This window comes from Halomonas gemina, assembly GCF_023554995.1.
Classification (GTDB): Bacteria; Pseudomonadota; Gammaproteobacteria; order Pseudomonadales; family Halomonadaceae; genus Halomonas; species Halomonas gemina.
This window is the reverse complement of the sequence record NZ_JAMJPK010000004.1, coordinates 1-54,940: the sequence shown is the minus strand read 5'-3', so window position 1 is coordinate 54,940 and position 54,940 is coordinate 1. Positions and strand designations below refer to the sequence as shown.

55 protein-coding genes, 1 pseudogene and 2 riboswitches (1 of these 58 cut by a window edge) are annotated in these 54,940 nt (G+C 68.7%); of the genes and pseudogenes, 28 read left to right on the top strand and 28 right to left on the bottom strand.

The window, feature by feature from the left end:
• Positions 1-107, top strand: partial view of a M15 family metallopeptidase gene (locus tag M8009_RS09575; RefSeq protein WP_250060618.1) — the final stretch only. 709 nt of this gene lie to the left of the window's left edge; 107 of the gene's 816 nt are visible here — the last part of the coding sequence; its start codon lies beyond the left edge, outside the window; it ends in the stop codon at positions 105-107.
• Positions 108-118: 11 nt separating this feature from the next.
• On the opposite strand, the gene M8009_RS09570 is transcribed toward M8009_RS09575, so the two are convergent.
• From M8009_RS09570 to M8009_RS19085, 4 genes are read right to left on the bottom strand one after another with little or no spacing between them, the layout of a single operon-like run.
• Positions 119-793 (bottom strand): alpha/beta hydrolase, encoded by a 675-nt coding sequence (locus M8009_RS09570; RefSeq protein ID WP_250060617.1) that lies wholly within the window; start codon positions 791-793, stop codon positions 119-121.
• Entirely contained in the window at positions 784-1,089 is a 306-nt protein-coding gene (locus M8009_RS09565) for a hypothetical protein (RefSeq protein WP_250060616.1), read from the bottom strand. Before M8009_RS09565 ends, M8009_RS09570 begins: the two co-directional genes overlap by 10 nt.
• 48 nt (positions 1,090-1,137) lie before the next feature.
• Positions 1,138-1,512 (bottom strand): DUF488 domain-containing protein, encoded by a 375-nt coding sequence (locus M8009_RS09560; RefSeq protein ID WP_250060615.1) that lies wholly within the window; start codon positions 1,510-1,512, stop codon positions 1,138-1,140.
• Between the two features lie 49 nt (positions 1,513-1,561).
• Positions 1,562-1,693 carry a hypothetical protein gene (locus M8009_RS19085; protein ID WP_284047783.1) on the bottom strand — a complete coding sequence of 44 codons (132 nt, stop codon included), beginning with the start codon at positions 1,691-1,693 and terminating at the stop codon, positions 1,562-1,564.
• 130 nt (positions 1,694-1,823) lie between these two features.
• On the opposite strand from M8009_RS19085, the gene M8009_RS09555 reads away from it, so the two are divergent.
• Positions 1,824-2,270 (top strand): YHS domain-containing (seleno)protein, encoded by a 447-nt coding sequence (locus M8009_RS09555; protein WP_250060614.1) that lies wholly within the window; start codon positions 1,824-1,826, stop codon positions 2,268-2,270.
• Positions 2,271-2,622: 352 nt separating this feature from the next.
• Here the strand turns inward: M8009_RS09555 and M8009_RS09550 are convergent, their stop codons facing one another.
• The 6 genes from M8009_RS09550 to M8009_RS09525 form a co-directional block, all read right to left on the bottom strand.
• A complete protein-coding gene (locus M8009_RS09550; RefSeq protein ID WP_250060613.1) occupies positions 2,623-2,826 on the bottom strand; it encodes a cold-shock protein in 204 nt (67 codons plus the stop codon).
• Between the two features lie 790 nt (positions 2,827-3,616).
• Positions 3,617-4,390 carry an ADP-ribosylglycohydrolase family protein gene (locus tag M8009_RS09545; RefSeq protein ID WP_250060612.1) on the bottom strand — a complete coding sequence of 258 codons (774 nt, stop codon included), beginning with the start codon at positions 4,388-4,390 and terminating at the stop codon, positions 3,617-3,619.
• 173 nt (positions 4,391-4,563) lie between these two features.
• Positions 4,564-5,409 (bottom strand): MOSC domain-containing protein, encoded by an 846-nt coding sequence (locus tag M8009_RS09540; protein WP_250060611.1) that lies wholly within the window; start codon positions 5,407-5,409, stop codon positions 4,564-4,566.
• Between the two features lie 35 nt (positions 5,410-5,444).
• Entirely contained in the window at positions 5,445-5,654 is a 210-nt protein-coding gene (locus M8009_RS09535; RefSeq protein ID WP_250060610.1) for a GDCCVxC domain-containing (seleno)protein, read from the bottom strand.
• Positions 5,655-5,692: 38 nt separating this feature from the next.
• Entirely contained in the window at positions 5,693-6,037 is a 345-nt protein-coding gene (locus tag M8009_RS09530; protein ID WP_250060609.1) for a hypothetical protein, read from the bottom strand.
• Positions 6,038-6,213: 176 nt separating this feature from the next.
• Positions 6,214-7,293, bottom strand: coding sequence for an NAD(P)-dependent alcohol dehydrogenase (locus M8009_RS09525; RefSeq protein ID WP_250060608.1), 1,080 nt, complete (start codon positions 7,291-7,293; stop codon positions 6,214-6,216).
• Positions 7,294-7,488: 195 nt separating this feature from the next.
• On the opposite strand from M8009_RS09525, the gene M8009_RS09520 reads away from it, so the two are divergent.
• The 3 genes from M8009_RS09520 (at position 7,489) to thpD (ending at position 10,292) form a co-directional block, all read left to right on the top strand.
• Positions 7,489-8,370 carry a DMT family transporter gene (locus M8009_RS09520; RefSeq protein WP_250060607.1) on the top strand — a complete coding sequence of 294 codons (882 nt, stop codon included), beginning with the start codon at positions 7,489-7,491 and terminating at the stop codon, positions 8,368-8,370.
• Positions 8,371-8,405: 35 nt separating this feature from the next.
• The gene (locus tag M8009_RS09515) at positions 8,406-9,158 is read left to right on the top strand and encodes a Mut7-C RNAse domain-containing protein (RefSeq protein WP_250060606.1); all 753 of its coding nucleotides are present in this window, start codon (positions 8,406-8,408) and stop codon (positions 9,156-9,158) included.
• Between the two features lie 183 nt (positions 9,159-9,341).
• Positions 9,342-10,292 carry an ectoine hydroxylase gene (gene thpD, locus M8009_RS09510; RefSeq protein ID WP_250060605.1) on the top strand — a complete coding sequence of 317 codons (951 nt, stop codon included), beginning with the start codon at positions 9,342-9,344 and terminating at the stop codon, positions 10,290-10,292.
• A 90-nt stretch (positions 10,293-10,382) separates the two neighbouring features.
• On the opposite strand, the gene M8009_RS09505 is transcribed toward thpD, so the two are convergent.
• The 6 genes from M8009_RS09505 to M8009_RS09480 form a co-directional block, all read right to left on the bottom strand.
• Entirely contained in the window at positions 10,383-11,156 is a 774-nt protein-coding gene (locus M8009_RS09505) for an enoyl-CoA hydratase-related protein (protein WP_250060604.1), read from the bottom strand.
• Between the two features lie 87 nt (positions 11,157-11,243).
• Complete coding sequence (locus M8009_RS09500; RefSeq protein WP_250060603.1) at positions 11,244-12,092, bottom strand: 3-hydroxybutyryl-CoA dehydrogenase; 849 nt, start codon at positions 12,090-12,092, stop codon at positions 11,244-11,246.
• Between the two features lie 25 nt (positions 12,093-12,117).
• Positions 12,118-13,749: an acyl-CoA synthetase gene (locus M8009_RS09495; RefSeq protein WP_250060602.1), complete on the bottom strand. Its 1,632-nt coding sequence runs from the start codon at positions 13,747-13,749 to the stop codon at positions 12,118-12,120.
• Positions 13,750-13,822: 73 nt separating this feature from the next.
• Positions 13,823-15,625: an acyl-CoA dehydrogenase gene (locus M8009_RS09490; RefSeq protein WP_250060601.1), complete on the bottom strand. Its 1,803-nt coding sequence runs from the start codon at positions 15,623-15,625 to the stop codon at positions 13,823-13,825.
• Between the two features lie 139 nt (positions 15,626-15,764).
• The gene (locus tag M8009_RS09485) at positions 15,765-17,159 is read right to left on the bottom strand and encodes an MFS transporter (protein WP_250060600.1); all 1,395 of its coding nucleotides are present in this window, start codon (positions 17,157-17,159) and stop codon (positions 15,765-15,767) included.
• Positions 17,160-17,367: 208 nt separating this feature from the next.
• On the bottom strand, positions 17,368-18,006 hold the full coding sequence (locus M8009_RS09480; protein ID WP_250060599.1) for a class I SAM-dependent methyltransferase: 639 nt from the start codon (positions 18,004-18,006) through the stop codon (positions 17,368-17,370).
• 72 nt (positions 18,007-18,078) lie between these two features.
• On the opposite strand from M8009_RS09480, the gene M8009_RS09475 reads away from it, so the two are divergent.
• The 3 genes from M8009_RS09475 to M8009_RS09465 all read left to right on the top strand — a co-directional run bounded on the left by M8009_RS09475 (position 18,079) and on the right by M8009_RS09465 (position 19,863).
• Complete coding sequence (locus M8009_RS09475; protein ID WP_250060598.1) at positions 18,079-18,462, top strand: VOC family protein; 384 nt, start codon at positions 18,079-18,081, stop codon at positions 18,460-18,462.
• Between the two features lie 84 nt (positions 18,463-18,546).
• The gene (locus M8009_RS09470) at positions 18,547-18,930 is read left to right on the top strand and encodes a DUF4870 family protein (RefSeq protein WP_250060597.1); all 384 of its coding nucleotides are present in this window, start codon (positions 18,547-18,549) and stop codon (positions 18,928-18,930) included.
• A gap of 3 nt (positions 18,931-18,933) precedes the next feature.
• A complete protein-coding gene (locus M8009_RS09465; RefSeq protein ID WP_250060596.1) occupies positions 18,934-19,863 on the top strand; it encodes a lysophospholipid acyltransferase family protein in 930 nt (309 codons plus the stop codon).
• 9 nt (positions 19,864-19,872) lie between these two features.
• Here the strand turns inward: M8009_RS09465 and M8009_RS09460 are convergent, their stop codons facing one another.
• From M8009_RS09460 to M8009_RS09450, 3 genes are read right to left on the bottom strand one after another with little or no spacing between them, the layout of a single operon-like run.
• Entirely contained in the window at positions 19,873-21,279 is a 1,407-nt protein-coding gene (locus M8009_RS09460) for a mannose-1-phosphate guanylyltransferase/mannose-6-phosphate isomerase (RefSeq protein WP_250060595.1), read from the bottom strand.
• A 20-nt stretch (positions 21,280-21,299) separates the two neighbouring features.
• Entirely contained in the window at positions 21,300-21,890 is a 591-nt protein-coding gene (locus M8009_RS09455; protein ID WP_250060594.1) for a YceI family protein, read from the bottom strand.
• Positions 21,891-21,918: 28 nt separating this feature from the next.
• A complete protein-coding gene (locus tag M8009_RS09450; protein ID WP_250060593.1) occupies positions 21,919-23,553 on the bottom strand; it encodes a sulfatase-like hydrolase/transferase in 1,635 nt (544 codons plus the stop codon).
• A 129-nt stretch (positions 23,554-23,682) separates the two neighbouring features.
• On the opposite strand from M8009_RS09450, the gene M8009_RS09445 reads away from it, so the two are divergent.
• The 4 genes from M8009_RS09445 to M8009_RS09430 are packed head-to-tail and all read left to right on the top strand — an operon-like array spanning position 23,683 to position 28,784.
• Positions 23,683-25,233: an OpgD/OpgG family glucan biosynthesis protein gene (locus M8009_RS09445; RefSeq protein ID WP_250060592.1), complete on the top strand. Its 1,551-nt coding sequence runs from the start codon at positions 23,683-23,685 to the stop codon at positions 25,231-25,233.
• A complete protein-coding gene (mdoH, locus tag M8009_RS09440) occupies positions 25,220-27,166 on the top strand; it encodes a glucans biosynthesis glucosyltransferase MdoH (RefSeq protein ID WP_250060591.1) in 1,947 nt (648 codons plus the stop codon). The genes M8009_RS09445 and mdoH overlap by 14 nt, the downstream gene beginning before the upstream one ends.
• Positions 27,163-27,987, top strand: a complete 825-nt coding sequence (locus M8009_RS09435; protein WP_347709841.1) for an FkbM family methyltransferase — start codon at positions 27,163-27,165, stop codon at positions 27,985-27,987. The genes mdoH and M8009_RS09435 overlap by 4 nt, the downstream gene beginning before the upstream one ends.
• Complete coding sequence (locus M8009_RS09430; RefSeq protein WP_250060590.1) at positions 27,984-28,784, top strand: creatininase family protein; 801 nt, start codon at positions 27,984-27,986, stop codon at positions 28,782-28,784. The genes M8009_RS09435 and M8009_RS09430 overlap by 4 nt, the downstream gene beginning before the upstream one ends.
• 28 nt (positions 28,785-28,812) lie before the next feature.
• Here the strand turns inward: M8009_RS09430 and M8009_RS09425 are convergent, their stop codons facing one another.
• Positions 28,813-29,955, bottom strand: coding sequence for a GTP cyclohydrolase II (locus tag M8009_RS09425; RefSeq protein ID WP_250060589.1), 1,143 nt, complete (start codon positions 29,953-29,955; stop codon positions 28,813-28,815).
• On the opposite strand from M8009_RS09425, the gene M8009_RS09420 reads away from it, so the two are divergent.
• Positions 29,954-30,892: a RibD family protein gene (locus tag M8009_RS09420; protein WP_347709842.1), complete on the top strand. Its 939-nt coding sequence runs from the start codon at positions 29,954-29,956 to the stop codon at positions 30,890-30,892. The two genes, M8009_RS09425 and M8009_RS09420, sit on opposite strands and share 2 nt — an antisense overlap.
• A 99-nt stretch (positions 30,893-30,991) precedes the next feature.
• Here the strand turns inward: M8009_RS09420 and M8009_RS09415 are convergent.
• The 5 genes and pseudogenes from M8009_RS09415 to M8009_RS09395 all read right to left on the bottom strand — a co-directional run.
• Positions 30,992-31,858, bottom strand: a pseudogene (locus M8009_RS09415) (lysylphosphatidylglycerol synthase transmembrane domain-containing protein); the annotation flags it as partial.
• A gap of 2 nt (positions 31,859-31,860) precedes the next feature.
• Positions 31,861-32,736 carry a class I SAM-dependent methyltransferase gene (locus M8009_RS09410; RefSeq protein ID WP_250060588.1) on the bottom strand — a complete coding sequence of 292 codons (876 nt, stop codon included), beginning with the start codon at positions 32,734-32,736 and terminating at the stop codon, positions 31,861-31,863.
• Entirely contained in the window at positions 32,733-33,872 is a 1,140-nt protein-coding gene (locus tag M8009_RS09405) for a glycosyltransferase family 4 protein (protein ID WP_250060587.1), read from the bottom strand. The genes M8009_RS09410 and M8009_RS09405 overlap by 4 nt, the downstream gene beginning before the upstream one ends.
• On the bottom strand, positions 33,872-34,270 hold the full coding sequence (locus tag M8009_RS09400) for a 6-pyruvoyl trahydropterin synthase family protein (RefSeq protein WP_250060586.1): 399 nt from the start codon (positions 34,268-34,270) through the stop codon (positions 33,872-33,874). Before M8009_RS09400 ends, M8009_RS09405 begins: the two co-directional genes overlap by 1 nt.
• 17 nt (positions 34,271-34,287) lie before the next feature.
• On the bottom strand, positions 34,288-35,274 hold the full coding sequence (locus M8009_RS09395; protein ID WP_250060585.1) for a zinc-dependent alcohol dehydrogenase: 987 nt from the start codon (positions 35,272-35,274) through the stop codon (positions 34,288-34,290).
• Between the two features lie 283 nt (positions 35,275-35,557).
• Here M8009_RS09395 and M8009_RS09390 point away from each other — a divergent pair, with 283 nt between their 5' ends.
• The 4 genes from M8009_RS09390 to thiC all read left to right on the top strand — a co-directional run bounded on the left by M8009_RS09390 (position 35,558) and on the right by thiC (position 39,934).
• Positions 35,558-36,163, top strand: coding sequence for a CDP-alcohol phosphatidyltransferase family protein (locus M8009_RS09390; RefSeq protein WP_250060584.1), 606 nt, complete (start codon positions 35,558-35,560; stop codon positions 36,161-36,163).
• A 50-nt stretch (positions 36,164-36,213) separates the two neighbouring features.
• Positions 36,214-36,834, top strand: a complete 621-nt coding sequence (locus M8009_RS09385; RefSeq protein WP_250060583.1) for a YceI family protein — start codon at positions 36,214-36,216, stop codon at positions 36,832-36,834.
• Positions 36,835-36,887: 53 nt separating this feature from the next.
• Positions 36,888-37,011, top strand: a riboswitch (TPP riboswitch).
• A gap of 72 nt (positions 37,012-37,083) precedes the next feature.
• Positions 37,084-37,752 (top strand): thiaminase II, encoded by a 669-nt coding sequence (tenA, locus tag M8009_RS09380; RefSeq protein WP_250060582.1) that lies wholly within the window; start codon positions 37,084-37,086, stop codon positions 37,750-37,752.
• Positions 37,753-37,838: 86 nt separating this feature from the next.
• A riboswitch (TPP riboswitch) is annotated at positions 37,839-37,950 on the top strand.
• Between the two features lie 79 nt (positions 37,951-38,029).
• Positions 38,030-39,934: a phosphomethylpyrimidine synthase ThiC gene (thiC, locus tag M8009_RS09375; protein ID WP_250060581.1), complete on the top strand. Its 1,905-nt coding sequence runs from the start codon at positions 38,030-38,032 to the stop codon at positions 39,932-39,934.
• A gap of 91 nt (positions 39,935-40,025) precedes the next feature.
• On the opposite strand, the gene M8009_RS09370 is transcribed toward thiC, so the two are convergent.
• The gene (locus M8009_RS09370) at positions 40,026-40,529 is read right to left on the bottom strand and encodes a porin family protein (RefSeq protein ID WP_250060580.1); all 504 of its coding nucleotides are present in this window, start codon (positions 40,527-40,529) and stop codon (positions 40,026-40,028) included.
• Positions 40,530-40,782: 253 nt separating this feature from the next.
• On the opposite strand from M8009_RS09370, the gene M8009_RS09365 reads away from it, so the two are divergent.
• From M8009_RS09365 to M8009_RS09350, 4 genes are all read left to right on the top strand, one after another.
• Entirely contained in the window at positions 40,783-41,976 is a 1,194-nt protein-coding gene (locus M8009_RS09365) for an acetate/propionate family kinase (protein ID WP_250060579.1), read from the top strand.
• Entirely contained in the window at positions 41,963-44,140 is a 2,178-nt protein-coding gene (gene pta, locus M8009_RS09360; RefSeq protein ID WP_250060578.1) for a phosphate acetyltransferase, read from the top strand. Before M8009_RS09365 ends, pta begins: the two co-directional genes overlap by 14 nt.
• A 110-nt stretch (positions 44,141-44,250) precedes the next feature.
• Positions 44,251-44,853, top strand: coding sequence for a class I SAM-dependent methyltransferase (locus M8009_RS09355; protein WP_347709840.1), 603 nt, complete (start codon positions 44,251-44,253; stop codon positions 44,851-44,853).
• 97 nt (positions 44,854-44,950) lie between these two features.
• The gene (locus M8009_RS09350) at positions 44,951-46,087 is read left to right on the top strand and encodes an aminotransferase class V-fold PLP-dependent enzyme (RefSeq protein WP_250060576.1); all 1,137 of its coding nucleotides are present in this window, start codon (positions 44,951-44,953) and stop codon (positions 46,085-46,087) included.
• 125 nt (positions 46,088-46,212) lie between these two features.
• On the opposite strand, the gene M8009_RS09345 is transcribed toward M8009_RS09350, so the two are convergent.
• Complete coding sequence (locus M8009_RS09345; protein WP_250060575.1) at positions 46,213-46,896, bottom strand: CBS domain-containing protein; 684 nt, start codon at positions 46,894-46,896, stop codon at positions 46,213-46,215.
• A 124-nt stretch (positions 46,897-47,020) separates the two neighbouring features.
• A complete protein-coding gene (locus M8009_RS09340) occupies positions 47,021-47,773 on the bottom strand; it encodes a DeoR/GlpR family DNA-binding transcription regulator (RefSeq protein ID WP_250060574.1) in 753 nt (250 codons plus the stop codon).
• 128 nt (positions 47,774-47,901) lie between these two features.
• Here M8009_RS09340 and M8009_RS09335 point away from each other — a divergent pair, with 128 nt between their 5' ends.
• The 7 genes from M8009_RS09335 to M8009_RS09305 all read left to right on the top strand — a co-directional run bounded on the left by M8009_RS09335 (position 47,902) and on the right by M8009_RS09305 (position 54,588).
• Positions 47,902-49,167 (top strand): NupC/NupG family nucleoside CNT transporter, encoded by a 1,266-nt coding sequence (locus M8009_RS09335; protein WP_250060573.1) that lies wholly within the window; start codon positions 47,902-47,904, stop codon positions 49,165-49,167.
• Between the two features lie 77 nt (positions 49,168-49,244).
• Positions 49,245-50,021 (top strand): deoxyribose-phosphate aldolase, encoded by a 777-nt coding sequence (gene deoC / locus M8009_RS09330; RefSeq protein WP_250060572.1) that lies wholly within the window; start codon positions 49,245-49,247, stop codon positions 50,019-50,021.
• Positions 50,021-51,361: a thymidine phosphorylase gene (deoA, locus tag M8009_RS09325; protein ID WP_250060571.1), complete on the top strand. Its 1,341-nt coding sequence runs from the start codon at positions 50,021-50,023 to the stop codon at positions 51,359-51,361. Before deoC ends, deoA begins: the two co-directional genes overlap by 1 nt.
• Positions 51,358-52,641 (top strand): phosphopentomutase, encoded by a 1,284-nt coding sequence (locus tag M8009_RS09320; protein WP_250060570.1) that lies wholly within the window; start codon positions 51,358-51,360, stop codon positions 52,639-52,641. The genes deoA and M8009_RS09320 overlap by 4 nt, the downstream gene beginning before the upstream one ends.
• Positions 52,641-53,375 (top strand): purine-nucleoside phosphorylase, encoded by a 735-nt coding sequence (deoD, locus tag M8009_RS09315; protein WP_250060569.1) that lies wholly within the window; start codon positions 52,641-52,643, stop codon positions 53,373-53,375. The genes M8009_RS09320 and deoD overlap by 1 nt, the downstream gene beginning before the upstream one ends.
• Positions 53,372-53,794, top strand: coding sequence for a cytidine deaminase (gene cdd / locus M8009_RS09310; protein WP_250060568.1), 423 nt, complete (start codon positions 53,372-53,374; stop codon positions 53,792-53,794). Before deoD ends, cdd begins: the two co-directional genes overlap by 4 nt.
• A 53-nt stretch (positions 53,795-53,847) precedes the next feature.
• A complete protein-coding gene (locus M8009_RS09305) occupies positions 53,848-54,588 on the top strand; it encodes a dienelactone hydrolase family protein (protein ID WP_250060567.1) in 741 nt (246 codons plus the stop codon).
• Positions 54,589-54,940: the final 352 nt, after the last annotated feature.

The window sequence follows — 54,940 nt, the reverse complement described above, 5'->3', positions numbered from 1 at the left end:
GGCCGGAATATGACACCTGGTGGCGCCTCTGGGAGGAAGAGGGGTGGGTCAGCCTGGGGCGCACGCGTAACTTCGACTGGATGCACGTGCAGGCGGCCAGGCTCTGACGCCAGGCGTTTCAGTCACGCAGGATGGTCATGCGGCGCGTCTCGTCCTCGGGGAAGACACGCCCACTGCGCAGGGCGGCGAACAGGTGAAGGAACACCACGCCGGGCTCTCCGAATACCTCGCCGGAGCGGAAGTAGGAGTGCCCCTTGGGGTAGTCATAGCGGGTATTGACGTCGTCACAGTCCACTGCGAAGACGTTGCGCGCCACCTTCGTCATGTCCTGCGGGCCGGAGTGGCCGAGGCGCCGGGAGGCGATGCGGTTCTTCAGGTTCGAGGCCTTGCTGGCGCGCAGCGCCAGGTCATCGGAGGCGAAGTAGACCGTGACGTTGCGGGAGGAATGGACGATCAGCTCGCCGCTATGCCCCTCCTCCAGCGACTCGTTGACGATATCCGCGGCGATCAGGAAGGTGTTGCGGAACAGCATCGGCACCCCACCCGGCAGGGAGTACTTGCGCCATACGCGCAGCGTCTCGCGCAGCACCCGGTTGCCCATGGAATGAGCCAGCACGTTGATGCGCTTGAGGCAGGGGGTCGAGTCCACCTCGAACTGATCGCTCTCGCGCCACTCCAGGAAGCGCTGCAGCACACGGGCGAAGGAGAAGGCACTGAGGTCCGCCGACTCCTGGTCATCCCAGTAGTCCTTGACGATGCCCAGGTCGTTGTCGCAGGGCCAGATCAGGGGCACCACCAGCACCTCGCCGGGCTGGCATCGCAGAGTTCCTGGAACTCCCGCGCCGCCGAGAAGACGTCCGTCGGCAGGTTAGAGAAACCATGGAGGTAGATCACCACCTGGCGAGCATCGGACTCTTTCAGACGCCGCAGGAAGGCCGTGCTGCCGAGTTCCTGGTACTGACCCGCCGCGACCTCCTCGCAGTAGAAGACAGAGTTGCTGGCGGCGTTGTTCTTGAGGTCGAAGTCGAAGGGTCGGTTCGCCCGGGTGCGAATGCTCTGGGTGGGGAACCGATTGGTGATGAACAGCATGGCGGCCATATCGCAGGACGGCGGCCAAGGCGTCGCCTCCCCTTGAAGTTAGCTGCTGTCGGCTCGCAGGCCAGGCGCGAGCATGGCCAGGTACTGAGCCAGTACCACGGCGTTGTTGTGGCGCTCGTCCTTGGCGGCGAAGACCAGGGTGACGGTGTCGCTGGCGGCGCGCTCGGCCAGGCCCCTCAGCGTCTCGCGGTGAGCCTTGAGTTCGGCCAGGTAGCGCCGACGGAACTCGCCCCAGCCAAGCTCCACGCCATGGAACGCCTTGCGCAGCTCGTCGCTGGGGGCAATCTCCTTGCACCACTCGTCGATCCGCGCATCGGCTTTTGCCACCCCGCGGGGCCAGAGCCGGTCGACCAGCACCCGGTAGCCATCGTCTCGACTGGGTGTCTCGAAGGCACGCTTCAGCTCGATGCTCATGGAGGACCTCCTGGCGGCGAATACGCCACCAGTGTAGCCAAGCTGCGGCTCAGGCCTCGAGTACGTAGCGCCGGATCTCGTCGCGCCAGTCGGTGTGGATCTCGCCGGAAAGGTAGACGGTAAAGCTCATGGAGGGCTCCAGGACAGGGAATCGAGCCGCCATGGTAGCCAAGAAAGCCATTTATTGGAAATGCATTCCATTTTACACAGGCGCTCTCTCGTGCCCCCGCGAGGACGGCCATGACGCTTGTAAGGCCAGGGGCCGTTGCCCGACAGAGCCCTGTGACCGCAGGGTCGAGAGGAGGCAGATCATGAAACGCACGCATGGGTGGAGGGCCGCCGTTCTGGTGGCTAGCCTGGCCTTGTCGCTGGGGGCGGCGGCCGACGGGCGCATCTTCACGCGCGACGGCCTGGCCATCGGCGGCACGGACCCGGTGGCCTACTTCACCGAGGGCCGGCCGGTGGCGGGCTCGCCGGACTATCAACTGGTGTGGCACGAGGCCACCTGGCAGTTCGCCTCAGCCGAGCATCGCGACCGCTTCGAGGCCGACCCCGAGGCCTACGCCCCGCAGTACGGCGGCTGGTGCGCCTGGGCGGCGGCCCGCGGTGAAGCCGCCTCGACCGTGCCCGAGGCGTGGAAGGTCGTCGACGACAAGCTCTACCTGAACTACAGCCGCTTCATCCAGTGGCGCTGGGAGCGCGACATTCCCGGCTACATCGAGGCCGCCGATGCCCACTGGCCGGATATCTTCGAGTGATGATCCCGCCTGATGGAGCGCCATCAGGCGGCCGGGGCCGGATAGGACGCTCACGCCACCCCAACGAAAATGGCCCGCGACCTCTCGCGGGCCATTTTGTGTGTTGGAGGGTTCATCGACTCGGTGAGGTGAAGGGAAGCCCCATGATCGTCGAGCTACATTCCAGGATGTCGTTATCGCAGGAACGCAGATGTCGGTATCAGGCTTCTACGTGACCAAGCCTGAAATGAGAAGCGCCATAATCCTGACTTTCCGTGAACCTAGGCTTCGACAGACTGGAAAATCGCACACAGAAACACCAAGGCCCGCCGAAGCGGGCCTTGGAGCGCGACAATGGCTGCCTAACGAAAGGTTAGAGAGCCTGGATGTTTGAAGCCTGGAGGCCTTTCTGCCCCTGAGTCACGTCGAACGAGACCTGTTGGCCATCCTGCAGAGATTTGAAGCCGTCAGCTTGAATCGCCGAAAAATGGGCGAACACATCATCACCACCGTTGGCGGGAGAAATGAAGCCAAAACCTTTAGCGTCGTTGAACCACTTAACTGTGCCAGTTGTCATGATCGAATTCCTTAGCGCGAAGCGCTTTTATTGCGGTTGCCGGGTGCTACCCCAGATGAAGCAGGTAAAACAAGGGGATATAACCAAGCTGCCGAATGATTCGAGTACAACTGACATATGCGACTTGCTAACCAACTAAATACAACTCTCTCATACCGAACCGAAGGAAGTCAAACGATATTTCCACTAGCGATTAGCCTAACGAGGGAAAGCGGCGAGCCACTACACGGCGATCGAGAGTGTATCAGCCACTTGTTCGGCATTTTCCAGAACGTCACCGAACTGCGCCTGTGGCCAAGCCGCGCCTCAATGAGCCATTCCCCGCGACGCGCCAGAGGTGTAATTTCGACGGCCTGTTCTCAGCCTTGGTTTCTCTCCTTGCACGTCGCCGCTCCTGCCTCCGTGCTCGACGTCCTGCGTCGAGCAACCCGCCACGACCACCATGCCCTGGACCACCATCCACGGCTGGCTTTCCGTGGCCATGCACGACGAGCAGCACCTCTGGGGGGGATGATGCTGTTTCGCCCCGAACGTCGTGAGATCCGCCGCTGGGCCGCTGGGACCAGGTCGCCATCCCTGCGGAAACATTGCGTCACTTCACGTTAGCAAAGATTGCTTCGGTTTGTATCACCGGAATCTGATGAAAAGGTCGTAGGTTTCTGGTGCCAATGGATGGCCGGCCTAAGCCGCTGGCGGGGTATCGATGCGAAGCTACCGCGGTAATGGGGAGATGGCCTGCTTCACGGCAGGCCCTGCATGTCTGCCGGCATCAGGACCGGGTGGGGAAAGCTTAGTCGAGGCCGTGGCGCATCCGGAAGGCCTCGACCACGCGCCGCAGTTCGGGGGTAAGTCTCGCCAGGGCCTCCTCGGCGATCGGGGCCGGCACGCCGCCATGGAAGGCTTCCGCCATGCCGCCCGCCATGCAGGCCAGGGTGTCGGCATCGCCGCCCAGCGAGACGGCATTGCGGATGGCCTCCTCGACGCCCTCCGCCTCCAGAAAGGCGATGATGGCCTGGGGCACCGAGCCCCGGCAGGTCACGTCGAAGCGATAGCCGGGACGGATATCGTCGAGGCGCGGCGCGAGGTCGTAATCGAAGCGCTCCTCGATCTCGGTGAGGATCTCGAGCCGCGAGGCGCCGTGACGGGCCAGGAAGATGACGGCCGCCACGGCCTGGGCGCCTCGGATGCCCTCGGGGTGGTCGTGGGTGACCTCGGCGCTGCGTCGGGCCAGCGACAGCGCCTCGTCCAGGGAGCCGGCCGCGAACCCCACCGGGCTGACCCGCATGGCCGAGCCATTGGCGAGGCTGTGGTAGGGGCGACGGTCGCCGCTCATCGCCCACTGGCGGAAATGGCCACCGAAGCCAGCCTCCGGGTAGCGGTGGTAGTAGTCGTGGAAGGCCTCGGCGAAGTCGCCCCCCTCGAGCAGCACCTCGGCCACCGCAACGCTCAGCACGGTATCGTCGGTGAAGGTGCTCCCGGGCGTGAACAGCGGGAAGTCGCGGGTCTTGGTGCCCGCTTGCTCGTGGACCGAGCCGATGATGTCGCCGGCGATGGCTCCCAGCATGCGTCACCTCCGTCGTCCGGTGCCTCGAAGTCCCGGAGGGCATCACTACGCGATGCATCTCGCGCAGCGCCCCCGTTTCCCCTTCTTCTCGCAGTATAGTCCGGCACGGAGCCGAGGAGAGCGTGCGGGGCGCGGCCGGAGCCGGAGAATCAGGGGATCCGGGAGTCAGGGCATCAGCGCGGGCTCGGCACCAGCGCCTCGCCGACGGCGATCGTCCGGCCCTCGCCCGCCAGCAGGATGGCGTTCTGGCCGAAGTAGCCCCCGGGGGCCAGGCGGGTGTTCATCTCCACCAGAGTGCGCAACGGCTCGCCGGGCACGGCGATCTCGCCGGTCGCCTGGTCGACGGTGGTGATCTTGCAGCGCTGGCAGGGCTTGCGCAGGCCCAGCCGGACCATGCCCTCTTGGAGGGAAAGCTCGCCCCAGCCGTTCTCGGCGAAGGACTCAGCGGCGTCCACCACGATGCTGGGCCGGAAGCGCGCCATGGGCACCGGGGCGAGCCCCTTGGTCTCGAGCACCCGGTTGACCTCGGCCAGGGAGGCCTCGGACACCACCAGGAAGGGATAGCCATCGGCGAAGGCGGTGTGGGCCTGCTCGCCGGGCGCCAGGAAGCGGGGCTCGACGTTACGACGCTGGTCCGGGGCGAAGCGCACCAGCCGCAGCCCACTGCCCTTGTAGTCGCCCAGCACGGCGCTGAGCCACGCGGCGGCCTCCGCTCCCTCGTCCAGTGCCTGGCACTGGTCGTCCCAGACATAGACCGGCAGCCGGGGCTGGTCGTCGAGCTGAAGTGGGATGCGCAGGGACGCCGTACCCGGATGCGACAGCACCAGGGCCTCGTCGTCGAGGCTTACCACGATCCGCGCCATGCGCGGCAGCTGGCGCTGGGTGACAAAGCGGCCGATGTCGTCGACCACCATCCATTGGCGGTCATGGGCCAGGCCGCGAACGCCCAGTTCAGCCTGGTCGAGCGTGATGCTGCCCAGCGACTTCACCGGGTAGATGTTGAGCCGGGTGATCTTCAAGGGACTCTCCTGTCATGTCGTCGGCACAGGTGGCCTCAGCCACACCCCTGCCCCTGCTGGATGGGCGGACAGGGCACGCTGCCATACGAGCAGAACACGCAGCAGTCACCGGGCCTGGGCCTGAGCAGGCGATGGCACGCCTCGCACTCGTAGAAGTGCTGACAGGCATCCGTGGGCATCGTCTCGGTCTTGGTGTGCCCGCATTCGGGGCAGGTGAGGGTCGATTCCCGGATGATATCGGCCATCGTCTCTCTCCTCTCACTGGCCGCGGACAGGTGACGTCCTACAGCCGGCGTGTCTCGACCACGTAGCCGATGATCGGGTAGCCCGCCTTGCGGGCGGCCTTCTCGGCTTCCAACTGGGCCTCGACCTTGGAGATGCTGGAGGAGACGTGCTCGAAGACGCTGTCGAGCTCCAGCGGCTTGGTGCGCACCGCCAGCTTCACCAGGTGGCCGGTCCTGGGCGCGCCGGACGGCTTGCTGCGCGCGGCCTTGGGGGCAGGGTTCTCGTCGGCTGGCCATTCGGGGGGCGAGGTCGCCGCCTTGCGCCGGGTCTCCTGCTCATTGTCCATGAACGCGTTGATCTCGCGACGCATCTGCTGCTCGAATTCGCTCAGTTCCGTTTCCATCGTGTCTCCGTCAACCACAGGGTCGAAATGAGTGTACCAGAACTCTCGCCGAGGCCATGCCTCCGTAAACACCCGCTCCATGGCGCATGCCGGGTTGGCGGCTCCTCGCTGCTCCCCCTGCTGGTTCACTCTTGCCCGGTGCCTGACGGCCGTCATTCTCTCGCGCTCGGTAACCCTCACGAGACCTCGAGGGCGATCTTGAGCACGCCGTCGCGCTGATGGGAGAAGAGATCGTAGGCATCGACGATCTTCTCCAGCGGGTAGCGGTGGGTCACCATGGGGCCGAGATCCAGGCGGCCGCTGTCGATGATCTGCATCAGCCGGCGCATGCGCTCCTTGCCGCCGGGACACAGCGAGGTGACGATGCGGTGATCGCCCAGCCCCGCGCAGAAGGCATCCAGCGGGATGGTGAGGTTCTCGGAGTAGACGCCGAGGCTCGACAGGGTGCCGCCGGGCTTGATGACGCGCAGCGCCTGCTCGAAGGTCTGCTGCAGCCCCAGCGCCTCGATGGAGGCGTCCACCCCGCGCCCACCGGTGAGCTTGAGGATCTCGGCGACCACGTCCACCTGGCGGAAGTTGAGGGTTACGTCGGCACCCATCTTGCGAGCCATCTCGAGGCGCTCGTCGACGCCATCCACGGCGATGATCAGCCCCGCGCCGCGCAGTCGGGCACCCGCGGTGGCGCACAGGCCGATGGGTCCCTGGGCGAACACCGCCACGCTGTCGCCGATCTTGATATTGGCCGACTCGGCGCCGGCGAAGCCGGTGGACATGATGTCCGGGCACATCAGCACCTGGTCGTCGGTGAGGCCGTCGGGCACCGGCGAGAGGTTGGCCTGGGCGTCCGGCACGCGCAGGTACTCGGCCTGGGCGCCATCGATGGTGTTGCCGAAGCGCCAGCCGCCCATGGGCTTGTAGCCATGGGCATGATGGCCGCCGTCCTGGGAACTGCAGCCATCCTGGCAGGCGTAGGAGGTGAAGCTCGGGCAGATGGCACCGGCGATCACCCGCTGCCCTTCCCGGTAGCCCTGCACGTTGGCGCCGAGCTTCTCGATCACGCCCACCGGCTCGTGGCCCACGATCAGGCCCTTCTCCACCGGGTACTCGCCCTTGAGGATGTGCACGTCGGTGCCGCAGATGGTGGTAGTGGTGACCCGGACCAGGGCGTCGTTGGGGCCGATGTCGGGGATCGGGCGGTCATCGATCTCGATGCGGCCGGGTTCAACGAAGACGGCGGCTTTCATCATGGCGGGCATGGCAGGCTCCTGGCGCGTGGGGAAAAGTGCCTTTCAGCTATAGCAGGCGTTCAGCACTCCTGCCTTGATTCCCGTCAATATCATGCTGCAATGCCACAAAGGCTGGCACAAAGCCCTCCCCACTTCCCAGCGTACCGCGACCTCCGTAACCTGGCGCTTTACCCACGACCGCCACCGTCCTCCCAAGGAACCCGAATGTCACCCGCCGATACCCTGCGCCTGCTGCTACTCTCCTCGCTGTGGGGCCTGTCGTTCATCTTCATGCGGGTGGCATCCCCCGAGTTCGGTCCGGTGCCGCTGGTGCTGGTGCGCATGGGCGTGGGTGCGCTGCTGCTGGTGCCGCTGCTGCTCAACGTTCGCTACCTCAGACTGGTGCGTGAGAACGCCGGCAGGCTCTTCCTACTGGGCTTGATCAACCATGTGCTGCCCTTCTCGCTGCTAGCACTCGCCACTACCCGCCTGGAGGCGGGGTTCACCTCGCTGATCAATGCCACCACGCCGATCTTCACCGCGCTGCTCGGGGCGCTGTTCTTCGCCACGCCCATCCAGCGCCAGCAGTACCTGGGGCTGGCCATGGCCCTGTTCGGGGTCTATGTGCTCTCGGCCGACCGGCTGGACTTCGCCCTGGGCGGCGACGGCTGGTTCATCCTCGCCGTGCTGGGGGCGACCTTCTGCTACGGCGTGGCCGGCAACTACTCGAAGACCTATCTCGCTCACCTGCCGGTGCGAGTGCTGGCCGCCGGCAGCACCGCCATGTCGGCGCTGATCCTGCTCGTCCCGGGGCTGCTGCTGTGGCCCGCGGAGCCGATCAGCGGCCTGGCCTGGGCCAACGGCCTGGCGCTGGCGGTGCTCAGCACCACGCTGGCCTTCCTGCTCTACTTCGGGCTGATCGCCAGCGCCGGGGCCACAGCCACCTCCACGGTGACCTTCCTGGTGCCGGTCAGCGCCCTGGTGTGGGGCTACCTGCTGCTGGGCGAGCGTCTCGGCCTGCAGATACTGGCCGGGATGGCGATCACCCTGGCCGGCACCGCCATCGCTACCCGCATGATCCGGCGACGCCGCGGCCGGGTGGCCTAGACTGACCCCGGCCACCTCCTCGAGGAGGAAACGCCATGCCCCACGCCGACTTTCGACTCCGTGACCGATTGAACGATTTCCTGCCGCCTGCAGAGCGCGGCGGGACCCTGTCCCGGGACGTGTCGCGCCGGGCCGCCATCAAGGACGTGATCGAGTCGCTGGGAGTGCCACATACCGAGGTGGACGTCATCCTGGTCGACGGCGCCCCGGTGGGCTTCGAGCACATCCTGGCCGGCGGTGAGCGGGTGGAGGTCTGCCCCTGGACGATTGCCCCGCCGGTGGCCCGCCACCTGCGTCCGCGCCCGCCGCCATGCCCACGCTTCCTGCTGGATGCCCAGCTGGGCCGCCTCGCCCGCTACCTGCGCCTGCTCGGCTTCGATTGCCATTACCGCAACGACATCGGCAACGCCGAGCTGGCCGCCCGAGCCGACAAGGAGCAACGCGTGGTACTGACCCGCGACCGTCTGCTGCTCAAGCGCAAGCGCATCCGTCTCGCCCACTATGTGCGCGCCGACGAGCCCTGGCAGCAGGTCGAGGAGGTGTGCCGGGAGTTCGACCTGCGCCCGGTCTCCGCGCCCTTCACCCGCTGCACCCACTGCAATGGCCGTCTCGCCGCAGTGGCCAAGGAGGCGGTAATCGACCGGCTCGAGCCTCTGACGCGGCAGTATGTGGACGACTTCCTGCAGTGCGAGGGCTGCGGCCGGCTCTACTGGCACGGCAGCCATGTCGCGCGAATGAAGGAGCGGGTCGAGCGGCTGCGGCAGACCCTGGCGCAACCTGCAGGATGAAAGCGTCCCGCCCGGCCACCTGGCCAGGGTTGAACTCCAGCGACCTCGACCAGAGGTAGAGACCAGAGAGACAGGTCCCGGATCCCCCGGTGACGATCCAGCAGGACGGTCCGACGGTGTAGAACCGGTTTCGCCGGGGGACGTTCGAGATTCGCGTTACTGGAATCACGAGGAGGTTTTCCCATGGTGGATCATCTCGACCCCTATCCCACTCGCCTGACCGAATACCGCGCGCCGCTCCCCCGCCGGGAGCCGGTGGTGCATGCCCGCAACCAGCGTCGCTGGGAGGGCCCACTGGATGAAGTCGCCCTTTCACGCTACGAGCGGGACGGCTTCCTGTGGTTCGAGGGCTTCTTCTCCCGAGACCGCATCGAGCCGTTCTTCGAGGAACTCAAGGCGATGGCCAACGACGAGGCGCTGATGCGCTCCGAGCAGGTCATCAAGGACCCGGCCAGCGGCGCCATCCGCTCCGTGTTCGGCATGCACCAGCTCTCGGAGCACTTCGACCGCCTGACGCGCGACCCGCGCATCCTGGGCATGGTGCGGCAGTTGCTTGGCAGCGAGGTCTACATCCACCAGTCACGCATCAACGACAAGTACGGCTTCCAGGGCAGCGGCTTCGACTGGCATTCGGATTTCGAAACCTGGCACGCCGAGGACGGCATGCCACGCATGCGGGCGGTGAGCGCCTCGCTGATGCTGACCGACAACAGCGAGTTCAATGGGCCGCTGATGCTGATCCCCGGCTCCCACCGCCAGTTCGTGCCCTGCATGGGCGAGACGCCCGAGGCGAACTGGCAGGAATCGCTCAAGGCCCAGAAGGTGGGCGTGCCGGATCAGCAGGCCCTGGCCAGCCTGGCCGAGCACGGCGGCATCCAGGCACCCAAGGGACCGGCAGGCTCGCTGCTGCTGTTCGAGTGCAACACCCTGCACGCCTCGAACGAGAACATGTCGCCCTGGCCGCGCTCCAACCTGTTCTTCGTCTACAACAGCGTGGACAACGCCCTGGAGGAGCCCTACGCGGCCCCGTCGCGGCGACCCGAGTTCCTGGCCACGCGCGGCAACATCGAGCCGCTGACGATGCATGACGACTTCCCGGAGCTCGCCGGTCAGGGCGTCGACCCGCTGCGCTGAGCCCGCCGGGCGTCATGCCCTTTCCCATCCGCACACGACAACGGCCGTGGCGTCACCGCCACGGCCGTTGTCACTGGGGTCGCGCCAGTCTCAGAAGTCGGGCTTGCGCTTCTCGACGAAGGCGCTCATGCCCTCGGTCTGCTCGTCGCCGGCGAAGCAGAAGGCGAACAGGGCGTTCTCCAACGACAGGGCGCTGTCGAGGTCCTGATCCATGCCGTCGTGGATCGCCTGCTTGGTGGCCCGCACCGCGCGCGGCCCGTTGCCACCGAGCTGCTTGGTGAGCTCCTCGACGTAGGCCTCGAGCTCGGCCTGGGGCATCACCCGGTTGACCAGGCCGATGCGCAGGGCCTCGCTGGCGTCGATCTTGCGGCCGGTGGTGCACAGGTCGAGCGCCATGGCCGGACCGACCCGGCGTGGCAGGCGCTGGGTGCCACCGAAGCCGGGGATCACGCCGAGCAGCACCTCGGGCTGGCCGAAGATGGCATTGTCGCTGGCCACCGCCCAGTCACAGGCCAGCGCCAGCTCGCAGCCGCCGCCCAGGCAGAAGCCGTTGACCAGCGCCACGGTGGGCACCGGCAGGGTCTCCAGGCGCTTGACGGTCGCCAGCGCCTGGCGGGCGAAGGCGCGCGCCTGCTCCGGGGTCTTGTCACGCATCTCGGCGATATCGGCGCCGGCCACGAAGGACTTCTCGCCGGCGCCGGTGATCAGCACGGCACGCAGGTCATCGCGGGCTTCCAGCTCGGCCAGCACGCTGTCCAGCTCGGCCAGCACGGCGCTGTTCAGGGCGTTCAGCGCCTTGGGACGACTGATGGTCAGACGCACGATGCCGGCGTTCTCGACCACCTCGATCAGGGTCTCGCTCATAGGGGGCTCCTGGCGTTGTTCTCGAAGGGCAGACCGCCCAACCCTAGCGAACGCTTGGTTGGGCGGCAATCCCCTCTTTTGTCGGGATCAGCTGTAGACGTGGAAGCCGCGGCCACTCTTCCGTCCCAGATAGCCGGCATCGACCATGCGCTTGAGCAGCGGGCAGGGGCGGTACTTGGGATCGCCGAAGCCCTCCTGCAGCACCTCCATGATCGCCAGGCAGACGTCCAGGCCGATCAGGTCGGCGAGCGCCAGCGGACCCATGGGATGGGCGGCGCCCAGCTTCATGGCCTCGTCCACCGCCTCGGGGGTGGCGGCGCCCTCCTGCACCAGGAAGGCCGCCTCGTTGATCATCGGCACCAGCAGGCGGTTGACCGCGAAGCCGGGCGAGTCGCCCACCGGCACCGCGGTCTTGCCGAGATCGGCCGCCAGCCGCTCGATGCGCGCCACGGTGGCGTCGCTGGTCTGCTCGGCACGGATGACCTCGACCAGCTTGAGCACCGGCACCGGGTTGAAGAAGTGCATGCCCACCACCCGCTCGGGACGCTCGCAGACGGCGGCGAGCCGGGTCAGCGACAGCGAGGAGGTGTTGGAGGCCAGGATGGCGTCGTGGCTCAGCCGGCTCAGGTCGCGGAACAGCTTCTCCTTGAGCGCCGGCTGCTCGGGGGCGGCCTCGATGATCACCTCGCAGTCGCGCAGGGCATCCAGGGCGGTGGTGGTATCCAGGCGCGACAGGGCGGCGTCCTTGTCGGCCTCGGCCAGCTTCTCCTTGGCCACCAGCTTGCCCAGGCCCTTGTCGATGGCCCCGTGGGCACGCTCGAGCTGCTCGTCGGCCACGTCGTAGAGCTTGACGGTGAAGCCGCTGGTGACCAGGACCTGGGCGATGCCCTGGCCCATGGTGCCGGCGCCGACCACGCCGATCGGTTGTTGGCTCATTGCACTCTCCTTGATTTCGAAAGACTCACTGCTTGCGCGCTTCGTCGCGCAACACGAACTTCTGGATCTTGCCGGTGGAGGTCTTGGGCAGCTCGCTGAAGATCACCGTCTTCGGTGCCTTGAAGTGCGCCAGGTGCGCTCGGCAGTGGTCGATGATCTGCTGTTCGGTGACCTCGTCATAGCCGACCTTGAGCTTGACGAAGGCGCAGGGGGTCTCGCCCCACTTCTCGTCGGGCTTGGCCACCACCGCGGCCTCCTCCACCGCCGGATGCGAATAGATACAGTCCTCCACCTCGATGGTGGAGATGTTCTCGCCGCCGGAGATGATGATGTCCTTGGAGCGGTCCTTGATCTCGATGTAGCCGTCCGCATGCCACACGGCCAGGTCGCCGGTATGGTACCAGCCGCCCTCCAGGGCCTGCTCGGTGGCCGCCTCGTTCTTGAGGTAGCCCTTCATCACGTTGTTGCCGCGCATCAGGATCTCGCCGATGGTCTGGCCATCCTTGGGCACCGGCTCCAGGGTGTTGGGATCGGCCACGCAGAGCGCCTCCAGCATGTGGTAGCGCACGCCCTGGCGAGACTTGAGCCTGGCACGCTCCTCCATGGGCAGCTCGTTCCACGCCTCGCGCCAGGCGCAGGAGGTCACCGGGCCATAGACCTCGGTGAGGCCGTAGACGTGGGTCACGTCGATGCCGAGTGTCTCCACGCCAGCGATCACCGAGGCGGGCGGCGCCGCCCCCGCGGTGGTGACCTTCACCGGGTGCTCGAAGTCGCGCTTGTCGGCGTCCGGCAGGTTGACCAGGCCGTTGAGCACGATGGGTGCGCCGCTGAAATGGCTGACCTGCTCGTCGGCGATCAGGTCCATCACCTTCTTCGGCTCCACCTTGCGCAGACAGACGTTGGTGCCGGCGGCGGCGGCGATGGTCCAGGGGAAGCACCAGCCGTTGCAGTGGAACATCGGCAGGGTCCAAAGATAGACCGGATGGTGGGGCATCGCCCACACCAGGATATTGCTGACGGCATTCAGGTAGGCACCGCGGTGGTGGTAGACCACGCCCTTGGGCTTGCCGGTGGTGCCGGAGGTGTAGTTCAGCGAGATCGCCTGCCACTCGTCCTCGGGCAGCCGATAGGGATAGGCCGGGTCACCCTCGGCGAGCAGCGCCTCGTACTCGAGCTCGCCGATGGCGCGTCCCTCGGCCATGAACTGCTTGTCCGCCACGTCGATGATCAGCGGCTTGCGCTCGAGCCTGCTTACCGCCTCCTCGATCACGTCGGCAAACTCCGGATCGACGAGGATCGCCTTCGCCTCGCCGTGCTCGAGCATGTAGGCGATGGCCTCGGCGTCCAGGCGGATGTTGAGGGTGTTGAGCACGCAGCCGGCCAGCGGCACGCCGAAGTGGACCTCGAACATCGCCGGCACGTTGGGCAGCATCGCCGCCACCGTCTCGCCGGCGTGGATGCCGCGCTGCTCCAGCGCCGAGGCGAGCCGCCGGCAACGCTCCCAGGTGGTGGCCCAGTCGCGTCGGATCTCGCCGTGGACCACCGCCGGATAGTCCGGATAGACCGAGGCGGTGCGCTCGATGAAGGTCAGCGGCGAGAGCGCCACGAAATTGGCGGGGGTCCTGGGCAGGCCCTGCTCGAAGATGCTCTGGCTCATGGGGAGGCTCCGTAAAGTGGCGGTGAGCGCGGAAGAAGGGGCCGCCGTCGGAACAGGGCCGGCGGCGGGTCGATCAGTGGGCTGAGGCATCGAAGGCAGCGAGGCTGGCCATGCCGGCCTCGATCACCGCGCGCTGGGCGCGGCCCACCGGCAGCCACTGGCGGATAGCGTAGTCGGCGCCCTGGCGCTTCGCCGTATAGAAAGGATCGTCGCTGCCGGCATCGATGGCCGCGCTGGCCTTGAGCGCCGCCCGGCCCATCTGCCAGGCGCACAGCACGTGTCCGGCGAGGCTCAGGAAAGGAGTGGCGTAGGCCTGGACGGCATCGGCGCCGCGCTCGGGGTCGGCGCCAGCCTCGAGCACCGCGACCATGGCGGCGCGCAGGTCGGCGGCCCCGGCGGCGAGCCCTTCGCCGAGAGGCACCAGCTCGGTGGTCGCCGAGAGCGCCCGGGCGGTACCTTCGACCTCGTCGATCAATGCGGACAGGGCCGCCCCGCCGTCGCGCTGCAGCTTGCGGCCAGCCAGGTCCAGGGCCTGGATGCCGTTGGTGCCCTCGTAGATGGGCGCAATGCGGGCGTCGCGCAGCAGCTGGGCGGCGCCGGTCTCCTCGATATAGCCCATGCCGCCATGTACCTGCACGCCCAGCGAGGCGATCTCCACGGCCTGGTCGGTGGAGAAGGCCTTGACCACCGGGATCAGCACATCGACCTTCGCCTGGGCCGTCTTGCGATCGTCCTCGCTGCCTCCATGTCGGGCCACATCGAGCTGTGCGGCGCAGGTGAGCGCCAGGGCGCGCAGGGCATCGGTGCGGGCGCGCATGGAGAGCAGCATGCGACGCACATCGAGGTGGTCGCTGATCGAGCAGTCATTGCGGCCGGAGCGCGGGCTGCGTCCCTGGGTACGATCCAGGGCGTAGGCGAAGGCGTGCTGGCAGGCGCGTTCGGCCACGCCGATGCCCTGGATCCCCACCTTGTGGCGCGCCTCGTTCATCATGGTGAACATGTGGTTGAGGCCGCGGCCCTCCTCGCCCACCAGGTAGCCGATGGCGCCGTCGGTCTCGCCGAAGCTCAGGGTGCAGGTGGGCGAGCCATGGATGCCCAGCTTGTGCTCGATGGAGGCGCAGGTGACGTCGTTGCGCGCCCCCAACGCGCCGTCGGATTCGACCAGAAACTTGGGCACCAGGAACAGCGAGATTCCCTTGTTGCCCTCCGGGGCGTCGGGCTTGCGTGCCAATACCAAGTGGATGATGTTCTCGGCGGCGTCGTGCTCGCCCCAGGTGATATAGATCTTCTGGCCGAACAGGCGATAGTGGTCGCCCTCTTCATCGGGGCAGGGAACGGCGCGGGTACGTACCTTGGAGAGGTCCGAGCCGGCCTGGGGCTCGGTGAGGTTCATGGTGCCGGTCCAGCTGCCCTCGACGAGCTTCGGCAGGTAGATGGCCCGCTGCTCGTCGCTGCCGTGGTGGGCCAGGGCCTCGATGGCACCGGCGGTGAGCATCGGGCACAGGCCCAGCGCCATGTTGGCGCCGTGAAGCATCTCCTGCACTGAGCTTGCCACCACCTCGGGCAGCCCCTGGCCGCCCAGCGCCTCACTGACGCCAATGCCGTTCCAGCCGCCCTCGGCATAGGCCCGATAGGCCTCACTGAAGCCGTCGGGGACGGTCACGCCGCCGTCATCGCGGCGCCTGCAGCCCTGGTGGTCGCCGCTGGCGTTGAGCGGCGACCACACCTCGCCGGCCAGCCTGGCGGCCTCCTCCAGCACGGCCTCCACCAGGTCGGGACTGGCCTCCTCGAAGCCGGGCAGGGCGAGCGAGCCATGCTCGAGCATCTCTTCCAGCACGAAGCGGATGTCGCGGACGGGGGCGGCATAGGGGGTCATGGGTCACCTCGGGGAAAAATGATAGCAACGATAGTAGATTCACTACTTTTCGTTAACCATTAGTCCTAAGTCGACCCCTGAGGCGAACGGGCCCGCTGCAGGGCAGCGGGCTCGATGATGGCGACCGGCGGAGGGGAGCTCAGGGACGCGAGATATTGCCCAGGGCGGCCTCCTCGGGCGTCGGCTCGTCGTCGTAGTAGGCGATGTGCGGCTCGTCGGGCGGCGGTGGGCCGACCAGCGGCTCGGCCACCGCCACCTCGGGCACAGCCCCGGAAAGGTCCTCGACATGCTCGTGCTCGATGGCCCCCTGCAGCAGCTCCTCGGTGACGGAGAGCTCGGCCCCTGCCGCCGACATGGGCGTGCTGGGCGAGAAGCGGGCCACCGGCACCGGCGCCGGGCGCACGCTGCGCCGCCAGCCGAAGAAGGCCACCAGGAACAGGCCCAGGGCGCCAAAGGCCCAGAACAGGCCGGCATCGCCTAGCAGGCTCATCACCGGCGAGACCAGCGGCGGGCTCAGCGCCGAGCCGATGGCGTTGATCAGCAGCAGGCCCTGGCTCATGCGCACCAAGGCACCGGCCGGGGCGCGGTCGGCGGCGTGGCCCACCGCCACCGGATAGAGCGAGAAGACGCCCCCGCCGAGCAGGAACAGCAGCCCGGCGAGGATCCAGGCGCTGATCGGCAGCCACAGCACCGCCGCGGAGATGAGGGTGCAGAAGGCGCCGATCAGGATCAGCACCAGCTGCCGATCGTGGCGGTCCGACCAGCGCCCTACCGGGTACTGCAGCAGCATGGCCCCGAGCACCACCACCGCCATCATCTGGCCGATCCGGTCGACCGAAAGGCCGGTACGCTGAAGGTAGAGCGGCAGCAGCGAGTAGACGGCGGCCACTGCCAGCCCCGAGCCGAAGCTGCCCATTACCCCGGTGGGGGTCAGGGTGATCAGGCGCAGCGGCGAGAGCGGCTCGGCCTTCTCGATCAGCGGCGAGACCCGCGGGATCATCGCCATGGGCAGCACCGAGAGCGAGGCCAGCATGCCGATCACCATGAACGATGCCGCACCGCCCATGGCCTCGGTGACCCCGAGCAGCAGCTGGCCGAGCACACCGGCGGCATACAGCGAGATCATGTAGAGCGCCAGCAGGCGGCCGCGAACCTTGGCCTCGCCGGAGGCCAGCAGCCAGCTCTCGATCACCAGGTAGACGCCCACCGTGGCCCAGCCGCCGATCAGGCGCAGGCCGAACCAGGCCCAGGGTTCAGCCACCAGCCCCTGCAGCAGCACGGTCACCGCCACCAGCGAGGCGAAGCTGCCGTAGGCGCGGATATGGCCGATGCGCAGCAGCAGCCGGTCATTGAGCATGGCGCCCAGCGCCAGGCCGATGAAGTAGGCCGAGGAGACCCAGCCGATCACCACCGGCGACTCGCCGGCGGCGTCCAGACGCAGGGTGATCACCGTGGCCAGGAAACCGTTGCCGATCCCGAGGATGAAGAGCCCCAGCAGGGGCGCCAGGGCCATGGCCAGCAGTTGCCGCGACATGAAGGGGCCTCACAGCAGCAGGTGAAAACGAGAAGGGTGGCAGAAAGTGCCGGAGAGCGCCCGGGAGGCGGGGTGGGGAGCGATTCCGGGCGCGAAAATCATACTCCCGGCCGGCGGCGAGTCAATCGATTTGTTGCCGCCGCTCGCCTGCCAAGACTATCGTTCACCGTGCGCCAGGACCGCGGGCGATGTTCCTGGACGTGCCCTCTCAGGGCTTCTGCAGCAGCGCCACGTCCGGCGCCGGAAACTCGACATGCATGTCCAGGTGGCTGGCCAGCCACATGAAGGTCGCCTCGCTGAAGAACGCCACATGGGTAGGATCGAGGATGTAGTGCCAGCGAGTGAAGGCGTCATGGTCGGTGACGCGCTTGGTCATCAGCCCCAGCCAGCCTCCCGGGGGCAGCAGGGCGACCAGCCTCGCCAGTTCCCGGCCCGGTTCGAAGAGGTGCTCGACGACCTCGCTGGCGGTGATGAAATCGTAGGTCCCGGCCAGCACCGAGCGGTCCGGCGCATAGACGGGGTCGTAGATCGCCATGGGGTGGCCCGCCTCCTCGAACATCACCGACAGCGTCGGCCCCGGCCCCGAGCCGAAGTCGAGCCCTCGCGCGCCGGGTGGGAGCCGTTCATGCAGGGGGGCAAAGAGCCGCGACAGGAAGCGCCGGTAGCCCAGGTCGTGTGGCGAGTTCTCGTGCTGGTCGTAGACCGCCCTCTCCTCTTCTGGCCCGAGCCGCTGCTCGGGCGGCACGAACACCAGCGCGCAGTGTCGGCAGCGGTGGTAGTCGCGTCGGCCGTCACGGTGAAAGTGTCCGGTGTCGATGGACGCACATAGCGGACAGGTCAGCATCATCGTATCCTCTGTGCCAGAACAAGCTCCCCCAGGATTCACCCGCTCTCTCCAGAACCCCGCAAGGAGACCCGAATGCTGTCAGGTCTGGACCACCTGGTCATCACCGTGACCGACATTTCCCGTGCCGTGGACTTCTACTCACGGGTGCTGGGACTGGAAGTACGCTACCGCGACGGCGAGCGCGTCGACCTGTTGCTGGGCGACATCGCCCTGCGCCTGCACTGGACCGCCACCGACGTCACCCCCCGGGCCGCCACGCCAACCCCCGGCAGCCTGGACCTCTGCCTGCGCAGCCTGCTGCCGCTCGAGGAGGTCCAGCGACACCTGGAGGCGCTGGGGGTCGAGGTGGAGCTCGGCCCGGTGACCCGCCAGGGTGCCACCGGCGAGATCACCTCGCTCTACCTGCGCGACCCGGACGGCAACCTGCTGGAGATCAGCCGCCCCATGAAGCCCTAGGAGCCTGCCGGACCCAGGCCCGGTGGCATTGTCGCCTTCGACCGGTATGATTGGCCCCAACCACTTGCTCTACAGGGACGCGCCATGAACGACCAGCCGCCTCAGGACGACGACCGAGCCATCACCGAACGGGGTCCCGCCCCCGACACGACCATTCCCATCGTGGTGTACGTGCTGCACCTGGCCGGCATGGTCACCGGCGGCCTCACCTCGCTGGTCGGCGTGGTGATCGCCTATGTCTACCGTGGCAACGGGCCGGTCTGGCTCGACGAGCACTATCGCTACCAGATCCGCACCTTCTGGATCGCCCTGCTCTACTTCGGCATTTCCGGCCTGCTGACCCTGGTCCTCATCGGCTTTCTCACCTGGCTGGCCGCGGTGGTGTGGCTGGTAATCCGCTGCGTGAAGGGGCTCAAGGCCCTCAACGAGCGCCGCGCGCCGGACAACGTGGACACCTGGTGGCTCTGATCCATGGCCACAGGTAAGTCCCGCTCGAGCACCCTCCAGGCCCGCGCCATCGCCACCCTGTGGCGCAGCCTCGCCGGTCGTCGCCTTTCCAGCCTGTGGCGAATGGCCCGACTGGTCGGCCCGCTGGTGGAGCGGCTTAGCCGCCGGGAGCGCCGGGTCACCCGCGCCAACCTGTATGAGGTCTACCCCTCGCGCAGCGACGCCGAACGCCGCGAGCTCTCCCGGCAGAGCCTGACCCACTCCACCGCCACCATGCTCGAGCTGGGCTTCGCCTGGATGGGCGCCCCCGAGCGGGTCGAAGCCGCGATCCTCGAGGTCCATGGTCGCGAGCTGCTCGACGGGGCCCGCGCCGAGGGGCGCGGCGTCATCGTGCTCGCCCCCCACTTCGGCAACTGGGAGGTGCTCAACTTCTGGCTCTCCGGCCACTTCCCCTTCACCGCCATGTACGAGCCCCCCAAGCTCGCCCCGCTGGACCCGATCATCCGCCAGGGCCGCGAACGCCGTGGGGCGCATCTGGTGCCCACCAACCCGCGTGGCGTGGCCGCCCTGCTCAAGGCGCTCAAGCGCTGCGAGGCCGTGGGCATCCTGCCCGATCAGGAGCCGAGCTGGGGCAGCGGCGTCTTCGCGCCCTTCTTCGACCGCCCCGCCTACACCGCCACCCTGCTGCCCAAGCTGGTGGCGCGTACCGAGGCGCGAGTCGTTACCGGGGTGGCGCTGCGCCTGCCCGGCAAGGGCTTCGCCCTGCATTTCCTGGCCGCTGACGAGCGGGTCTATGCCCCCGACGAGGCCACCTCGGCCACCGGCGTCAATGCCAGCGTGGAGGCCGCCATCGCCCTGGACCCGGCCCAGTACCAGTGGGAGTACAAGCGCTACCGCAAGACCCCCGAGGAGGCCGAGGGTCGCCCGGACTTCAAACGCTTCCGGCTCTACTGAGCGATCCGATCACTCCCGCCCATAGCAATCGTCCAGGCGAACGATGTCGTCCTCGCCCAGATAGCTGCCGGACTGCACCTCGATCAGTTCCAGCGGAATCAGGCCGGGGTTCTCCAGGCAGTGCACCCGCCCCACCGGGATGAAGGTCGAGGCGTTCTCGCCCACCAGGAAGACCTCCTCGTCCAGGGTGACCCGGGCCATGCCGCTGACTACCACCCAGTGCTCGGCCCGATGGTGGTGGAGCTGCAGGGAGAGCCGCGCACCGGGGCGCACCGTGATGCGCTTGACCTGATGACGCGGCCCGGCGTCGACGGCCTGGTAGTGGCCCCAGGGGCGATGCACGATGCTGGTGAACCGGGTCTCTGCCCGACCCTCGGCCTCCAGCCGCTCGACCAGGCCCCGCAGCTGCTGGCTGCGGGCGCGCTCCGCCACCAGCACGGCATCATCGGTCTCGACGATCACCAGGTCCTCTACCCCCAGGGTGGCCACCAGCCGCGAATCGGCATGCACCAGCAACCCACGGCTCTGCTCGCAGACCACGTCGCCGCGCAGGGCGTTGTCGTCGGCATCACGAGGCAGCGCCTCCCAGAGGGCCTGCCAGGAACCGATGTCGCTCCAGCCGGCGGCCAGCGGCACCATGGCCGCTCGGTCGGTACGCTCCATCACCGCCACATCGATGGAGCCGGCGGGACTCTCCCGGAAGGCCCGCGCCGACGGCCGCAGGAAGTCGAGGTCGACCACCGCCGCGTCCATGGCGTCCCGACAGGCCGCCAGCATGGCGGGGGCAAAGGCTTCCAGGGCATCCAGATAGTCATCGGGACGCAGCACGAAGATGCCGCTGTTCCAGAAATGGTCATCGGCCGCCAGGAAGCGCTCGGCGGTGGCGAGGTCGGGCTTCTCCACGAAACGCGCCACCGCATGGCCCGCTTCGCCCAGCGCCTCACCGGCCTGGAGATAGCCATAGCCGGTTTCGGCACGAGTCGGCACCACCCCGAAGGTCACCAGGTGACCTGCACCGGCCAGCCGTGCCGCCGGCCCCAGGGCCACGCGGAAGGCCTCATCGTCTGCCAGGTGATGGTCCGACGGCAGGACCAGTAGCGGTTCACTGCGCTCCTGGCGGCGCGCCAGCAGGGCAGCCAGTGCGATCGCCGGGGCCGTGCCGCGACCCTCGGGCTCGAGCAGCAGGGTCGCCTGCTCGACCCCCGCCTGGCGGAGCTGCTCGGCGGCGAGGAAGCGATGCTCCTCTTGGCAGATGACGATGGGAGCGGCCATGCCGAGCCCCTCGAGACGGGCCAGGGTGTTGGCCAGCAGGCTGCCCTCGCCTTCCAGCGACAGGAACTGCTTGGGCCGCTGCCGGCGCGACAGCGGCCAGAGCCGCACGCCATTGCCGCCAGCCAGGATCACGGGGGTGAACAAGGGCAAGCCTCCTTCGTGGTTCAGGAACTCGATGGCGCCAGCAGCTCGAGGGAGAAGTCGACATGGACCTCATGCTTCACCGTGCCCTCGGTGCGCCAGGCACCGCGTCCCATGTCGAAATCGGTGCGGTCCAGGGTCAGGCGTCCGTCAACATTGACCCGCTCGCCCTGCCGCGTCCAGCTCGCCGGCACCGTCAGCGGATGGGTGTCCCCGCGCAGCTCGAGTTCGCCCTCGATGCGCAGTTCGCCCTCGGCCGGTGCCTGGATGTCGGTACTGCGAAAGACGATCTCGGGGTAGGTCTCGACGTCGAACCAGTTACGCCCGTGCAGCATGCCATCGACGATGTCGTTGCCGCCCGTGATGCTGTCCGATCGAAGGGTCAGCACCAGCTGCCCCTGGCCAGGCTGATCCAGGTCTCCCTCAAGGTCGACCTCGAAGTCCTCGACACGGGTCACCGCTTCGCGGCCGTCGGCGGTGCCGATCAGTTCGATTCGGCTCGCGTCCCGGTCCAGCTCCCAGGCCTCGGCCATGGAAACGGCCATCAGCCCGGCAAGGCCGGACAGCAGGGCGGCCGATGTGGTTCGCGCTGTCCTCGGTGTAGGTCGTGGCATCTTGCCTCCCGGGCCATCCGGCCCTCGGTCAGGGGGTCGTGAGAGGGGCGCCCGGCGCTTCATCAGCGCCGAAGGCCTCATGGAGCCAGCCGCGCAGCGCCTCCTGGCCTGGCAGCTCGCCATCGGGGTAGCGGTCGGGGCGTGGCGGCCGGGTGCCGGACACGAAGCCCCGCGCCAGGAAGGGGTCGAGCAGGCGGGCATCGCCGCTGATTACATGGACCGGGACACCACCGCTGGCGTTGTCGCCGGTGATCAGGGGCGCCGCCTGGTGATCCCCCAGCAGGATCACCAGGGTCTGGTCGTCCACGAAGTCCTCGGCCCAGCGGATGCTGGCCCCCAGAGCATAGTCCAGCGACCTGGCGTAGTGATCGCGTACCCGTTCCAGGTCCTGCCAGAGTTCGTCGGGTGACTCGCCGGCGTCTTCCCAGCGCGCAAAGACGCGGCCATCGCCGATCGCCCCCCAGTCATCGAGCACCGGGAGGATGGGGGTCCAGGGCGCATGGCTGCTGATCAGCGCAATCTGGGCGAAGAGCGGCGCCGCGGCGCCCTGGCGGATCCGCTGCTCGAAATGGTGCAGGGTATATTGGTCGGGCATGGTCACCCAGTTCAACGGTGGGCCGGCATAGTCGAGGTCCGCGGCGGCGTGGATCTCGTCGAACCCGTAAGCGCGGCCCTCCGGCCAGGCCATGGTGATGGCCGGCATCACCGTGAGGGTGCGGTGGCCGGTAGCGCGGAAGTCGTCCACCAGGGTGGTGCGCTCGCTCTCCAGCATCAAGCGGTACCAGAGCGAATTGTCGACCCGCAGGCCGCTCAGCGCCGTGGCATGCGCCAGCCATGACTGGCCGCCGCGGATCGGCGAGTCGAGAATGCCGGAGGCCACCGACAGGTCGGCGGCAGCGAAGCGCTCGGCCATGTCGTCGAGGCGCGGGCCCAGAACCCGGGCGTAGGGAGCATCGAACAGCGCCGATATGCCATAGGACTCCACGAAGACCAGCACCACATCGCGTCCGGCAAGCCCCGGCAAGGCGGTGACCCTGGCGGGCGAGGCCGTCATCCGCTCGGCAAAGTCGCGGTGGGCGCGGCGCGTCTCGACCAGTTGCCGCCCCTGGAAGTGCAGGGTGTCGAGCAAGGGCGTTCGGGCCACCGCTAGCGGGCGGTGATGCTGGAGCTCGGCGGCGATCAGCGCACCGCTTGCCACCAGCATCACCAGGGCACCGGCCAGCGCTCGGCCGCTGCGCGCGGCGACCTGCAGGCTCGCGACCATCCTTGCCAGCAACCAGGCCGCGAGTACCAGCAGGACCATGGCCAGCAGGGTGACCAGGCCGGCCAAAGGAAATCCCAGATTGCCCTCGAGCAGGTGAAAGACGGAACGCAGCAGGGGAAGGTCCAGATAGAGGTTCAGGGGGCGCCCGAACGTCAGCTGCGTCGCCACCTCCCCCAGGCCGACCAGCAGGAACGCCATGACCAGGGCCGACACCAGCCAGCGCAGTCCGGCAAACAGGCCGGCCGACGGCAACAGTGCCAGCAGCCCTGCCAGCAGGAGGGCCTCCAGGGCAATCCAGCGGGGGGCCAGCTCGCCATGCAACAGCCATACTGGTGCCAGCAGCACGCCATTGAGCAGCGCAAGGGACAGGAACCAGCAGAGGCGAGAACGAAATGGCATGAGCAATCACCCGGGTCAGATGGACCACCAAGCTCTCATTGTATAATCTTTGTATAGAGATATCGTTGCAACTTGCCACCGATCCTGTTGTCACCCCACCGGGAGATGCGACTCAAGGAGGATCATGCCATGTCCCCATCAGGGTGGCTGGCCGCCGGCCTGCTCATCGCGGGAATCACGCCTGCGACCTGGGCCGAGCCCGACCCGGACCTGCCCGGCGTCTTCGAGGAGGCGACCGACCGCGCGCGCCAGCTCGCGGCGTCCCCCTATGATGAGCAGGCCGGCGACCTGCCCCAGGCACTGCGCGACATCGACTACGATGTCTACCGCTCGATCCGCTTTCGCCCGGAAGCCGCCCTCTGGCAGGACGAGGCGCTGTTCTCGGTACAACTCTTCCATTCCGGTTTCCTGTTCGAGCGGCCGGTGCGCCTGCACCTGGTCGAGGAGGACGGACGGCACGACCTACCGTTCCAGTCGTCCTTCTTCCGCTACGATGGTGCCGCCGCTCCCCTGGCGGAGGAGGACCTGAGTGGCGCGGGGTACGCGGGCTTTCGCCTCCACTATCCCCTCAATCGCGAGGACTACCATGACGAGTTCCTGGTCTTCCAGGGTGCCAGCTATTTCCGGCTGGTGGGACGTAACCAGGGCTATGGCCTCTCGGCCCGCGGGCTGGCCATCGATACGGCCTCCTCCGGCGGGGAAGAGTTCCCGGCCTTCAGGGAATTCTGGCTGTTAAAGCCCGACCCCGAAGCGCCCCGTATCGACATCGTCGCACTGCTCGACAGTCCCTCGCTGGCCGGCGCCTACCATTTCCGGGTGCACCCCGGCGAGCAGATCGAGGTGGAGGTCGAGGCCCGGCTGTTCGCCCGCCGCGACGTCGAGAAGCTGGGCATCGCCCCGCTGACCAGCATGTTCATGCACGGCGACGTCAGCCCCTACCCGGCCGACGACTTCCGGCCCCGGGTGCATGATTCCCAGGGCCTGCTGATGCAGACCCATGCCGGGGAGTGGATCTGGCGCCCCCTGAACAATCCGCGTGAGCTGCGCATCACCCGCCTGCAGGACGAGAATCCGGCCGGCTTCGGCCTGGCCCAGCGCGACCGGGACTTCGACAGCTACCTGGACATGGAGTCGCGCTACGAGCGCCGCCCCAGCCACTGGATCGCCCCGCTCGGCGACTGGGGGCCGGGCAGCGTGGAGCTGGTCGAGATCCCCAGCGACTCGGAGACCAACGACAACATCGTCGTCTACTGGGTCCCCGAGCAGCCGCTCGAGGCCGGTGAGTCACGTACCTATCGCTACCGGCTTGCCACCTTCGATGCCCAGCGTCCCGAGCAGACCCTGGCCAGCGCCGTACGCACCCGACAGGGCTGGGGGGCCGTGCCGGGCCAGAGCGACCCACCGCCTCGCAGCCTTCGCCAGTTCGTGGTCGACTTCCAGGGGGGTGAGCTCTCGAGCCTCGACGCCACTCATCCGGTCGAGGCCGAGCTCGAGGTCTCGAGCGGCGAGGCCCGACAGCTGATGGTGCAACGCCTTCCCGACGGCGACACCTGGCGCGCCTCCTTCCGGATACAACCCGAGGGGGAGACTCCCGTGGACATGCGTCTCAAGCTGTCGCTGCGTGACGCGCCCATCAGCGAAACCTGGAACTACGTCTGGAATCCCGATGAACTGCGCTGATCGCTCCCCCCGGGTGCCATGGCTGGCCGCACGTCAAGCGGGTATCGCCCTGCTGGTGCTCGCCACGACCGCCATGGGCAGCTGGGCCATGTTCGAGATCCTGCGCGTCAACGGCGTCACGGCGCTGCAGGGTATCGTTTTGGGCCTGTTCGTGATCACCTTCGGCTGGATCACCATCGCCTTCTGGACGGCCATTATCGGCTTCCTGCTGCAGCTGGCTCGCCGCGACCCCCTGACCCTGGCCCGCCTCGCTCGCCGGCCGCCGGCGAGCGATCCCGGCGAGCACCATACGGCCCTGGTGATGCCCATCTATAACGAGGACCCCGAGCGCGTTGCAGCGGGCCTGGAAAGCAGCTGCCGGTCGCTGCTCGAACAGCCCCACGCCCGAGGGTTCGAGGTGTTCGTGCTCAGCGATACCCGGGACGATGCGATCGCCCGCCGGGAACGAGCCGCCATCGCCGGCCTGCAACAGCGACTGTCACCCGAACTTCCGATCCACTATCGTCGCCGCGAAGACAACCTGGGCCGCAAGGCCGGGAACCTGGCGGAGTTCTGTCGCCGCTGGGGCGGTCGCTACGACTACCTGGTCGTGCTGGACGCGGACAGCCTCATGGGGGGCGCGACCCTGGTATCGCTGGTGGCCGCCATGCAGGCCAATCCCAGGATCGGCCTTATCCAGACGGTACCGATCCCGGTTCGCTCGGCAAGCGTGTTCGGTCGCTTCACGCAGTTCGCCGCCGCGCTGCACAGCCCTCTACTCGCCACCGGGCAGTGTTTCTGGCAAGGGCATGCCGTGAACTTCTGGGGACACAACGCCATCCTGCGCACCCAAGCCTACATGGCCAGTTGCGGCCTGCCAGAGCTTCCCGGCAAGCCGCCGCTGGGCGGCGAGATACTCAGCCACGACTTCGTCGAGGCGGCGCTGATGCGACGGGCCGGCTGGGAGGTCCACCTGGATGTCCGTCTCGGCGAAAGCTTCGAGGAAGTGCCCAGCAATATCCTCGAGTTCGCCAAGCGCGACAGGCGCTGGATCCAGGGCAACCTGCAGCATCTTCGGCTGCTCACCGCCACCGGCCTTCACCCCATGAACCGCCTCCACTTCCTGTTCGGGGCGCTGGCCTACCTGACCTCACTGCTGTGGGGACTGATGCTGGTGGTCGGCACCGTGGACGCCATCGGCCGGGCCCAGGGTCGCCATGACTTCTTCAGTGCCGGCTACCAGCTCTTTCCCGACTGGCCCATCGCCACGCCCGACCTGATCATGCCCCTGCTCATCAGCACGGCGGTGGTACTGCTGCTGCCGAAGGTACTGGGGTTCCTGCTGGCCTTCATTCAGCGGCCCGCCGCCTTCGGCGGCCGGGCACGGCTGCTGGCAAGCACCCTGCTGGAGATCGCCATCGCCATCCTGATCGCCCCCCTCATGATGCTGCTGCACAGCTGGTTCATCCTGAGCGTGCTCAGTGGCCAGAAGGTGAGCTGGGACGCCCAGGTCCGCGAAGGGCGGTCGGTGCCCTGGCGGGATGCGCTGCGCCACACCTGGCTCGCGACCCTGATCGGCGCACTTTGGGCCTGGTCGACCTACCTGCTCGCCCCGCTGTTCTTCTGGTGGCTCTCCCCGGTCTGGCTGGGCCTGCTGATGGCGGGGCCCCTGGTCAAGCTGACCAGCAGCCTCACCCATGGCCGCAGGCTCTACCGCGCCGGCCTGCTGAGGGTACCGGCGGAGGTGGCGCCCACCGCCGTCCTGCAGCGGCTGGCCACGGCCTCGCCGAGCCAACCCGAGGCCCGCCTGGCCCCCCCACCGCCGGAGCATCCCGGCGAGATGCCGGTACAGTCGTTCTCTACCTGGCCGCCGGTGGCAAAAACGCCCTCCTCCAGGCCCGCCCAGCCGCCGACGGCCCTGGCGAACACCGACCCGAGGACGAAACGCGAATGACGCACACCGAAGGCCCTGGCATGTCCACCCCGCTGGTCGCGGCGACCCGCCGATTGTCACGCGGCCTGGGACTGGCTCGCTCGCTGGTCATCTACTGGCGGCCGGGACGCCAGCGGGCCCTGCAGCGGCTCTATGCCGACTTCGTCGGGCCCGGCGACCTGGCGTTCGACATCGGTGCCCATCTGGGCGATCGCACCGCCGCCTTCCAGGGGCTGGGCGCCCGAGTGGTCGCGCTGGAGCCCCAGCCGGCCCTGTTTCTCTGGCTGAAGCGCCTGGTGGGACGGCGCCGGGGTGTCACCCTGCTGCCCAGCGCCGCCGGAGCGGCACCCGGCGAGGCCGAGCTGGCGGTGAGCGAGGCGACACCGACCGTCTCCACCCTGGCCCACAAATGGCGCCGCGAGATCGCCGAACGTAACCCCGGCTTTCGCAAGGTACGCTGGGAAGGCCGCCAGCGAGTCCCCGTGACCACCCTCGACAGGCTGATCGCCGACCATGGGCTGCCGCGCTTCTGCAAGATCGACGTGGAGGGCTTCGAGGCCGAGGTCCTGGCCGGGCTTACCCAGCCCATCGAAGGGGTCTCGGTGGAGTTCGTCGCCGGTGCCCTGGACGTGGCCGACCGCTGCGTGGTGCGGCTGGCCGGGCTGGGCGACTACCGCTTCAACGCCATCGCCGGCGAGGGCCGGCGGTTCGCGTGGACGACGTGGCGCTCGGCGGCGGCCACGCGTGAGTGGCTGGCCGAAGGCGCCGACGGCCTGGCCTCGGGCGACCTCTACGCACGGCGTATCGACGACCGACACGACACGGAGCGCAATGGCCCATGAGTGATCTCCCCCCTTGCCCCCGTTGGCGGGATCTCACCCGTCATGAGATCTCGACCCTGCCGCGCACTAGCGTGGCGGTGATGGTGGTGGGCGCCATCGAGCAGCACGGCGCCCACCTGCCGCTCTCCACCGACCTCGATATCGGTGAGGGGCTTCTGGAGGAGGCTCTCACCCACCTGCCCGGGCGCTTCCCTCTGGTGATCCTGCCGCCGATGGCGGTGGGAGCCAGCGACGAGCACCTGAGCTTCCCCGGGACCCTCAGCCTGCCACCGGAGCTGGCCATCGCCACCCTGGAGGCCCATGGCGACGCCGTGGCCCGGGCCGGCCTGCAGCGGCTGGTGCTGCTCAACAGCCATGGCGGCAACAAGGCGGTGATGGACCTGGCCGCCCTGCGACTGCGCCGCCGGCACGGCATGCTGGTGGTCAAGGTCCACTACACCCGAATGCCGCCGCCGGGCACCCTGCCCGCCGAGGAGCTGCGCCACGGGCTCCACGGGGGCGCGCTGGAAACCGCCATGATGCGCCACCTGGCCCCGCACAAGGTGCGCCTCGACCAGCTGGACCACCCGCCCTCGCGGGGTGAGGCGATGGCAGAGCAGGGACTGCTGCTGGGCCCGGAGGGAGAGGCAGCCTTCGCCTGGCTGGCCGAGGACCTGCATCCCGCGGGGGTGGTGGGCAATGCCCGCCTCGGCACGGCCGAACTCGGCCAGCGGCTGGTGGCCCACTACGGCAAGCGCATCGCCCGCATCCTGTGCGAGACCCGGGACATGGCGGTCAATACCTTCCGCCGTCGCTAGCGCTCGTCGCTCTCCGCCCCCCCCCCCCTCACGACCGGGCGGCCGGGCCCTGATCGCCTTCGAACACGGCATCGAGCAGGTGGCCGGCGCGTTCCGACTTGGCGCTGAGGTAGCGCCGATTGTGATCGTTGAGGCTGCCATAGAGCGCCTGGCGCTCGACCACCTCGATACCGCCCTCGGCCAGGGCCGCCACCTTGCCCGGGTTGTTGGTCAGCAGCTGCACGCGACGGATGCCCAGGGCATCCAGCATGTCCACCGCGACCCCGTAGCGTCGCTCGTCCTCACCGAAGCCCAGGATCTGGTCGGCATCCAGGGTGTCCAGGCCGCTGTCCTGGAGGGTATAGGCGCGCAGCTTGTTGGCCAGCCCGATGCCGCGCCCCTCCTGGGCCAGATAGAGCAGCACGCCACCGCCCAGCGCCTGGATGTCGGCCACAGCATTGCGCAGCTGCTCACCGCAGTCACAGCGCAGGCTGCCGAACAGATCCCCGGTCAGGCAGGCCGAGTGCAGGCGCAGCGGCACCGCCGCATCGCCGCTGCCGGGCTCGCCGATCACCACCGCCACGTGCTCGCGCAGGCCATCGGCTTCGCGAAACAGGATGAAGCGACAGTCGAAGGCATCCGCCAGGGGGATCTGCGCCTCGCTGACGCGCTTGAGCATGCCGACACCCCCCTCCAGGCAGTGCTCGGCCTGATCCGAGCGGACCGCAAGCCAGGTGCCCTCCGCCACCCGGGCCTCCACGGCGGGCCGTTGCACCTCGCTGACCCGGGCCACCAGCGCCGCCGGAATCAGCAGCGCCCGGCGCATCAGCGCCAGGGCCGCGCGGTCGGCCGCCTCGGCGGGGGCCAGTGACCGGCGCCAGTCGGCCAGTTCCTCGCGCCCCACCGTCACCTCCGGGGCGATGCCGAAGGCCAGGTCGACCAGCCGCCGCCGACCGGTCCCCTCGGGCAATGGCAGGCGGGCCGAGCCTCGGGCACCCGGCGCCCCCAGGACCGCCAGGCGGTGGTCGCTCAGGACCAGCGAGGGCGTGTCGCCCGCGTAAGTGGCCAATCGCGACACCGACGCCTCACTCGCCCCCTCGATGGCCTGGACCAGCACGCAAGCGTCTCCGGCGCTGACCACCACCGGCAGCCCCCGTCGCAGATCGAAGATGGCCCGTTCAACCTGATGCATGGTGCCCTCCTTGCACGCCTTGTCCCGCCGCGGCGGACTGCGCATGATGAAGTCTTTCCCCTGGCCCGGAGCCCTCATGCCCCCGACCCTGCCCGACACCCTGGACCACGAGACGGCCTGGCAGGCCCTGTGCCGGGCCCGCGAGGGCGCGACCCGCTCCGCGGCGGCAGTTTACAGGGACGGCCCGTTGCAGCTGACGGCCAGCGGATGGACGTCGGAGATCCCCGCGAGCGAGGAGGCCCGGGAACTGCTCGACAACCTGACCCCGCTGGCGATGCATCCCGGCCGCCTGGCCCTGGCCCAGCTCGGCCAGAGCCTGGATGGCCGCATTGCCACCGAGAGCGGACACTCCCACTACATCAATGGTCCCGAGAGCCTGATGCACCTGCACCGGCTGAGGGCCCTGGTGGATGCCGTGGTGGTCGGCGCCGGCACCGCCTGCGAGGACGACCCCCTGCTCACGGTGCGCCACGTCAGCGGGCGCCAGCCGGTGCGGGTGATCCTCGACCCGCGAGGCCGAGCGCCGGCGACGCTGCGCCTGCTGCGCGAGGCCCAGGCCCCCTGCCTCCACCTGGTCGGCGAGCAGGCCGCTATCGCCACACCGGAGGCCAACCACGTCACCCGCCTGCGGCTGCCGCTGGGACCCGACGGCTTCGCCCCCGCTGCCGTGCTCGAGGCGCTTGCCGCTCGCGGGCTCGAGCGCGTGCTGATCGAGGGCGGCGGCATCACGGTATCGAGGTTCCTGGAGGCCGGCGTGCTCGATCGCCTGCACCTGCTGGTGGCACCGCTGCTGATCGGCTCCGGCCGGCCGGGGCTGGCCATGTCGCCCATTGCCACCCTGGAGCAGGCGCGTCGCCCCGCCGCGCGGACCTTCCGCTGCGGGGACGACACCCTCTTTGACCTGGACCTCACCGAGGCGGACCTCAGCCGGCCCTGACCCTTCAGGGTCCGAGGGGCCCGCGTCCGATGGCACGGCGCCGACGCGGCGGCGGACCAGGCCCGGGAGAAACAGCGCACCGGGCAGGCTCGCCAGCAGCACCAGCAGGCCGTAGGCCATCGACACCGCCACCCCCTCGGCCGGCGGCAGCCCGGCCAGCCCCCAGACCAGTGCCGCCGCGCCCTCACGAACGCCCCAGCCGGCCAGCGAGAGCGGGATCAGCATCGCCATCAGCACCGGGGGCACCAGCGACAGCAGCGTGCCCAGCGACAGCGTGACCCCGATCGCCCGGGCCGCGCAGACGAACACCAGGGCATAGCTCAAGACCAGCAGCAGGGAGCCGGCGAGCTGCCGTGGCCAGACCGAGGAGGCCAGCAGACTGCGACGCAGGTCTCTCCCCAGCCCGGCCAGCGCCGCCGGCGGCTGGCGCAGCAGACGGCGCGTCATCGGCACGCCGAGCACGGCCAGCAGCGCGGCGACCAGCAACCAGCCCGGCGAGAAAAGACCGGCCAGCGCCTCGCCGAGCAGCCCCTGCCACAACGGCGACATGGCCACCACCAGCAGGGTCAGCAGCAGCAGCGCCAGCTGGCCGGAGGCGCGTTCGATGATCACCGCCCGCCAGGCGCTGCACCGGCGTCCGCTGGCCCGGGAGTGTCGCCAGGCCCGGGCGGCATCCCCCGCCACCCCGCCGGGCAGCACCTGGTTGAGGAACAGGGCCAGGTAGTACTCCCGCAGCGCACGCCCCCAGCCCAGCGACAGGCCGAGACGGCATGCGGTCAGCCGCCAGCGCCAGGCGGAAAGCAGCACCTGAGGCAGCGTCAAGGCCAGGGCCATCAGGATCCAGCCCGGGGCCAGGGGACCGACCGCGTCGATCACCTCCCCCGGCTCGAGCCACGCCCAGAGCCCGCCCAGCAGCAGCAGGCTGGCCAGTGGCCGCCACAGGCGAGAGGATCGGGTCGGCAACATGGTCACCCTGGACCCGCCGCCGGCCAGGCGAAGAGGTCGCGATGCCCCACCGTCACGCCTAGCTCCCCGGCGAGCATGGCCGCCAGGCGGCGGTCTCGCCAGGCGCCGAGGCGCGTCGCCTTTGTCGGCGTCTCATCGACGGCGGCATCGTGCCAGCCGGTGACCAGGGCCTCGGCCAGAGATCGCCGGGTGGCGTCCCCGGCCGCCAGATGCCAGGGGGTGGCATCGCTCTCCACCCGGAAACCGGCGCCCGCCAGGGTGCTGACCAGCACCGCGGGCGCCTCACCACCCAGCGCGGGCCCCAGGCCCTTGTCGCGGTACTGATGCGCCTGGAAGAGGGTGCGCACGGCGATGTCCTCGCTGTCATCGACGCGCGCGCCCTGACGGTCCAGGAAGGCCCAGTCGCCGTCCACGCTGAGGGTCAACAGCAGGGCCTGGCCACGGTCCGCGCAGGCGGCCACCAGCGATTCCACCCAGCAGCGGGGCATCAGGTCGAACAGCGCCGAGGCAACCACCAGATCGGCACCGGCGAGCAGTCCCCCATCGATCGGGGCCAGGCCGCGGCATCGGGTCTCGAGGGCCACCGGGGCCCCGGCACTGTCGCGCGGGCGGCTGCCCCGCCGGCGGGCATGGCACAGCAGGCCGGCATCGTGATCGACCAGTCGCCAGCGCTGGGGGCCAGGCAGGCGGGGGGCCAGGAAGCGCAGGTTGCTGCCGCTGCCGCTGCCCAGGTCGACGATGCCATGGGGGGCGGCGCGCGCGTTCAGCCACTCTGCGGCCAGCCCGGTCAGGCGATGGCTCCGCGACCGGGCATCCAGTCCTTCGCGCAGTGCCAGCCACTCCGCGGAGAACAGATCGTGGGCGGTGGTGGCACTCATGACGACAGCCTCCGCTCGCGGCGGGCCGGGTCGCCGATGGGCGCCACGGGGATACCCGCCAGCGCGGCCATGAAGGCCTGCCCCGCCTGTTGCCAATCCGCCAGCCCCTGCCTGGCCTGACCGGCACCGCAGCGCAGGCGGCGCCTGACATCGGCATCGTCCATCCAGCGCGACAGCGCCTCGCGCAGTGCGCGGGCATCACCGGGGGGCACGGCGATGCCCGCCTCGGGGGGCAGGGTATCGGCCAGGGCCCCGCCGGTGGTGGTGATCACCGGTAATCCCCGCGCCAGCGCCTCGGTCACGACCATGCCGTAGCCCTCGTAAAGGGAGGGCAACACGAAGAGATCGGCCCGGTGGTAGGCCGCTGCCAGTTCCGCGGCATCCCGCTCACCGGCCCAGACGATGCGTTCCGTCAGGCCATCCCGACGCGTGGTCTCGAGCAGGCGGGCGGCGTGGGCGGGGTCCCGTGAGTGGCTGCCGATGACCTCGAGGGTCCAGTCGCGTCCCTGCAGCCCGGCCAGCGCCTCCAGCAGGCAGTCATGCCCCTTGCGGGGCGTGAGGGTCGCCACGCAGAGCAGCCGCCAGGGAGGCGTCGGGTCATCGTGGCCCAGGGCGCTGGCCGCGAGCGGAGCCGGCGCGACGCCGGGCTGTGCCACCCGGAGTCGGTCATCGGGGACGCCATACGCCGTCAGGCCCCGGGCGGTGTGGGAACTGGTGACGATCACCCGGCGGGCTGCGGCCAGCGCCCGGGCTTCACTCTCGCGAAACGCCCTCTGCTCGGCGAGGTCGAGGCCGGTCTCGTCGGCCAGGGGGTGATGGACGAGGGCGATGATCCGCAGACGCGCGGCATGTTGCTCGACCTCCTCGGGCAGTCCGCCCATGGCCAGGCCATCGATGACCACCCGGGCAGCGTCGGGAAGCCGCCCCAGGGCAGCCGTCATGCTGCGACGGGCCTTCGGGTCAGCCAACGGGAAACGTCCCTCGAGCCCGACCACCGCGACCCGCCATCCCTGCCGGCGCAGTTCCGTCACCATCCGGGCATCGTAGACATAGCCCCCGGTGCACTGGTCGGGATCACCGGCGACGATCAGCGTCAGCTCTGGCATCACCTCCACGGGCATCGCGTCCTCGGGCATCAAAGCGCACCCTCATAGCTGGCCCAGGCGACATGCGATTCATGCAGGGTCACGCACAGAGAGTCGAGGCCCATGGCGGCCTCACCGAGGTGACCGAGCTGTATGGCCGTGGCAAGACGCTCGAAGACCACCCGCGCCATGAACTCGGTGGTGGTGTTGCGGCCCTGGAACTCCTCCACCTCATCGAGGTTGTGGAAATTGAACTCGGCGAGCACCCGTTTGAGGGCCTCACCGGCCAGGCCGATGTCCACGACCAGGCCGTCATTATCGAGTTCGCGACGCTGGAAGGTGACGTCGACCACATAGGTGGCACCGTGCGTGCGCTGGGCGGGACCGAAGACGTCACCACGGAAGCTGTGGGCGATCATGAAATGGTCCCGAACGTTCAGGCGGTACATGGGGCAAGCTCCTCGCTTCAGGAAAGGGTCGGGTAACGCAGCCGGTGGCAGAGCACGTCGCCTGCGCCGGCGGCCAGGCGCGGCATCACTGCCGGCAGCTCCTGGAAGTCGCTCTCGCCGCTGATCAAGGCGTCGAGGCAGGGCGCGCGCAGCAGGTCCAGGGCCAACGCCAGGCGGCGGCGGAAGTCCCAGCGTGTCGAGCGACCGGCCGCCATGTGCCCGACCTGGCTCGCTTGCAAGGTCAGCCGTCGCGAGTGGAAGGCCTCGCCCAGGGGCAGGGCCACCTCGCCACTGCCGAACCAGCTCATCTCCACCACCCGCGCCTCGTCACCGGCCAGCGCCAGTGCCAGGCGCAGCCCCTCGGGATTGCCGCTGGCATGCACCACCAGGTCATTCTCGTGCCGGGCGGCCGCCGGGAGGGAGAAGTCGAGCCCCAGGGCCTCGGCCAGCGCCGAGCGCCCCGGCACCACATCCACCAGCTGCACCCGGGCCCCGGGAATCGCGGCACACAGCCAGGCCACCAGGGCGCCGACCACACCGGCGCCAACCACGCTGATACGATCGCCTACGCCGGGCGCGGCGTCCCAGACCCCGTTGATGGCCGTCTCCATGTTGGCCGCCAGCACGGCCCGCGCCGCCGGCAGGCCTTCCGGTAGCGGCGTCACGGCGCCCATCGGCACCACGTAGCGGTCCTGGTGCGGATAGAGGCAGAACACCTCTCGCCCGACCAGCGCGGGCTCACCGGCCTCGACCACGCCGACGCTGACGTAGCCATACTTGACCGGCCCGGGGAAATCCCCCTCCTGGAAGGGGGCCCGCATGCGTTGCCACTCGCTTTCCGGTACCCGGCCCTCGAAGACCAGCGACTCGGTGCCGCGACTGATGCCGCTGTAGAGGGTGCGAACGGCCACTTCGCCGGGGCCTGGCGTGGCCAGCGGCTCCTGTCGCAGGGCTCCCTGGCCCGGTGCCAGGGTCCAGAAGGCGGTAGCGGTAGCATGGGGCATGGCAACTTCCGTATCGGGAGTATCAGCGGTCGGCGCAGGAGGTAACGAGACAATGGGCGACATCGATACCGCGGAATCCATGTGACAACGCTGTTGGCGGTATGCTCAATCTTCTACAATATTGATACACGAATACTGAGGCGCACAATGCAGCACTGTCAATCGAGCACTGCATCATGCCAGGAGGCAGGCCATCACCATCAACCGTGACCTTGGCGCAGGCGCCCTGGTCCTGCTGGCCTCGACGGCCCTGCTATGGGCATGGCTCGGTGCAAGCCCCTGGGTGCTCCTGCTCGCCGCCGTCGCCTACCTGGTCATGGCCGGGCTCATCCTGGCAGGCGTGCCCCGCCACTGGGGAGGCCTGGGCCTGGCCAACCGCATCACGCTGTGGCGCGGGACGCTGATCGCCCTGCTGGCCGGCACCCTGGCCGACCCCGGCCTGCTGGCGCAATACGCCGTTCCCCTCGCCGCCCTGGCCCTGCTGGCGCTGGTGCTGGACGGCGTGGATGGCGCGGTGGCGCGCCGCACCTCTACCCAGAGCGAGTTCGGGGCGCGCTTCGACATGGAACTCGATGCCTTCCTGATCCTGGTGCTGTGCCTGGCGCTGCTCTCGCTCGGCAAGGCAGGGCCCTGGGTGTTGGCCATCGGGGCCATGCGCTACGCTTTCGTTATCGCCGGGCTCAAGCTCTCCTGGCTGACCGCTGCACTGCCGGAGAGTCGTCGCCGCAAGGCCGTCTGCGTCTGGCAGGTGGCCGCCCTGATGATCGCCCTGCTGCCCGTCGCTGGCACCACTGCTACGACCTGGCTGGCGGGAAGCGCCCTGGTCGGCCTGGCCGGGTCCTTCATCATCGATATCCGCTGGCTGTACCGCCATGCCTCGACAAGATGAGCAGAGGAACGTCGGACCGGCCGCCACTCATGAACCGGGAGGACACCCCGATGCCCCACTCTCTCACCCCGACCCCGTGCGCCTCATGGCAGGTCGCCACAGGGCTTGCCCTGGCCCTGGGCGTGCTCTCGCCTCAGAGCGCCAGTGCCGAGCCGCGCACCTACGAGATCGATCCCGAGCACTTCTCCATCGGCTTTTTGACCGAACACGTCGGCTACGCGGATACGCTCGGCATGTTCCTGGAGGGCCAGGGCGAGTTCGTCTACGACGAGCAGACTCGGCAACTGCACTCCGGTACGGTCGAGATCGCCACCGACAGCGTATTCACCAATCACGACGAGCGCGATAACCACCTGCGCAGCGACGACTTCCTCGACGCCAGCCGCCACGCGACGATCGTCTTCGAGGCCACCGGCTTCGAGGCACACAGCGACAGCGAGGGCACCCTAAAGGGCGAGCTGACCCTGCTCGGCGAGACCCGCCCAGTGACCCTGGAGGTCACGCTCAACAAGGCGGATGCCTATCCCTTCGGCCACGGGCAGCACACCCTGGGTCTGTCGGCACGCACCACCATCGCCCGAAGCGACTGGGGGATGACCTACGGGGTCGGCAACGGCATGGTCGGTGACGAGGTTGAGCTGATCCTCGAACTGGAGGCCATCCGGCAGTAGCGATCCCGTCCCTGGGCGGGCTGGCAAGTCGCGGCCGGCCTGCTAGACTGACCACTCGCTTGACGGGGTGCCGGTGAATCCGGCTGAGATGGCGCAGGGTGTCGAGACACACCGAGCGCTGGTCCCGTGGAACCTGATCCGGCTCGTACCGGCGTAGGAATCAAGCGGTGAGCCAGCGCCCTCCCGGCGCCCTGTTCGGCCACCCCTCCCTCGCCCACGCTCCGGATCGATACCGCTACCGGAGGCAAGATGGGCTACTGCTTCAGCGACCTCACCGCCGCCTGCCAGGACGACTGGCGCGCCTATATCGAGCACGACTTCGTCCGCGCCCTGGGCGATGGCACCCTCGACCAAGGCGCCTTTCGCCACTACCTGCAGCAGGACTACCTCTTCCTGATCCACTTCGCCCGGGCCTATGCCCTGGCCGCCTACAAGAGCCGCACCCTGGCCGACCTGCGCCAGGCCCACGAAGGGCTCAGGGCGATCCTCGACGTGGAGCTCGGCCTGCACGTGGACTACTGCCGCGACTGGGGCATCGCCGAGACCGATCTCGCCGCCCTGCCCGAGGCCCGGGCCACCCTGGCCTACACCCGCTACGTGCTCGACACCGGCCACCGCGGCGACCTGCTCGACCTGCACGTGGCCCTGGCCCCCTGCCTGGTGGGCTACGGCGAGATCGCCGGCTGGCTGAAGGCCCAGCCATTCACCGTGCGCGGCGGCGCCAACCCCTATGACGCCTGGATCGCCATGTACGAAAGCGACGACTTCCAGGCCGCCATGGGCGCCGAGCTCGAGTGGCTCGACGCCCGCCTGGCGGAGGTGACGCCGCGCCGCTTCAACGAGCTCGTCGAGGTGTTCCGGTATGCCACGCGCCTGGAGATCGACTTCTGGCAGATGGGACTGGACCGCGCCGACTGACGGCCTGGCACCATCGAAGGACCCGCGCTGGCTCTGGTCAGGCCGGACGCGGCGGGCAAGATAGGCCTTGCCCACGCAGTTGACCACCACGCTTGACGGGGTGCCGTTGACGACGGCTGAGATCATGCGCTTTCGAGCATGGATCCCGTTGAACCTGAACTGGCTAGGACCAGCGTAGGGATCAAGCGACACGCCGCCTTGACGCTCCATGCCCGGTGGCCCCTGTCCTCCCCAGCTGTCCTCCCTGCAACACCATGAATCTCAAGGGAGAACACCCATGAGCAAGACCGCCCACTTCCTCGCCGAGACCGCCCGCGTCGATGAGGCCGCCATCCAGCCGCTGCCCGGCTCGCGCAAGGTCCACATCGAGGGCTCGCGCCCGGATATCCGCGTGCCGTTCCGCGAGATATCGCTGTCACCCACCAGGACCTCCGGCTTGGATGAGGAGAACCCGCCGCTGCTGGTCTATGACACCTCCGGCCCCTACAGCGACCCGGCCGCCGAGATCGACCTGCGAAAGGGACTGCCCGAGCTGCGCCGCGCCTGGATCGAGGAACGCGACGACACCGAGTTCCTCGACGGCCCCACCAGCGACTACGGCCGCCGCCGCGCCAACGACCCGATGCTCGCCGGTCTCCGCTTCGACCTGACCCGCACGCCGCGGCGCGCCAAGGAGGGGAATAACGTTACCCAGCTCCACTATGCCCGCCAGGGGATCATCACCCCGGAGATGGAATTTATCGCCATCCGCGAGAACCAGCGCCGGCAGGCCCTCGGGTCAGAGGAAGTGGAACGCATCCTCGGCCACCAGCACCCCGGCCAGGGCTTCGGCGCCAGGCTTCCCGAGGAGATCACCCCCGAGTTCGTGCGCGCCGAGGTCGCGGCGGGACGCGCCATCATCCCCTGCAACATCAACCACCCCGAGTCCGAGCCGATGATCATCGGCCGCAACTTCCTGGTGAAGATCAACGGCAACCTGGGCAACTCGGCGGTCACCTCCTCCATCGAGGACGAGGTCGACAAGATGACCTGGGGCATCCGCTGGGGCTCGGACACCGTCATGGACCTCTCCACCGGGGCCAACATCCACGAGACCCGGGAATGGATCATCCGCAACGCCCCGGTGCCGATCGGCACCGTGCCCATCTACCAGGCGCTGGAGAAGGTCAACGGGGTGGCCGAGGACCTCACCTGGGAGGTGTTCCGCGACACCCTGATCGAGCAGGCCGAACAGGGCGTGGACTACTTCACCATCCACGCCGGCGTGCTGCTGCGCTACGTGCCGCTGACCGCCAGGCGCACCACCGGGATCGTCTCCCGGGGCGGCTCGATCATGGCCAAGTGGTGCCTCTACCACCACCGGGAGAGCTTTCTCTATACCCACTTCGAGGAGATCTGCGAGATCTGCAAGCGCTACGATGTCGCCTTCTCGCTGGGTGACGGCCTGCGCCCGGGCTCGGTGGCCGATGCCAACGACGCGGCCCAGTTCGCCGAGCTCGAGACCCTGGGCGAGCTGACCCGCATCGCCTGGCAGCACGACGTCCAGGTGATGATCGAGGGCCCCGGCCACGTGCCCATGCACCTGATCAAGGAGAACATGGACAAGCAGCTTGAGGCCTGCGACGAGGCGCCCTTCTACACCCTGGGACCACTGACCACCGACATCGCGCCGGGCTATGACCACATCACCTCCGGCATCGGCGCGGCGATGATCGGCTGGTACGGCTGCGCCATGCTCTGCTACGTGACCCCCAAGGAGCACCTGGGCCTGCCCAACAAGGATGACGTCAAGACCGGCATCATCACCTACAAGATCGCCGCCCACGCGGCGGACCTCGCCAAGGGACATCCCGCCGCGCAACGGCGTGACAATGCGCTCTCCAAGGCGCGCTTCGAGTTCCGCTGGGAGGACCAGTTCAACCTCGGCCTGGACCCGGACACCGCGCGGGCGTACCACGACGAGACCCTGCCCAAGGACTCGGCCAAGGTGGCCCACTTCTGTTCCATGTGCGGGCCGAAGTTCTGCTCGATGAAGATCAGCCAGGAGGTGCGTGACTCGGTCTTTAAGTCCGGGGCCGCAGAGAAAGGCCTCGACGGCGACCGGGAAGCCGTGATGCAGGGCATGGAGGAACAGGCGGAGACGTTCCGCCGCCAGGGCGGCGAGCTCTACACGAAGGTCTGAACCCGGACGCCTCACCCCTCATGAAACGCGCCCCCGCCGGTCTCTCGACGGGGGCGCGTCTCATGGCAGGCGGCGTGGGGCCGCCGGGAGATCAGAAGCGGAAGGTCACCCCGACGCTGGCGGCGTCAAAGGTGTAGTTCGACTCGTCCAGGTAGCGCATGTAGTCGGCGCCCACGGCGAGGTTATGCGTCACGTCGAACTCGGCGCCGGCGCCGTAGGAGAAGCCGCTCTCGGTATCGGCGTCGAAGTCCACCTCGGTGAAACCCGCCAGGCCATAGAGGCGGAATTCCGGGGCGATCGGCAGAACCCCCTTGGCATAGGCGCCGGCCAGGTAGTCCAGCTCGGCCGGTCCATCGGAGCCGCCGGTACCGAGATGGCCCTCGAGCCCGAAGTAGTCGTTGAACGCCACGCCACCGCGCAGACGCAGGCCGGTGCTGTCGAAGTTGCCGCGTCCGTCGGGGTCCAGCTCCCAGAACAGGACGTCGCCACCGAGGTAAGGGCTCGGCTGGTAGTTCATCGGGCTGCCCTGGGCATGGGCGGTGGCCCCGGCCAGCATCAGGGCGGCGGAAACGGCGGAAATCGTGATGGTCTTCATGGTGAACCTCCCAGTTAGGAAACAGTGTTTCCCTATTCAGGGGTCATTCTGGTACAGCCTAGACGAAAGTGCAAGATGTTCCGCCGCCGGGGCCCTGCCAGGAGAAAGGGCGCCGGCAGGGCGCCCGACGTCAAGCCGCAGAGGTCACTGCATCCCGCACTGCAACATGCTAGATTCGCTCTGTCCAAGGCCACTCGCCTGCCCCCCCCGGCCGCACCGCACGCGCCCCCGACACTTCAGAGCAGGATGCGCCATGAACGACCCGGTACTGGTAATCAACTGCGGCTCCTCGTCGATCAAGTATGCCCTCGTCCCCGCGGCTCACGACCAGCCTCGCCAAGCCGGCCTGGCCGAGCGCCTGGGTGGCGTGGATGCGCGCCTCACCGGGGTCGACGGCGCCGGACGTGAATTCTCGCGCCCCCTGCACGGCGCCGACCACGCCGAGGCCATGGCGGCCATCCTCGAGCAGTTGGAAGGGCAGCATCCCGTGGCGGTGGGGCATCGCATCGTCCACGGCGGCGAGCGCTTCACCCGCGCCACCCGCATCGATGCCGGCGTGCGCCGGGCCATCGAGGCCACCGTGGCCCTGGCCCCGCTGCACAACCCGGCCAACCTGTCGGGGGTCGAGGCGACCCTGGCGCTCTTCCCCGACCTGCCCCAGGTGGCGGTCTTCGATACCGCCTTCCACCAGACGCTGCCCCCTCGCGCCTACCGCTATGCACTGCCGGAAGGGCTCTATCGCAACCACGGCATCCGCCGCTACGGCTTCCATGGCAGCAGCCACGCCTATGTGAGTGCCCGGGTCGATGCCCTCGGCGAGCGCCCCCACGGCGGCTGGCTGATCGCCCACCTGGGCAATGGCTGCTCCACCTGCGCGGTCTGGCAGGGGGAGAGCGTCGACACCAGCATGGGGCTGACGCCTCTGGAGGGGCTGGTGATGGGTACGCGCAGCGGTGACGTGGACCCGGGCCTGCATGCCCACCTGGCCCGCCAGCTGGGCTGGTCGATCGCCAGAATCGACACCCTGCTCAACAAGGAGAGCGGCCTGCTGGGGCTCTCCGGCCTCTCCAACGACATGCGTCGCCTCGAGCAGGCCGCCGCCGAGCACCACGCGGGCGCCGAACTGGCCATCGAGGTGTTCTGCTACCGTCTCGCCAAGTCGCTGGCGGCCCTCTCCTGTGCCCTGCCCCGCCTGGATGGCATCGCCTTCACCGGGGGCATCGGCGAGAATGCCAGCGCCGTGCGCGCGCGGGTGGTCGAGCAGCTGCCCCACTTCGGCCTGCGCCTGGCCGCCGAGGCCAATGCCGCCACCGTGGGCGGCCGCGAGGGCCGCATCGACCTCGACGCGGGCGGTCCCCAGGTGTGGGTCATCCCCACCGACGAGGAGGGACGCATCGCCGAGGAAACCCGCCAGCTGCTGCAGGAGCGCCACCATGACGCCACTTGACCACCGCCCCGAGCCCCGCAACCTGCTGCTGGTGCCCACCGACAGCGGCGTGGGCCTGACCTCGGCCTGTCTGGGCCTGATCCGCGCCCTGGACACCCTCGGCCTCAAGGCCGGCTTTCTCAAGCCGTTCCGACAGGACGAGCTCAACGGCAACGGGCCGGACCGCTCCTGTGCCCTGGCGGCCAGCACCCTGGGCCTGTCACCGCCGGCGCCGCTCCCCCAGGCCCGGCTGGAGCGCCTGCTGCGCGAGGACCGCAGCGACGAGCTGATGGAAGAGGCCGTGGAGCGCCATGCCCGGGTCGTCTCCCCGGACACGGGCGAGGCTCCCGAACTGGTGGTGATCGAGGGGCTCGCCCCCAGCCAGCACAGCAGCTACGCCACCCGGCTCAATGCCCAGCTGGCCCATGCCCTCAATGCGCGCACCATCCTCGTCGCCGACGGTGACCTCGGCGACCCCCAGGACCTGGCGGAGCGGCTCGACATGCACGCCCAGGCCTTCGATGGCGTGGAGTCGCCGCGCACCCTGGGCTGCATCCTGATGCGGCTGCGCCCGTTGCCCGACGGCGACAGCCCCACACCCCTGGCCGCCCCCGAGCTCACCGCCCGACGTGACGAACAGCTGGTCGACCGCCTGCGCCGCTACCTGCCGGCCCTGGGCGGCGAGCGCTTCCAGCTGATCGGCGCCGTGCCCTGGCATTCGACCCTCTCCGCGCCGCGGGTGCTGGACGTTGCCCGGGCCCTGGAGGCGCGCTTCCTGCACGAGGGCGAGGCCGCTAGCCGCCGCGTGCTGGGCACCAGCCTGTGCGCGCGCAGCGCCTCCCATGCCCTGCACGTGTTCCGCCCCGGCCGCCTGCTGGTCACCCCCGGCGACCGCGACGACATCCTGCTCGCCGCGGCGCTCGCGACCATGAACGGCGTACCCCTGGCCGGCATCCTGCTGACCCACGACGAACTGCCGGACGAGGCCATGATCGAGTTCTGCCGACCGGCGCTGCGCAGCGGGCTGCCGGTGATGGCGGTGGACTCCGACAGTTTCGTTACCGCCCAGCGCCTCGACCGCATGGCCAACGACATCCCCATCGACGACCCGGAGCGGGCCGAGCAGGTGACCCGCTTCGTCGCCGGGCACCTCGACCTGGCGTGGCTCAAGGAGAACCTCAGCCGCGGCTATCCGAGCCGGCTCTCACCTGCCGCCTTCCGCCACCAGCTGGTCAAGCTGGCCCAGGAGGCAAGCAAGCGCATCGTGCTGCCCGAGGGCAGCGAGCCGCGCACCGTGGAAGCCGCCGTGATCTGCCAGCAGCGCGGCATCGCCCGCTGCGTGCTGCTGGCCAGGCGCGAGGAGGTCGAGGAGGTGGCCCGCCAGCGCGGCATCGAGCTGCCAGCGGAGCTCGAGATCCTCGACCCTGACGGCATCCGCCGGGACTACGTGCAGCCGATGGCCGAACGACGCCCCGACAAGCTCAACGCGCTGACGGCCGCGGACCAGCTCCAGGACAACGTGGTGCTCGGCACCATGATGCTGGCCGTGGACGAGGTAGACGGCCTCGTCTCGGGGGCGATCCACACTACTGCCAACACCGTGCGCCCGGCCTTCCAGCTGATCAAGACGGCGCCCGGCTATCGGCAGGTATCGTCGATCTTCTTCATGCTGCTGCCCGAGCAGGTAGTAGTCTACGGCGACTGCGCCGTGAATCCCGACCCGGACGCGGAGGCACTGGCCGAGATCGCCATCCAGAGCGCCCGCTCCGCCGCGGCCTTTGGCATCGAACCCCGGGTGGCCATGATCAGCTACTCCACCGGCGAGTCCGGCAGCGGCGCCGACGTGGAGAAGGTGCGCCAGGCCACGCGCATCGCCCGGGAGCGCGAACCCTCACTGTGCATCGATGGCCCCCTGCAGTACGACGCCGCCGCCATCGAGAGCGTGGGCCGCCAGAAGGCGCCCGACTCGCCGGTGGCAGGGCGCGCCACGGTCTTCGTCTTCCCCGACCTCAACACCGGAAATACCACCTACAAGGCGGTCCAGCGCAGCGCCGGGGTGGTCAGCGTCGGCCCCATGCTGCAGGGCCTCAACAAGCCGGTGAACGACCTCTCCCGAGGTGCGCTGGTCGACGACATCGTCTACACCATCGCCCTGACCGCGATCCAGGCCGCCCAGCATGGTTGAGTGCCACCGCCCATCCAGGGCGTCGAGAGTGAAATCGGCACGCTGGCTTTCCCGCTCGCTTCCTCTGGCCTAGAGTCGAGACATGCTCCGTTCAAGCAAAGGGCCAGCCCATGACGACGCAAGACCGACCCGCAGACGTTGGTGGAACCGTGCGACGCGCACAGTTTTCCCTATTCGCGCGTAATTTCTTCAAGCACCCCCGAATGCTGGGTTCGATCATTCCCAGTTCCTCTTTCCTGGTTAAGCGCCTGCTCAAACGGGTCGATTGGCAGCGTGCTCACGTTGTTGTCGAGTACGGGCCCGGGGTCGGGACCATAACGAAGGAGCTGTTACACCGCATGCCTGCGGAATCGACCCTGGTCGTGCTGGAGACCAACCAGGACTTCGTCGACTTCCTCGAGCAGTCGCTCCCCGACGCCCGACTGCGGGTCATCAAGGGGTCCGCAGAGACGATCCAGGCCGAACTGGCCCGCCTGGGCCTGCCCGCCGCCGACTATGTGCTCGCCGGCATTCCCTTCAGCACCATGCCGGCCGAGAGCCGCGAGTCCATCCTCATGCGCAGCCTGGAGGCCCTCTCGCCTCAGGGCTCCATGCTGATCTACCAATTCTCCTCCCGGGTATTGCCCGACCTGCGTCGCGTCTTTTCCAAGGTGGAGTGCGATTTCGAGTTGCTCAACGTGCTGCCGGCTCGACTTTATTGCTGCCAGCCCTGAGGCACCGCCGTGCTGGCCCGCAAAGGGGAATGAGAATATCCTCAGGAGACGAAGGGCCTGAACGCAGCAGGCCCCGAACATCAACACGGAGAACGAAATGGCCGGACTGCTACCCGATGTCGACCCCGATGGACTGCTCGAGTACTCGGTGGTCTACACCGACCGCGCACTGAACCACATGTCGAAGAGCTTCCAGGGCGTGATGCGCGACGTCTCCTCCACGCTGAAGGAGGTGTATAACGCTCACTCGACGGTGATCGTTCCCGGCAGCGGGACCTTCGCCATGGAGGCCGTGGCACGCCAGTTCGCCAAAGAGCGCCAATGCCTGGTGATCCGCAACGGCTGGTTCAGCTATCGCTGGAGCCAGATCCTCGAGATGGGCAAGATCCCCGCCGAGGTCAACGTGCTCAAGGCGCGTCGCCTCGACGAGGATGACCCCACCTCGCCCTTCGCCCCGCCCGCCATCGAGGAGGTGGTCGAGTCGATCCATGACCAGCAGCCCGATATCGTCTTCGCCCCCCACGTGGAGACCGCCTCGGGCATGCTGCTGCCGGACGACTACCTGCGCCAGATCGCCGACGCCATCCACGAGCAGGGCGGGCTCTTCGTGCTCGACTGCATCGCCTCCGGCACCCTCTGGGTCGACATGCAGGACATCGGCGTCGACGTGCTGGTCAGTGCCCCGCAGAAGGGCTGGAGCGCCAGCCCCTGCTGCGGCATGGTCATGCTCTCCCGCCAGGCCCGGGAGATCATCGAGGAGACCACCAGCACCAGCTTCGCCTGCGACCTGAAGAAGTGGCTGTCGATCATGGAAACCTACGAGGCAGGCGGCCACGCCTATCACGCCACCCTGCCCACCGACGGGCTGCGCCAGCTGCGCGACGTGATGCGCGAGACCCAGCAGTACGGTTTCGACAAGGTGCGTGGCGAGCAGTGGGAGGTCGGCCGCCGGGTGCGCGGCATGCTCGCCGAGCACGGCTTTCGCAGCGTGGCGGCACCGGGGTTCGAAGCGCCCGGCGTGGTGGTCTGCTACACCGAAGACGAGGGCATCGTCGGCAAGTTCCTGGCGGCCGGTGTCCAGGTGGCGGCAGGGGTCCCGCTGATGTGTGACGAGGGCGACGACTATCGCGCCTTCCGCATCGGCCTGTTCGGCCTCGACAAGCTCCACCATCCGGAGCGCACCCTCGAGAGCCTGGAAGCGGCCCTGGCCAAGGTGCAGGGCGCCGACGACTGAGTCGTCAGCACCCTCAGGGCGCGGGCTTCGCGCCTGATCATTGCTGACCATCAAAGCTGACTATTAATGAAAGCGGGGCGGCCATCTGGCCGCCCCGCTGTCACGTGCGCCGGGACGATGTGGCCTCAGTAGCCGCCCATGCCCCGTGGCATGAAGCCCAGGTTGTTCTCCACCTCCGTCACGCCACCGATATTCTCCGCCGCCACCTGCACGGCCTTGCGCTGCTCCTTGCTGTCCACCAGCCCCCAGAGTTGCACCTTGCCGTCGGCCACGATGACGTTGAGCCGGTCGACCATGACCCCGGTGTTCTCGTCCACCTCCTTGAGGATGGCGTCACGGATCGCGCGGTCGTCACCGCCCGCGGCTGGCTGGCGGCTCACCGAGAAGCCGCGCAGCAGGTTGGAACGGCTGACGATGCCCACCAGCCTACCATCCCGCACCACTGGCACACGCTTGATGCGGCGCTTCTCGAGCAGCGAGGCGATGCGGTGCAGCGGCTCGTCCTCGGCGATGGTGAGCGGGTGCGGCGTCATGATCTCGCTGGCCTTGCGGCCGTGGCTCTTGACGTAATCCACGGCGTCACCGCCGCCGCTGAAGAGCTTCAGCCACCAGGACTTGTGCTGGTCGGTGTCGTTCTCGACCCGGCGCATCAGGTCCCCCTCGCTGACGATGCCGAGCACCTTGTCGTCGGCATCCACCACGGGCACGGCGCTGATGCCGTGTTCCAGCAGCAGGCTGGCAATCTCGCTGACTTCACTGTCGGGAGTGACGGTGATCACGTTGGGAGTCATGACATCTGCGGCTTGCATCGACGTTCTCCAGCAGGTTCAGGGGATTGTAGAACCAACATAGCAACGCCCTGTGTGCTTCGCCTTGATCCACGCCAAAAACTCTCAACGTAGCCAGGAGATCCGGTCGAAGCCTGCAAGCCGGTCAGGTTTCGGCGGCGCGTGATGCCGGCCCACCAGCCGCGGCAACCTGGCCGTCGGTGATGACCTCGTCGACCTCGTCGAGCCCGGCGAAGCGCGCCGGGCGAATCACCCCCAGCTTGCTCTCGTCCACCACCAGCAGGCGATGTGCGGCGGTGGCGATCGCCGCCTGCTTGGGCGCCACCTCATGGAAGTGGAAGCAGCTCAGGCCCTTCTGCCGGTGCACGCCCGCCGCGGAGAGGAAGGCCTTGTTGATACCGAGGCGTCGGATGGCATCGCCCATTGTCTCGCTGGCGAAGGAGCGCGACGAGCCATGGTAGACCCCGCCCAGCAGGATCAGGCGCACCCCGGGCAGCACGCTCACCGAATCGGCCACGTTCAGGGCATAGGTCACCACGGTCAACGACTGGTCGGCCGGCAGCCCCGCGGCCAGCGGCATCAGCGTCGTGCCGCAGTCGATGAACAGGGTGTCGCCGGGCTCGATGCATCGGGCCGCCCGCTCGCAGAGCCGACGCTTGGCCCCGGCATGGCGATCCTGCTGGGCCGCCAGGTCGTAGACCGGCGCATAGCGCGGGTCGTCACTGCGCACCAGGTAGCCGCCCATAAGCCGCAGCCCGCCCTCCCCGGCGGCCAGGTCGCGGCGAATGGTCATCTCCGAGACACCGCACAGCGCCGCGGCATCCTGCAGGCGCAAGCTCCCGCCGCGGGCCAGGGCATCACTCAGCCGGGCGAGGCGCCGGGCAGTGCGTTCGTTCATGTCCTGCGACTCCCCTGACGGCCCGATGGTGGAAAGATGTTAGAAAAATAACACCAAATGTTATAGATTTCACCTTACACTCATCCGGATGCCTGCCGCCCCAGGCCGCCCAGTCAGATAGGTGCCCCATGACCCTCTTCATGAGCCTGGTGGGGATGGCGACCCTCGTGGCCATCGCCCTCGTCTTCTCCTACGATCGCCGCGCCATCCGCCTGAGGACCGTGGTCGGTGCCTTCGCCATCCAGGCCGGCATCGGCGCCTTCGTGCTCTATGTGCCCTTCGGCCAGACGGTGCTCCAGACCATCTCCGACGGCGTCAGCCAGGTGGTGCTCTACGCCAACGACGGCATCGGCTTCGTCTTCGGCGGCCTGGCCGAGGTCGACAGCGTCGGCTTCGTCTTCGCCATCAAGGTGCTGCCGGTGATCATCTTCTTCTCGTCGCTGATCGCCGTGCTCTACTACCTGGGGATCATGCAGTGGGTGATCCGCCTGCTCGGCGGCGCCCTGCATAAGGCGCTGGGCACCTCGCGCACCGAGTCGCTCTCCGCTACCGCCAACATCTTCGTCGGCCAGACCGAGGCGCCGCTGGTGGTGCGTCCCTTCATCGCCCGCATGACCCCCTCGCAGCTGTTCGCGGTGATGTGCGGCGGGCTGGCCTCGGTGGCCGGCTCGGTGCTGGCCGGCTACGCCGCCATGGGCGTGCCCATGGAATACCTGGTGGCCGCCTCCTTCATGGCCGCCCCGGGCGGGTTGCTGTTCGCCAAGCTGATCATGCCCGAGACCCGCGAGCCCGAGGACAGCGTCTCGAAGATCGAGGAGGAACGGGAAGAGGACGAGGACCAGCCCAGCAACGTGCTCGACGCCGCCGCAGCCGGGGCCACCTCGGGCCTCAAGCTCGCCGCCAACGTGGGGGCCATGCTGCTCGCCTTCATCGGCCTGATCGCGCTGATCAACGGCATGCTCGGCGGCATCGGTGGCTGGTTCGGCTTCGAGGCGCTGAGCCTGGAGTGGATCCTCGGCTGGCTCTTCGCCCCGCTGGCCTTCCTGCTCGGCGTGCCCTGGGAGGAGGCGACCCTGGCCGGCTCCTTCATCGGCCAGAAGGTGGTGGTCAACGAGTTCGTGGCCTTCATCAATCTCGGCCCCTACCTGAGCGGCGAGGAGCTGGTGGCCGCCACCGGCCAGGCGATGACGCCCCATACCATGGCGATCCTCTCCTTCGCCCTGTGCGGCTTCGCCAACCTCTCCTCCATCGCCATCCTGCTCGGGGGCCTTGGCAGCATCGCCCCGAGCCGCCGCCACGAGATCGCCCGCTTCGGCCTCAAGGCGGTACTGGCCGGCACCCTCTCCAACCTGATGTCGGCCTCCATCGCCGGTTTCTTCCTGGCCCTGGCCTAGACTTTACACGCCGGCAGCACTGCCTCGGGCATGGTGTCGGCCCTCCCTTTCCCTTTCACTCAACCAATGGACGCTCCATGACCGAACTGCAGCAGGCCGCGCGCCAGGCCCTGGCGCTGATGGACCTCACCAGCCTCAACGACGACGACAGCGACGCCACCATCGAGGCACTCTGCCAGCAGGCGAAGACGCCCGCCGGCACGCCGGCGGCGGTCTGCATCTACCCGGCCTTCGTGGTCACCGCGCGACGTGCGCTGAAGGCTCATGGCCTCGAGGGCATCGTCAAGGTGGCCACGGTCACCAACTTCCCCCAGGGTGGCGACGACATCATGGCGGCCGCCCGCGAGACCCGCGCGGCCGCGGCCTCCGGCGCCGATGAGGTCGACGTGGTCTTTCCCTGGCGTGCGCTGATGGCCGGCGACGAGGAGACCGGCCGCGAGCTGGTCGCGGCCTGCAAGCAGGCCGCCGGCGATGCCCTGCTCAAGGTGATCCTTGAGACCGGCGAGCTGAAGGACCCGGCCCTGATCCGCCGCGCCGGCGAGCTGGCGCTGGAGGGCGGCGCCGACTTTCTCAAGACCTCCACCGGCAAGGTGGCGGTCAATGCCACCCTGGAAGCGGCCGAGCTCCTGCTGACCGTGATCCGCGACAGCGGCCGCGACGTGGGCTTCAAGGCCGCGGGCGGCGTGCGCACCGTCGAGGACGCCCTGGCCTACCTGCAGCTCGCCGAGCGCCTGATGGGCGTGACGTGGATCACCCCGGCCCACATGCGCTTCGGCGCCTCGGGGCTGCTCGGCAACCTGCTGCAGACCCTGCGGGTCGACGCCGGCGACGATGCGACATCCGGGGGCTACTGATGGACGCCCAGGCTCTCCCCCAGGAGCTGATCCGCGCCAAGCGTGACGGCCGCGCACTCGACCGCGAGGCGATCCGGCAGCTGGTCGCCGGCATCCGCGACGGTAGCCTCTCGGATGCCCAGGTGGGGGCCCTGGCCATGGCGGTCTTCCTGCGAGGCATGGATGCCGAGGAGACGGTGGCCTTGACCGAGGCGATCCGCGACTCCGGCGAGGTGCTCGACTGGTCCGGCCTCGACCTGCCCGGGCCGGTGCTCGACAAGCACTCCACCGGCGGCGTGGGCGACCTCGTCTCGCTGGTGCTCGGCCCCTGGATCGCCGCCTGCGGCGGGCACGTGCCGATGATCTCCGGCCGCGGCCTGGGCCACACCGGCGGCACCCTGGACAAGCTCGAGGCGATCCCCGGCTACTCGGTCACCCCGGACACCGCCACCTTCCGCCGACTGGTCAAGGAGGTGGGCGTGGCGATCATCGGCCAGACCGCCGACCTGGCGCCGGCCGACCGGCGCCTCTATGCGGTGCGCGACGTCACCGCCACCGTGGAGTCGCTGCCGCTGATCGTCAGCTCGATCCTCGGCAAGAAGCTGGCCTGCGGCCTGGATGCCCTGGTGATGGACGTCAAGACCGGCAGCGGGGCCTTTATGCCCACCGCAGAGGCATCGATGGAATTGGCGCAAACCATTGCCGAGGTGGCAAGCCAGGCCGGCACCCCCACGACGGCACTGGTCACCGACATGAGCCAGCCGCTGGCTCCCTGCGCGGGCAATGCCCTTGAGGTGCGCGAGGCGCTGCGCCTGCTCGGCGGCGAGAAGCGCCACGGCCGCCTGCTGGCAGTGACCCGCGACCTGGCCGCCGAGCTGCTGCTGGCCGGCCGGCTGGCCGATTCCCGGGACGCGGCCATGGCGCGGCTCGACGAGGCGCTGGCCTCGGGGGCGGCCGCCGAGCGCTTCGCGCAGATGGTAGCCGGCCTCGGCGGGCCCGGTGACCTGCTCGAACGCCCCGGCCACCACCTGCCCGAGGCGCCGGTGACCCGCGCGGTGCATGCCGAGCAACCGGGCCGGGTCCAGGCCATGGACACCCGCGCGCTGGGCCTGGCCGTGGTGGCCCTCGGCGGCGGCCGGCGCGCCCCCGGCGAAGCCATCGACCCCGCAGTCGGGCTGTCGCACATCGCCTCCCTGGGCGAGGCGGTGGACGCCGAGCGCCCGCTGGCGCTGGCTCACGCCGCCAGCGCTGCGGACGCCGACCGGGCCGCCCGGCAGGTCCGCGAGGCCATCCGGGTAGCCGACGGCCCCGCCACGCCCCCACCCCTGATCCATGACATCATCCGACGGGAGGCACCATGACCCGCGCCATCGTGCTCGTGCTCGACTCCTTCGGCATCGGGGCGACGCCGGACGCCGCGCGCTTCGGCGATGCCGGCGCCGACACCCTGGGCCATATCGCCGCCGCCTGCGCTCGCGGGGAGTGCGACCTTCCACAGGGCCCCGAAACCGGCCCGGACGCGCGACGAAAGGGGCCGCTTGCGCTGCCGAACCTCGCCCGGCTGGGGCTCTTTCATGCCCACCGGGGCAGCACCGGTCGCTGGGCCGAGAGCGTCGCGGTACCCGACGCGGTCATCGGCGCCTGGGGCCATGCCCGTGAGCTCTCCTCCGGCAAGGACACCCCCTCCGGCCACTGGGAGATCGCCGGCGTGCCGGTGTGTTTCGACTGGGGCTACTTCCTGGAGCCTGAGAACAGCTTTCCCACCGAGCTCCTCGAGGCGCTGGTACGCGAGGCCGACCTGCCCGGGGTGCTCGGCAACTGCCACGCCTCCGGCACCGAGATCATCGCCCGGCTCGGCGAGGCGCATGTCGAGAGCGGCAAGCCCATCGTCTATACCTCGGCGGACTCGGTATTCCAGATCGCCGCCCACGAGGAGGCCTTCGGCCTGGAACGGCTCTACGCTGTCTGCGAGACCGCCCGCTGCCTGCTCGAGCCCTACAACATCGGCCGGGTGATCGCCCGCCCCTTTCGCGGTGAAAAGGCGACCGGCGGCGACGCGGCAAGCTTCGCGCGCACCGCCAACCGGCGCGACTACAGCGTCGAGCCGCCCGCCCCCACGGTGCTGCAGAAACTGCATGACGACGGTGGCACGGTGGTGGCCGTCGGCAAGATCGCCGATATCTACGCCCACTGCGGCATCACGCGCAGCATGAAGGCCAGCGGCCATGACGCCCTGATGGACGCGACCCTCGAGGCCCTGGACGAGGCAGGAGACCGCTCGCTGGTGATGACCAACTTCGTCGACTTCGACATGGTCTACGGCCACCGCCGCGACGTGCCCGGCTACGCCGCGGCCCTGGAGGCCTTCGACGCCCGCCTGCCCGAACTGCTGGACAGGCTCCACGACGATGACCTACTGATCCTCACCGCCGACCATGGCTGCGACCCTACCTGGACCGGCACCGACCATACCCGCGAGCACATCCCGGTCCTGGCGCTGGGTGCGGGCCTCGCCCCGGGCTCGCTGGGGGCCCGCGAGACCTTCGCCGACATCGGCCAGAGCCTGGCCGCGCACTTGGGCCTCGCCCCCATGGACGACGGCACCTCTTTCCTCGATTCAGACGCGACAGGAGGCCCCTGATGGCCACGCCCCATATCGATGCCGAACGCGGCGACTTCGCCGATATCGTGCTGATGCCCGGCGACCCGCTGCGCGCCCGCTACATCGCCGAGACCTTTCTCGACGAGGTCCGCCAGGTCAACAGGGTGCGCAGCATGTCCGGCTACACGGGGCGCTACAAGGGCCGCGAGATCTCGGTGATGGGCCATGGCATGGGCATCCCCTCGGTCTCCATCTATGCCAAGGAGCTGATCACCGAGTACGACGTCGGCACGCTGATCCGCGTCGGCTCCTGCGGCGCGGTACGCGACGATGTGGCGGTGCGCGACGTGGTGATCGGGCTGGGCGCCTGCACCGACTCCGGGGTCAACCGCACGCGCTTCGGCGGCATGGACTTCGCCGCCACCGCCGACTTCGCGCTGACGCGCGCCCTGGCCGACGCCGCCGATGACCTCGGCGTGACGACGAAGATCGGCAACCTCTTCTCGGCGGATCTCTTCTACGACCCGCGCCCCGAGACCGCCGAGCTGCTCAGGCGCTACGGCATCGTCGGCGTGGAGATGGAGGCCGCCGGCCTCTACGGCGTCGCCGCCGAGTTCGGCGCCCGCGCGGCCACCGTCTGCACCGTCTCGGACCATATCCTCAGGGGCGATTCCCTGGACAGCACCGCGCGAGAGCGCAGCTTCGACGACATGATACGGATCGCGCTGGATGCCGTGCTGCGCGATGATGCCGCCCGGGAGGTAACGCCATGAACGATGCCGCCGATCCCACCATCATCGCGGCGCTACTGGCGGTGCGCGAGCGCGCCTATGCCCCCTACTCCCACCACCCGGTGGGGGCGCTGGTGGTCAGCGAGAGCGGCACACGCTACGGTGGCGCCAACGTCGAGGTGGCCCACTACAAGGGAATCTGCGCCGAGGCCTCGGCCATCGCCGCCATGGCCAGCGCCGGCGAACGCCAGCTGCGCGAGGTGTGGGTGATCGGACCCGGCCGGCACCTCTGCACGCCCTGCGGCGACTGCCGCCAGCGGATCCGCGAGTTCGCCACCCCCGAGACCCGCATCCGGGTGGTGGACGCCGAGGGCCGGCTGCTCAAGGAGTACGACATGGAGGCGCTGCTGCCGGACTCCTTCGGGCCCGAGAACCTAAGCCCCGAGGCCCTTCATGACTAGGGGGTGCAGTCGCTAAGCTTTTGCCTATCGCCATCGTCACCCGGAGCCTGCTCATGTCTCGCGCCATCGACATTCCCGCCGCCGACGGCACCATCGACGCCCATATCGTCACGCCCGGTGACGCCGCCGGCCCGCTGCCCGCCGTGGTGCTGTTCACTGATATCGGCGGCCTGCGCCCCTGCTATCTCGAGAAGGCCCAGCGGATCGCGGACAACGGCTACACCGTGCTGATGCCCAACCTCTACTATCGCGACGCAGCGGGCACCGTGGTACCGGAGGGCACGTCCTTTCGCGACCCCGACGTACGGCCGACCCTGCTCGCGTATGCCGCCCGCCTGACACCCGAGGCACAGCGCCGAGACTTCGCCGCCCTGCTGGAATGCCTCGATAGCGAAGCCGAGTTCGCACACGGCAAGGTGGGCGTGGTCGGCTACTGCATGACCGGCGCCTTCGCACTGCGCATGGCAGCCCAACACCCCGGCCGCGTGGCCGCCGCGGCCGGCTTTCACTCGGCTGGCCTGGCGCAGGCCGACGACCCCGACAGTCCCGTGCATGTGGTCGATACCATCGAGGCGCGGGTCTATTTCGGCCATGCCGACCAGGATGCGCTGCTGCCTCCCGAGCAGATCGCCCGCATGGATGAGGCGCTGGCCCAAGCCGGCGTGCACTTCACCACGGAGCTCTACAAGGGAGCGGCCCACGGCTTCACCGCCAAGGACGCCCCTTCCTATGACGCGGCCGCCGATGCCCTGCACCACAAGCGACTCGCCATGCTCCTGGCGGAGACGCTGTAACGCGCCCTTCGCGGCCTCCGGCCAGCGATCAATCAAGGCGCGCCCACAATGGCGACAGCAAACACCTTTGAAGAAGGAAATGGGATATTTTCCAACAAGGTGAATGTCTCATTTCGGCCAGAAGCGGACGATCAGGCGAGACTTATATAACTATAGCCATAACCGGCGGCACCCAAGAGCCTACCGCGAACTGCGACTTTGTTTCGTGCCGCCCGCTTCATGGCCGTAAGCGGCCGGTGAACACACCTTACGCGGGAGGCCCTGGCCGGCCACATTAGGTGCCCATCTATTAATAAGTGGGCACCTATCCATGACGTCCCCAAGTACCGAACGTGAGATCCGTCGTCGCCGT

Excerpts from the sequence above, each read along its gene's own strand:
- M8009_RS09455 (WP_250060594.1), bottom strand. The coding sequence starts at position 21,890 with ATGCCACGACCTACACCGAGGACAGCGCGAACCACATCGGCCGCCCTG.
- M8009_RS09425 (WP_250060589.1), bottom strand. The coding sequence starts at position 29,955 with ATGCATCAGGTTGAACGGGCCATCTTCGATCTGCGACGGGGGCTGCCG.
- M8009_RS09340 (WP_250060574.1), bottom strand. The coding sequence starts at position 47,773 with ATGAACGAACGCACTGCCCGGCGCCTCGCCCGGCTGAGTGATGCCCTG.
- mdoH (WP_250060591.1), top strand. The coding sequence starts at position 25,220 with ATGAACTGCGCTGATCGCTCCCCCCGGGTGCCATGGCTGGCCGCACGT.
- M8009_RS09530 (WP_250060609.1), bottom strand. The coding sequence starts at position 6,037 with ATGGAAACGGAACTGAGCGAATTCGAGCAGCAGATGCGTCGCGAGATC.
- M8009_RS09500 (WP_250060603.1), bottom strand. The coding sequence starts at position 12,092 with ATGAGCCAACAACCGATCGGCGTGGTCGGCGCCGGCACCATGGGCCAG.
- M8009_RS09515 (WP_250060606.1), top strand. The coding sequence starts at position 8,406 with ATGCCCCACGCCGACTTTCGACTCCGTGACCGATTGAACGATTTCCTG.
- M8009_RS09335 (WP_250060573.1), top strand. The coding sequence starts at position 47,902 with ATGACCCTCTTCATGAGCCTGGTGGGGATGGCGACCCTCGTGGCCATC.
- M8009_RS09420 (WP_347709842.1), top strand. The coding sequence starts at position 29,954 with ATGGTGCCCTCCTTGCACGCCTTGTCCCGCCGCGGCGGACTGCGCATG.
- M8009_RS09490 (WP_250060601.1), bottom strand. The coding sequence starts at position 15,625 with ATGACCCCCTATGCCGCCCCCGTCCGCGACATCCGCTTCGTGCTGGAA.
- deoD (WP_250060569.1), top strand. The coding sequence starts at position 52,641 with ATGGCCACGCCCCATATCGATGCCGAACGCGGCGACTTCGCCGATATC.
- M8009_RS09480 (WP_250060599.1), bottom strand. The coding sequence starts at position 18,006 with ATGATGCTGACCTGTCCGCTATGTGCGTCCATCGACACCGGACACTTT.
- M8009_RS09475 (WP_250060598.1), top strand. The coding sequence starts at position 18,079 with ATGCTGTCAGGTCTGGACCACCTGGTCATCACCGTGACCGACATTTCC.
- M8009_RS09470 (WP_250060597.1), top strand. The coding sequence starts at position 18,547 with ATGAACGACCAGCCGCCTCAGGACGACGACCGAGCCATCACCGAACGG.
- M8009_RS09410 (WP_250060588.1), bottom strand. The coding sequence starts at position 32,736 with ATGAGTGCCACCACCGCCCACGATCTGTTCTCCGCGGAGTGGCTGGCA.
- M8009_RS09450 (WP_250060593.1), bottom strand. The coding sequence starts at position 23,553 with ATGCCATTTCGTTCTCGCCTCTGCTGGTTCCTGTCCCTTGCGCTGCTC.
- M8009_RS09350 (WP_250060576.1), top strand. The coding sequence starts at position 44,951 with ATGGCCGGACTGCTACCCGATGTCGACCCCGATGGACTGCTCGAGTAC.
- M8009_RS09345 (WP_250060575.1), bottom strand. The coding sequence starts at position 46,896 with ATGCAAGCCGCAGATGTCATGACTCCCAACGTGATCACCGTCACTCCC.
- M8009_RS09550 (WP_250060613.1), bottom strand. The coding sequence starts at position 2,826 with ATGACAACTGGCACAGTTAAGTGGTTCAACGACGCTAAAGGTTTTGGC.
- M8009_RS09400 (WP_250060586.1), bottom strand. The coding sequence starts at position 34,270 with ATGTACCGCCTGAACGTTCGGGACCATTTCATGATCGCCCACAGCTTC.
- pta (WP_250060578.1), top strand. The coding sequence starts at position 41,963 with ATGACGCCACTTGACCACCGCCCCGAGCCCCGCAACCTGCTGCTGGTG.
- deoA (WP_250060571.1), top strand. The coding sequence starts at position 50,021 with ATGGACGCCCAGGCTCTCCCCCAGGAGCTGATCCGCGCCAAGCGTGAC.
- M8009_RS09465 (WP_250060596.1), top strand. The coding sequence starts at position 18,934 with ATGGCCACAGGTAAGTCCCGCTCGAGCACCCTCCAGGCCCGCGCCATC.
- M8009_RS09555 (WP_250060614.1), top strand. The coding sequence starts at position 1,824 with ATGAAACGCACGCATGGGTGGAGGGCCGCCGTTCTGGTGGCTAGCCTG.
- thiC (WP_250060581.1), top strand. The coding sequence starts at position 38,030 with ATGAGCAAGACCGCCCACTTCCTCGCCGAGACCGCCCGCGTCGATGAG.
- M8009_RS09560 (WP_250060615.1), bottom strand. The coding sequence starts at position 1,512 with ATGAGCATCGAGCTGAAGCGTGCCTTCGAGACACCCAGTCGAGACGAT.
- cdd (WP_250060568.1), top strand. The coding sequence starts at position 53,372 with ATGAACGATGCCGCCGATCCCACCATCATCGCGGCGCTACTGGCGGTG.
- M8009_RS09565 (WP_250060616.1), bottom strand. The coding sequence starts at position 1,089 with ATGCTGTTCATCACCAATCGGTTCCCCACCCAGAGCATTCGCACCCGG.
- deoC (WP_250060572.1), top strand. The coding sequence starts at position 49,245 with ATGACCGAACTGCAGCAGGCCGCGCGCCAGGCCCTGGCGCTGATGGAC.
- M8009_RS09385 (WP_250060583.1), top strand. The coding sequence starts at position 36,214 with ATGCCCCACTCTCTCACCCCGACCCCGTGCGCCTCATGGCAGGTCGCC.
- M8009_RS09395 (WP_250060585.1), bottom strand. The coding sequence starts at position 35,274 with ATGCCCCATGCTACCGCTACCGCCTTCTGGACCCTGGCACCGGGCCAG.
- M8009_RS09525 (WP_250060608.1), bottom strand. The coding sequence starts at position 7,293 with ATGCCCGCCATGATGAAAGCCGCCGTCTTCGTTGAACCCGGCCGCATC.
- M8009_RS09495 (WP_250060602.1), bottom strand. The coding sequence starts at position 13,749 with ATGAGCCAGAGCATCTTCGAGCAGGGCCTGCCCAGGACCCCCGCCAAT.
- M8009_RS09545 (WP_250060612.1), bottom strand. The coding sequence starts at position 4,390 with ATGCTGGGAGCCATCGCCGGCGACATCATCGGCTCGGTCCACGAGCAA.
- M8009_RS09505 (WP_250060604.1), bottom strand. The coding sequence starts at position 11,156 with ATGAGCGAGACCCTGATCGAGGTGGTCGAGAACGCCGGCATCGTGCGT.
- M8009_RS09320 (WP_250060570.1), top strand. The coding sequence starts at position 51,358 with ATGACCCGCGCCATCGTGCTCGTGCTCGACTCCTTCGGCATCGGGGCG.
- M8009_RS09485 (WP_250060600.1), bottom strand. The coding sequence starts at position 17,159 with ATGTCGCGGCAACTGCTGGCCATGGCCCTGGCGCCCCTGCTGGGGCTC.
- M8009_RS09370 (WP_250060580.1), bottom strand. The coding sequence starts at position 40,529 with ATGAAGACCATCACGATTTCCGCCGTTTCCGCCGCCCTGATGCTGGCC.
- M8009_RS09445 (WP_250060592.1), top strand. The coding sequence starts at position 23,683 with ATGTCCCCATCAGGGTGGCTGGCCGCCGGCCTGCTCATCGCGGGAATC.
- tenA (WP_250060582.1), top strand. The coding sequence starts at position 37,084 with ATGGGCTACTGCTTCAGCGACCTCACCGCCGCCTGCCAGGACGACTGG.
- M8009_RS09365 (WP_250060579.1), top strand. The coding sequence starts at position 40,783 with ATGAACGACCCGGTACTGGTAATCAACTGCGGCTCCTCGTCGATCAAG.
- M8009_RS09430 (WP_250060590.1), top strand. The coding sequence starts at position 27,984 with ATGAGTGATCTCCCCCCTTGCCCCCGTTGGCGGGATCTCACCCGTCAT.
- M8009_RS09355 (WP_347709840.1), top strand. The coding sequence starts at position 44,251 with ATGACGACGCAAGACCGACCCGCAGACGTTGGTGGAACCGTGCGACGC.
- M8009_RS09520 (WP_250060607.1), top strand. The coding sequence starts at position 7,489 with ATGTCACCCGCCGATACCCTGCGCCTGCTGCTACTCTCCTCGCTGTGG.
- M8009_RS09535 (WP_250060610.1), bottom strand. The coding sequence starts at position 5,654 with ATGGCCGATATCATCCGGGAATCGACCCTCACCTGCCCCGAATGCGGG.
- M8009_RS09305 (WP_250060567.1), top strand. The coding sequence starts at position 53,848 with ATGTCTCGCGCCATCGACATTCCCGCCGCCGACGGCACCATCGACGCC.
- M8009_RS19085 (WP_284047783.1), bottom strand. The coding sequence starts at position 1,693 with ATGGCTTTCTTGGCTACCATGGCGGCTCGATTCCCTGTCCTGGAGCCC.
- thpD (WP_250060605.1), top strand. The coding sequence starts at position 9,342 with ATGGTGGATCATCTCGACCCCTATCCCACTCGCCTGACCGAATACCGC.
- M8009_RS09435 (WP_347709841.1), top strand. The coding sequence starts at position 27,163 with ATGACGCACACCGAAGGCCCTGGCATGTCCACCCCGCTGGTCGCGGCG.
- M8009_RS09405 (WP_250060587.1), bottom strand. The coding sequence starts at position 33,872 with ATGCCCGAGGACGCGATGCCCGTGGAGGTGATGCCAGAGCTGACGCTG.